Raw genomic sequence first — 53539 nt, 5'->3', positions numbered from 1 at the left:
TCCGTCCGCGACCGCCAGCACGATCCGAGCCCGCTCGACATGACTGGCCCGGATCGCCCGTGACCGTGTCCACGACTCCAAGATCGCCCGGTCCTCACCACTGACCATCAAACCCGACGAAGACATGCCCCATCATCGCAAACCCACAGCCGTAAACCAATTAACGACGCGCGACACTAGCTTCTGGTCGCGGTGAGGAAGCCGACGCCGGACGCCTCGTCGACGGGGCGTCCGTAGGCGGCGGCCAGTTCCTCGCGGTCCCGGCCGGTGGCTGTCCACCCTCGGGCGGACAGCCACTCCGGGCCGTCCGTGCCGAGGCCGCCCTTCCACATCTCGGTGACGTGCTTGCCCGCGTGGTGCGCGCGGGCGAGCGCCGTCAGCCCGGTGCCGTCGGGGCCGGGCCGGTGCTCGAACGAAATCCGGCTCCCCGGCGCCGACAGTTCGGTGACCGTCGTCAGCAACGCCGCCGCTTCGTCGTAGGTGAGGTAGATCAGCAGTCCTTCGGCGAGCCACGCCGTCGGCGCGGCCGGGTCGAAACCCGCGTCGGTGAGCGCGCTCGTCCAGTCTTCACGGAGATCCGCTGGGACTTCGACCCGTTCGCAGCGCGGTCGCGCACCTTGGCCGGAGAGCACGTTTCCCTTGAACCCCAGCACTTCGGGAAAGTCCACTTCGAACAGCCGCGTGCCGCCGGGCCACGTGAGCCGGAACGCGCGCGCGTCCAGCCCCGCGGCGAGGAGCACCACCTGGGTGCAGCCGGAGCCGAGGAGGTAGTCGTCGTAGAACCGGGTGCGGACGGCCACCTGGGTGGCGAAGAGCTGCCCGAACGCCTGCCGTTCGCCCTGCGCGCCGGTCGGCGCACCGGGGAGCTGTGCGCGCCCCGCTTCGAAAAGCGCGGCGGAAAAGGGATCGTCGAACAGCTTGTCCGGCCGGAGCTGTTCCTGTGCGCGCAGCCCCGCGACCCCGATGGCGGTCCGGCCGACGGGCGGCAGCGAAGTGTCGGTCATGCCCCCAAGATAGGGATTTCCGGCTACCGCATCAATGTCTTCGCGGCAGGCGGGTGCGCACCGGGCCGCCGGTCGAGGTCGGCACCCGCGTGCTTCAGCCGGTCTCGCAGGCCGGAGGTGCGGGGCTCGTCGGCCACCGCGTCGTCGAGGAGTGCGCCGAGACCGTCGGCGTGCGGTGCGTCGACGGTGAAGGTGGCGGGCCCCGTCCACGACAGGGCCCAGCGCGCCACCCCGGCATCCGCCAGCGCCACATCGACCACAGTGGATAGTCCTTTTCGGACGTCTTGGCGCGCGAACTCGCGGCGTGCTCTCGGCCCGGCGCTCACCGCGGGCTGGGCGGTGGTGGTGACCAGGTCCGTCAGGCGACCGGCGTCGAGCGCGTCGAGGTAGGTGCGCACCGTGCCTTCGCCCCCGATGGCCCTGGCGGCGGCGTCGAGCGATTCGAGCGCGCCGGGAACGGCTTCGGAGCGGCAGCCGAGGTTGACCACGGTCTCCCAGCCGGCGCGGTGTTTCGTGGCGGCCTCGGCGACCAGTCCGGTGAGGAGCGCGGCGTCGAGGGTGGTGGCGTGCTCGCGGAGCAGGGTGGTGGCGGGGCCGGTGCCGTGCTCGATCGCGGGCGGCAGGTTCAGCCGTTCGACGGCGGCCACCCTGGTGGCGAGCGGCGGATGCGTGTCGTAGCGGGACGAGACCGCGGGCGGGTTTTCGCGGACCTCTTCGAGCATGTCGTGGTTTCCGGCGAGCAGCGCGGTGTAGCCGCCGAACACGTCCGACGGGAGATAGCCCGATTCCCAGCCCAGCACGGCGTAGCTCGACAGGAAGTGGTCCCAGGACGCGTCGATCGCGGTGACCTCCCGCAGCGCGCTCGACGCGGCCGCGGATCCGGCGGCACGGGCGCTCGCCTCGTCCGCCGCCCGCTCCTGCCTGCGGCAGACCGCGCTGGACACCAGGAAGTAGAGCTTCGCGTAGTGGCGGAACACGAACTTCAGCAAGCGCTGGAACAGTTTCGCACTGTCCAAAGCAGAAATCGTCGCGGTGATCGAGCGCTGCCCGCGGTAGGTGACCCCGGCGAGCCTGGTGTCGCGGTTGCCGTAGTGCCCGAGTTCGTGGGTCAGCACCGCGGCGAGCTGGTCCTCGCGCAGCCCGGCCAGCAGCGGCGCGCCGATGAACAGGCGACGGCATTTCGACCGCAGCCCGAACAGCGCGGTCTCCTCGTCGACGGCCGCTTCGACTCCGGAAACGAGGTAGATCTCGTCCGGTGGCCGCGTTCCCGCGACCTCGGCGAGCCCGCGGACGAACGCCCACAGCTCCGGCTGGCGCTCCTCGGGGAGCCGGAGCCCGTCCGGTGCGCTCTTCGGCGGTTTCGCCAGCATGGCAAGGCCTTTGAGCAGCACGGCCGACGCGGGTACCGCGAAGAAGCCGATCTTGATCGCGGTGACGTAGGCGTGGCTCGCCGCCTCGATTTCGAGCACGACGAGACCGGCGATGATCGCGAGCACGAGCACCGGGAACCCGGCGAGCAGCACGACCGCCGTCAGGGCGCGAACGGGTAGCCGCATGATGAACGAATTCCTCCCCGGAAGGGCGTTCCCCGACGCCGGGGAAAGTGTGCCATGCCCGCCGCCGATCCGAAATCTTGTTGTCCGAGCCGCAACCTTCGCGCGATCCTTCCCCGGCGCGGAAAGCGCGGAACCAGTCGAGAGAAGGAAGCCATGTACACGGCAGTAGAAGGCGCCCGCGTGCCGATCCGGATGTGGGCGGACCCGCAGTCGGTCGAAGAGGCCGCCCTGCGGCAGTTGCGCAACGTCGCCGACCTGCCCTGGGTGCACGGCGTCGCGGTGATGCCGGACGTCCACTACGGCAAGGGCGCGACGGTCGGCAGCGTGATCGCGATGCGCGACGCCGTTTCGCCCGCCGCGGTCGGTGTCGACATCGGGTGCGGGATGAGCGCCGTCCGCACCTCGCTGACCGCGAAGGACCTCCCCGACGACCTCGGCGCGCTGCGCGGCCGGATCGAAGCCGCGGTGCCGGTCGGATTCCACCTGCACAAGAGCCCGGTCAACACCGCGGTGGTGCACGGCGTCGGCGGCTGGGACCGGTTCTGGGGCGCGTTCGGTGACCTGCACCCCGGCGTGCAGGACCTCCGCACGCGCGCGCACCTGCAGGTCGGCAGCCTCGGTGGCGGGAACCACTTCATCGAGGTGTGCCTGGAGCAGGGCGGTGCCGACGAGGGACGCGTGTGGCTGATGCTGCACTCGGGCTCGCGCAACATCGGCAAGGAGCTGGCGGAGCGGCACATCGGTGTCGCGCGGAAGCTGCCGCACAACGCGGACCTGCCGGACCGCGACCTCGCGGTGTTCGTCGCGGGCACGCCGGAAATGGCGGCGTACCGCAGGGACCTGTTCTGGGCGCAGGACTACGCGGCCCGCAACCGCGCCACGATGGTCGCGCTGGTGAAGCTGGCGCTCGCGGACACTGTGCCCGGCGTCCGCTTCGACGACGCGATCAGCTGCCACCACAACTACGTCGCCGAAGAGACCTACGACGGCGTGGACGTGCTGGTGACGCGCAAGGGCGCGATCCGCGCGGGGAACGGGGACCTCGGCATCATCCCGGGCAGCATGGGCACCGGTTCGTACATCGTGCGCGGGCTCGGCAACGAGAGCGCGTTCCATTCCGCGTCGCATGGTGCCGGTCGCCGGATGTCGCGGACGAAGGCGAAGAAGATGTTCACGGAGGTGGACCTCGCGGCGCAGACCGAAGGCGTCGAATGCCGCAAGGACGCCGGTGTGGTGGACGAGATCCCGGCCGCGTACAAGGACATCCGCACGGTGATCGAGGCGCAGGCGGATCTGGTCGAGGTGGTCGCGCACCTCAAGCAGGTGATTTGCGTGAAGGGCTGAAGAACCGTTGCCGGGCCCCGTTTTCCCGGGGCCCGGCGCTGGTTCAGTCCGCGGAGACCCAGCCGTAGATGTTCGCGGGCCGTCCCGCCGCTTCGGCGTGCCGCGGGTCGAAGGGCCCGTGCTTGCTCACCTTGTCGCCGGAGTTCCCTTCCACCGTGGTGATCTTCCCGCCGGAGACGGCCACGACGATTCCAGTGTGGACACTCGTGTCCACACTGGAGGGTCCGGTGCCGTAGAGCACGATGTCACCGGTGTGCATACCGGTGTCGGTGCCGTGCGCCCTGTTCTTCTGCTTGCCCCAGGTGTAGATGTCGCCGGTGAAGCCGTAGTTGGGGATGTCGATCCCGGCCTTGCGCCAGGCCCAGGTGGCGAAGTGCGCGCACCAGGATTCGCAGGGCCCGTACGGGGTGCAGTTGCTGCCGGGCGGCTGCTCGCCCGTGCCGATCTCGCCGTTGGCGAGTTTCGCGATCTCTTCGCGCACACTCGCGGCCTGCTGGCCGGACGCGGTGGCTCCTGGTGTCGCGACGGCGACGCAGGCGGCGGACAGCGCGCCGATCACGAGTGTCCTGACGAGTTTCATCGGGTCTCCTTCTGCGGTGGGTTCGGCCGCGTCCCCAGGAGCGCGGGTCCATGTTGCACATTCACCGCATGTTTGAGCAATAGGTAAATTTACGTCTCGCGGTAGACTCGAGGGCATGAAACTGGGGTATCGCGCCGCCGGGCTGACCTGCTGCCTGCTCCTCGCGGGGTGCTCGGAGGTGGATTCGGCCGTCGACACGGTCAGCGGCACCACCGACAAGGTCAGTGCCTGCGCGGAGGCGATCGGGCTCGCCGATCTCCACCCCGACCCCGAGAAGCTGAAGGCACGCGCGGAGGACAAGGTGCACCGGCTCCGCGAGCTGGCCACCAACGTGCAGGACAGCGATGTCAAGAAGGCCCTGTTCACGATGGCCGACGGTTACGTGGAAGTGCAGAAGGAGCACGTCGAAGACCTCGGCGTGCTGGGTAAGTGGATCAAGCGGAACGTCGACCGCCTGGACCAGTTGCGCAAAGTCTGCCTCTGAGAGATCAACCCCCACCCGATCCCGGGGCGAGCCCCGCGGCCCCCGTAGGTGACCGCGACGGGCGCTTGGATGCCCTTCCCTCAGGTCCAGTCGATCAGAACGTCATAGACCCGAGGTGCGTAGCGCGCACATACGGATCCCAGGCTGCGGTCGTGCTGCCTGTGAACAGGTATTCGTAACACTCGCTACGGCGCTCCTCGAACCAAGCAATTGCGGCAGATACGACCGGGTCTGTCTCGCGACGGCGTTAACCGACGGGCTGCGGGGCGCGGACACGGATGAGCACGATCGCGGCGGCGGCGAACACGAACCCGCCGATCCCGGCGGCGGCGAAACCCCACGCCGACGACGAGTGGTCGAGCACGACGCCGATCACCGGATTCCCCAGAGCCAGACCGAGCTTCTGCGCCGCGTCCTGCAACCCCATCGCTTCACCGCGGGCTTCGGCCGGAGCCAGCTTGCTGACGCTTTCGCTCGTCGCCGCGATCGTCGGCGCGCAGGCCAGGTTCGCGGGTACCAGCGCCAGTGAGAGCAGCCACCACGGGTGCACCAGCAGCGCCACCGGGATCATCAGCGCGGCGAGCAGCAGCATCAGGGTGAGCTGGCTCAGCGAGCGCCGCGCGGCACCGTGGATGAGCCCGCCGACGAGCGAGGCGGCGCAGATCACCGCGTACGCCAACCCGGTCCAGGCGACCGAATCGGTTTCCCGCAGCGCCGCCACCATAGCCAGTTCCATTCCGGCGAGGACGAACACCGCGGCGGCCGCCACCACCAGCGTCCCCGCCAGCGGGGCGCCGAGCCAGCTTCGCAGCGGCGGCCGCGCGTGCCCGTGCGCGGCTTCGTCCTCGTGCCGGATCGGCGGGTTCCACCAGTAGAGGAGCGAGCCGACGACGGCGAAGCAACAGCCGATCGTGGTGAGCGCGACGGTGCTGGAGAACTGGGTGCTCAGCACGATCGCCCCGGCGGGGCCGAGCATGAACGACGCCTCGACGGCGACCGTGTCGAGGGAGAACGCGGCGCGCCGCCGATCGGGCGGCACGAGCGCGGTGAGGATCTGGCGCCCGATGGAACTCGCCGGCACCGCGAGCATCCCGGCGGGCAGCGCGACCACGAGCAGCACCGCGAACGGCAGGTGCGGGGCGCCGACCCAGTACGCCGTCGAGGCGACGGTGCACAGCGCGATCACCGGGCGGAGGCCGTGCCGGTCGATGAGGCGGCCCACCACGGGCGCGCCGAGCGCGCTGCCGATCGTGGTCGCGGTGCCCACCAGGCCGGCGGCCCCGTACCCGCGGCCGAGCGTGCTCACGATGTGCAGCGTCAGCGAGAGGCCCATCGCCGTACCGGGGAGCCTGGCGAAGAACAGCAGCACCAACGAGAAGCGCACGTCCGGGATGGCGAGAACGCGGCGATACGACACACCACGATGAGAGCGGACCTTGGTACGCGCGTGCAACTTCTTTTGCGGCGCCGGCGCCCGGGGACACAATTCAGGGCATGGACGACTTCGCGGGGCGCACCGGATCGGCGCTCGTCACCGGCGGAAGCGGCGGCCTCGGCGCCGAGATCGTGCGCGTGCTGGCCGCGCGCGGCGCGCGGGTGGCCTTCACCTACCTGCGCAACGCCGAGGGCGCGGCGAAACTGGCCGCCGAGGTGCCCGGTGCCACGGCGCACCGGCTCGACCTGGCCGACGAAGAGCGCACCGCGGCCGTGGTCGCCGGGGTCGGCGCGCTGCACACGGTCGTCTACGCGTCCGGCCCGCACGTGCCGATGGTGCACCTGAGCCGGGTCGAACCGAGCGCGTTTCGCGGGCAGATCGTCGCCGACGCCGCCGGGTTCTTCACCCTGGTCCGCCACGCCCTGCCCGCGCTGCGCGAGAGCAGGGGGTCGCTGGTCGCGGTGACGACGGCGGCGAACCGGCGCTTCCCGGTCCGCGACGGCCTCTCCGCCGCGCCGAAGGCGGCGGTCGAGGCGGTGGTGCGCGGGATCGCGGCGGAGGAGGGCCGCTTCGGCGTGCGCGCCAACAGCGTCGGTCCCGGCATGATCAACGACGGCACGGCGATCCGGCTGATCGAGTCCGGCGACCTCTCCGAGGAGGCGCTGGAGATCACCCGGCGCAACATCCCGCTCCGCCGCTTCGGGCGCGCGGCCGACATCGCGGAAGCGGTGTGCTTCCTCGCTTCCGATCGCGCCGGGTTCATCACCGGCCAGTCGCTCGACGTCGACGGCGGGTACGGCGTGTGACACCCGGCCGAGGGCCTTTTCTTGACTGATTCCAGAAAACCCGGCAAGCTGGCCGGGTCATGTCACACCAGGAGAAGTTCGTTCGCGAGAGCCTCAAGGCGGCCGGTCTGCGGATAACCGCCCCGAGGCTCGCGGTGCTCGAATGGCTTTCCGGCCACCCGCACACCACCGCCGACCAGGTCGCCGCCGGGGTGCGCGAGCGGCTGGGCTCGGTGTCCACCCAGACCGTCTACGACGTGCTGGGCGCGTGCGCCGGTGTCAACCTGGTGCGGCGGATCGAGCCTGCCGGGCACCCGGCCAGGTTCGAGACGCGAACCGGGGACAACCACCACCACCTCGTGTGCCGCTCCTGCGGCCGCACCGAGGACGTCGACTGCGTGCACGGGTCGGCGCCCTGCCTGGAGCCCTCGACCACCGCCGGGTTCCAGGTCGACGAGGCGGAGGTCGTCTTCTGGGGACTGTGTCCCGATTGCGTGAACAACCACCACCACAACGAGGAGGTATCGGCGTGACGAAGCCGACCACCAACAACGTGGGCATCCCGGTCGCCAGCGACAACGACTCGCTGACACTGGGCGCCAACGGCCCCATCCTGCTCCAGGACCACTACCTCATCGAGAAGAACGCGCAGTTCAACCGCGAGCGGGTGCCAGAGCGCGTGGTGCACGCCAAGGGCGGTGGTGCGTTCGGTTTCCTCGAGGTCACCGAGGACGTCAGCCAGTACACGAAGGCGGCCCTGTTCCAGCCCGGCGCGAAGACCGACAGCCTCATCCGGTTCTCCACCGTCGCCGGCGAGCTCGGCTTCCCCGACACCGTGCGCGACCCGCGCGGGTTCGCGGTGAAGTTCTACACCTCGCAGGGCAACTACGACCTCGTCGGCAACAACACGCCGGTGTTCTTCATCCGCGACCCGATCAAGTTCCCCGACTTCATCCACTCCCAGAAGCGCCGTGCGGACAACCACCTGCACGACCACGACATGCAGTGGGACTTCTGGACCCTGCGGCCGGAGTCGGCGCACCAGGTGACCTGGCTGATGGGCGACCGCGGCATCCCGAAGACCTGGCGCCACATGAACGGCTACGGCTCGCACACCTACCTGTGGGAGAACGCGGGCGGCGAGAAGTTCTGGGTCAAGTACCACTTCAAGACCGACCAGGGCATCGACTTCCTGACCCAGGGCGACGCGGACGCGCTGGCCGGGTCGGCGCGCGATCACCACCTCGCCGACCTCTACACCAGCATCAAGGCGGGCGACCACCCGTCCTGGACGCTGTACGTGCAGGTCATGCCGCACGACGACGCGGCGGACTACCGGTTCAACCCGTTCGACCTGACCAAGGTGTGGCCGCAGGGCGACTACCCGCTGATCAAGGTCGGCAAGTACACCCTGAACCGCAACCCGTCGAACTACTTCGCCGAGATCGAGCAGGCCGCGTTCGAACCGGCCAACCTGGTGCCCGGTATCGGCCCGTCGCCGGACAAGATGCTGCTCGGCCGCCTGTTCGCCTACCCGGACGCGCACCGCTACCGGATCGGCCCGAACTACACCCAGCTGCCGGTCAACGCCGCCAAGTCCGAGGTGAACAGCTACGCCAAGGACGGCGCGATGCGCTACAGCAACCCCGCCGACCCGGTGTACGCGCCGAACTCCTACGGCGGCCCGCACGCCGACGCGGCACTGGCGGGCGAGGCCGCCTCGGCCTACGGCGCGTCCGGTGAGGTGCTCCGCTCGGCGTACAAGCTGCACGCCGAGGACGACGACTTCGGCCAGCCGGGCACGCTGGTCCGCGAGGTCCTCGACGACGCCGCTCGCGAGCGGCTGGCGAACAACATCATCGGCCACGCCTCCAACGACGTCTCCCGGCCCGTGCTGGAGCGCGTCTTCGAGTACTGGCGCAACGTCGACAAGAACCTCGGTGACAAGGTCGCCAAGGCCTTCGAGAAGTAAGCTCCCACCACGAGGTGACGGGCCGGCGAGCACCGCTCGCCGGGCCGTCGCCGGGCCGTTGTCGTGTCCCGTTCTGGGGCGGGCGTGACGTGTGTGGGTGGCGTCGCGGTCCCCCGGCGACACGCCGTGCGGCGACCAGAGCGACACGCGGCACAGCGGGGTGATCATGGGCCGCCCAGCGCCAATGCAGCCATCCGGGGCGCTCCGCTGTCCGATCGGGTGAGCCGGTCACCTTTCGTGTCCACAATGGACGAGTTTCATGATCTTTTGAGCGAGTACGACCGTATTGGCGTTCACCACTTGCGGGGTCTGGTGGCGAAATAAATTCGGCACGTAAGGGTTAGAAATGGCCACGTCACGGCGATCGAGTGGTGATTCTTTGACACGGTTGGTATCGATTGACCGGTCAGGTCTTCAGAGGCCGGGAGGTAGGAAATGAAAAGCAGAATTGCCCGCTCGATTGCCGCGGTAGCCGTCGGCAGCCTGCTGGCGGTGGCCTCGGGTGGTGTCGCTTCGGCGAGCGTGGCCGACGGCCACGGCTCCACCAGCACGCAGGCGGCCGCCGCGCAGGTGCTCCAGCTGCGGGACGGGCTGACCAAGGTGGCCTACGCCGGTGACGTCACGGCCACCCGCAGCACGCTGGACAAGCTGAACCCGTTGCTGGCGGATCTCGCCGCGGGCAAGCGGTACAGCATCCAGGCCGAGCAGCAGAACACCGCCGCGGTCGCGGAGGGGCAGGGCACGGAGACGAGCAAGGTGCTCGCGGATCGGAGCATCACGCCGAAGCAGTTGCCGCCGGTGCCCGCACTGCCGAAGCTGCCGCCGCCGCTGGACATCGTGAGCAACCTGCTCACGAACCTGCTGACGACGGTGACGAGCCTGCTGGCCGGCCTGCTCGGTGGCGGTCTGCCGGTGCCCGCGTTGCCGGTGCCGGCTGTTCCCGCGTTGCCGGTTCCGGTGCCATAACCGAAAACCGAGTGAATCGGGGGAACCGGAATCCGGTGTGGCGATGGCCGCGCCGGATTCCGGCTCGCTCATTTCGTGATATCCGCGGGATCAATTCCCGCCGGAACGCTCAATCCGACGCGGAGCGCGCCCGCCGCTTCTGCCGTCGCTTCGCGGAAGCGCCGCCCGACGCCGAGGAAGTTCGCGTAGCCGTGGATGAGGTCCTCCTGGCGGCTCAGCGCGGTGCGGACACCCGCGTCCTTCAGGCGCTGCGCATAGGCCTCGCCCTCGTCGCGCAACGGGTCGAAGCCCGCGGTCGCGATGTAGGCGGGCGGCAGCCCGGTCAGGTCCTCGGCCAGCAGCGGTGAGATCCGGATATCGCTCCGGTCGACACTGCCCTCGGGCGCGTAGTGGTCGACGAACCAGGTCATGTGCTCGTCGGTCAGGAAGAACCCGTCGCCGAACAGCTCGCGCGAGCGCCTGCGGAGCGTGGAGTCCGTGGTCGGGTAGAACAGGAGCTGGAAGGCGGGTGCCGGGCCGCCGCGCCGGGTCGTCACGAGCGCGGTCACCGCGGCCAGGTTTCCGCCGGCGCTGTCCCCGCCGACCGCGATCCGCTCCGGGTCCGCGCCCAGCTCGGCCGCCTTCGCGTGCGCGTAGTCGAACGCGGCGACGGCGTCGTCGGCCGCCGCGGGGAACACGTGCTCCGGGGCGAGCCGGTACTCGATCGACAGCACCCTGACGCCCGCGTGCCGCGCGAGGAAACGCGCCGTGTTGTCGTGGCTCTTGCGGGAGCCGACCACGAACCCGCCGCCGTGGTAGAAGACCAGCAGGCCGGACGGTTCCGGCAGGCCGAGCGGGGTGTACAGGGTCGCGGGCAGGTCCGCACCCGCCGCCGGGATCGCCAGCTCGCGCGTGCCGACCGGCTCGATCACCGGCCCGCTGACCAGGTGCCGCGAGCCGTCCAGCGCGGCGCGGGACGAGACGGCGTCTCCGTTTACGAGGCTGGTGCCGGAGAGCTGCTGGAGCCGGAGCAGGAGCTGGGCGTCGAGCGCCAGCTCCTGCCCGTCGATCCGGACGGGTTTTCCGGCGATCAGCCGCCGGACCGGGCGTGGCAGGGCGTAGAGCAGCTGGGTCGCCGCGGACTGGACGCGAATCTGGAGCGGTATCGGCATCGGTCCTCCTCGCCCCTGAGGTTACTGCTCGGTAAGTTCACGGTTCAACTGTGACCGGGCTATCCGTCCCAGATCCTGGTCCTCGACTTAGGTCGAGCGTCTAGCCTCGGGAACGTGACTTCGACTGCGGCGATCAACGTGCTCGGCATCGGCGGCTCACTGCGCGAGGGCTCCCAATCGGAGCGCGCCCTGCGCATCGCGCTGGCCGGCGCCGGGGAAGCGGGCGCGACGACAACCGTGATCACCGGCCCCGACCTGCAGCTGCCGTTCTACGACACGGCCGTGCTCGACCGTTCGGCCGAAGCCGTGCGGCTGATCGAGGCGATCAGGGCCGCCGACGGCGTCATCGTGGTTTCCCCCGGCTACCACGGGGCGCTGTCCGGGCTGGTGAAGAACGCGCTGGACTACGTGGAAGACCTGCGACCCGACCGGCGCCCCTATCTCGACGGCCGTGCCGTCGGGCTGGCCGCGGTCGCGTTCGGCTGGCAGGCCGCGGTCACCACGCTCGACCAGCTCCGCACGATCACGCACGCGCTGCGCGGCTGGCCGACCCCGCTCGGCGGGGCGGTCAACTCGGCCGAGGTGAAGTTCGACGAGGCGGGTGGCGCCTCCGACGAGAAGGTCGTCCGCACGTTGCGCCTCATCGGCAAGCAGGTCGCGGAGTTCGCCGCGGCACAGCGCGCCGCGGGCTGATTCGGCGGCGCGGTCGCCGGGTAGTCCTTCGGGTGAGTCCCGTCATGTACGGGCACCGATCTCCACATGCGCGTTGTTCTTCCTGGTGAGAGGCTGGACGGCGCCGGTCGAGACGAGGAGGGGCACATCATGGCTGACCCGATGTACACCGCGGTGGCGACCGCGCGCGGCGACGGCCGCGACGGCGAGGTGACGTCGTCCGACGGCGTGATCGACGAAAAGCTGAGCACGCCCAAGGAAATGGGCGGCCCGGGTGGCGAGTTCACCAACCCGGAGCAGCTCTTCGCCGCGGGCTACGCGGCGTGCTTCCACAGCGCGCTGCGGCTGGTCGCGAAGCAGGCGAAGGCCGACGTCGGCGACTCCGAGGTGACCGCGGAGGTCGGCATCGGCAAGACCGACGAGGGCAAGTTCGCGCTCACCGTGCACCTGGACACCAAGCTCACCGGAATGGAGCAGGGCAAGGCGGACGAACTGGTCGCCCAGGCCCACCAGGTGTGCCCGTACTCCAACGCGACCCGCGGCAACATCGTCGTCGAGGTCACCGCCACCACCTGAACCCGAACTGACGAGAGGAGCAGCACCATGGCCAACTCACCGATCAAGAGCCCGCTCTCCGAGAGCGACAAGGAAATCACCGGCAACGCGCTGCAGGCGACGCTGGTCGATCTGGTCGACCTGTCACTGATCGCGAAGCAGGCGCACTGGAACGTCGTCGGCGCGAACTTCCGCAGCGCGCACCTGCAGCTCGACGAGCTGGTTGCGACCGCGCGGCAGTACACCGATGAGGTGGCCGAGCGCGCGAACGCGATCGGGGTTTCGCCCAACGGCAAGGCGAAGACCGTCGTCGAAAGCTCCGGCGTACCCGAGTACCCGGCCAACTGGCAGTCCGTCGAATCCACCGTCGCCGCGATCGTCGACATCCTCGCCGCGCTCATCGAGCGGCTGCGCGCCAGGATCGACGAGACCGACAAGAGCGACCTGGTGACGCAGGACCTGCTGATCGAGATCACGCAGGAGCTGGAGAAGGCGCACTGGATGTGGCAGGCGCAGCAGGCCTGACCCGCCGGATCCGCACACGGCCCGTCCCGTTCCGGGGCGGGCCGTGTGCGCGAGCGCGGCCGGGGTTTCCGCCGTAGGCTCCGATCATGGTGCTGCACAAGGGAAAGACCTCCCGCCAGGACAGGGCGGGCGGGAGCAATCCGTTGCACGGCGGGGCGAATCCGGCGCTGGCGGCCGAGCTGAGCCTGCCGCACGTCAGGTTCCGCGACGACGCGCTGCCGCCGGACACCGCGCTGCAGCTGGTGCGCGACGAGCTGATGCTCGACGGCAACGCGCGGCTGAACCTCGCCACGTTCGTCACGACGTGGATGGAACCGCAGGCGCGCGAGCTGATGGCCGAATGCGTCGACAAGAACATGATCGACAAGGACGAGTACCCGCAGACCGCGGAGCTCGAACAGCGGTGCGTCACGATGCTCGCCGATCTGTGGCACGCGCCGGATCCCGGCGAGGTGATGGGCTGCTCGACCACCGGCTCGTCGGAGGCGTGCATGCTCGCCGGGATGGCGCTCAAGCGGCGCTGGTCGAAGCTCGGCCGCACCGGGCGCCCGAACCTGGTGATGGGCGCGAACGTGCAGGTCTGCTGGGAAAAGTTCTGCGAGTACTGGGAAGTCGAACCGCGGCTGGTGCCGATGGAGGGCGACCGCTTCCACCTCGGCGCCGAGCAGGCCGTCGCGCACTGCGACGAGAACACGATCGGCGTGGTCGCGATACTCGGGTCGACCTTCGACGGCAGCTACGAGCCGGTCGCGGAGATCACCGCGGCCCTCGACGAACTCGCGGCGGGCGGCGGGCCGGACATCCCGGTGCACGTCGATGGCGCGTCGGGCGCGATGGTCGCGCCGTTCCTCGACGAGGACCTGGTGTGGGACTTCCGGTTGCCGCGCGTGGCGTCGATCAACACCTCCGGCCACAAGTACGGCCTCGTCTACCCCGGCGTCGGCTGGGTGCTCTGGCGTGACGCCGCCGCGCTGCCGTCGGAGCTGGTGTTCACCGTCAACTACCTCGGCGGCGACCTGCCGACGTTCGCGTTGAACTTCTCGCGGCCCGGTGCCGAGGTCGCCGCGCAGTACTATACGTTCGTCCGGCTCGGCCGCGAGGGATACCGCGCGGTCCAGCAGGCGTCACGGGACGTGGCGACCTCGCTCGCCGACCGGATCGGCGAGCTGGGCCCGTTCCGGTTGCTGACGCGGGGCGATCAGCTACCGGTGTTCGCGGTCACCACCGCGGCCGGGGTGACCGCGTTCGACGTCTTCGACGTGTCGCAGCGGCTCCGGGAACGTGGCTGGCAGGTGCCCGCGTACACGTTCCCGGAGAACCGCACCGATCTGGCGGTGCTGCGGATCGTGGTGCGTAACGGGTTCACCCACGACCTCGCGGACCTGTTGCTGGCCGATCTGTCCCGGGTCGTCGGTGAACTCGGAAAGCAGCCGAAGCCCCGGCGCGACCCGGCCACCAGCACCGGCTTCCACCACTAGGCCCTGGCTCTGGCGTACTGGTCAACCCAGCGGATTTCGGCGCCCAGTTCACTCGCGGCGCGCAGCGGCCAGTGTGGCTCGCGCAGCAGTGCCCTGGCGAGGAAGACCGCGTCGGCCGAGCCGGAGGAGATGATCTTCTCGGCCTGCCCGGGTTCGGTGATCATGCCGACCGCGCCGGTCGGGATGCCCGCCTCGGCGCGCACGCGCTCGGCGAAGGGCACCTGGTAGCCGGGGCCGAGCGGGATCTGCGGATGCGGGGTGTTGCCGCCCGATGAGGCGTCGATGAGGTCGACGCCGTGTTCCTTGAGCAGTCCGGCGAGGCGCACGGTGTCCTCGATCGTCCACCCGTCGTCGTCCCAGTCCGAAGAGGACAGTCGAGCGAACAGGGGCACGCCGTCGCCCAGTTCCGCCCGCACCGCGCCGGTGATTTCGACCGCGAGCCTGGTGCGGCCTTCGAAGTCGCCGCCGTACCGGTCGGTGCGGTCGTTCGACAGCGGCGAGTAGAACTCGTGCACCAGGTAGCCGTGCGCGAAGTGGAGTTCGACGAGGTCGAACCCGGCGTCGACCGCCCTGCGCGCCGCCGCGGCGAATTGGCCGGGAAGCCGCCCGGCCTCCTCCTCGGTGAGCGGCCTCGGCGCGTCGTAGCCGCCGAACGCGCGGTCGTCGGGCCCGACCGCCTGCCAGCCGCCCTCCTCCGGCGGCACCGAGGTGCGCTTGCCGTCCCACGGCCGGTAGGTGGACCCCTTGCGGCCCGCGTGCGCGAGCTGCATGCCCGCGACGGAGTCCTGTGCGTGCACGAACTCGGTGACGCGGCGCCACGCCCGCGCCTGCTCGTCGTTCCAGATCCCGGCGTCCTGCGGGCTGATCCTGCCCTCGGGGACCACGGCGCTGGCCTCGGTCATGACGAGACCGGCACCGCCGGCCGCGAACTGGCCGAGGTGCATGAGGTGCCAGTCGTTCGGCAGCCCGTCGACCGAGGAGTACTGGCACATCGGCGACACCCAGACCCGGTTGGCGATGGTCAGGTCGCGCACGCTGAACGGTTCGAAAAGTTTGCTCACACCGTGGTGCAACGCCGGTCACGGGCGGTGTCTTCCCCGCTGGTGGCGCCGCCGGTTACCGGCAAGTAGCGTGCGGGGGTACCCGACGCAGGGAGAACGGCCATGAGTGTTGCCAGTGCTGAGCGGTCGGCGTTGTGCTCGTTGTTCGACGAGCTCGGGCCGGATGCGCCGACCCTGTGCGAGGGCTGGCAGGCCCGGCACCTCGCCGCGCACCTGGTGATCCGCGAACGGCGGCCCGACGCCGCGCCGGGGATTTTGGTGCCCGCGCTCGCCGGGCACACGAACCGGGTGCAGGCGGGTTACGAGCGGAAGGACTGGGCCGAGCTGGTGAACCTGGTCCGGACCGGGCCGCCGCGCTTCTCGCCGATGTCGCTCGGCGTGGTCGACCAGCTGGTCAACAGCGCCGAGTACCTGGTGCACCACGAAGATCTGCGCCGGGCGCAACCCGGCTGGGAGCCGCGGCCCGCGGATCCCGCGCGGGACCGTGCGGCACTGGCCGCGGTGACGCGCGGCGCCAAGGCGATGCTGCGGAAGTCCCCGGTCGGCGTGGTGCTGGCGACCCCGTCGGGCAGGGAAATCACCGCGAAGCAGGGCACCCCCGTGGTCAAGGTCACCGGCGACCCGCTGGAACTGCTGCTCTACGCCTTCGGCCGCGACGCCGTCCGCGTGACCTTCGAAGGCGACGAAACCGCACTCGCCACCGTCAAACGAGGCCTCTGACCACTCACACCGCCTCATAACCCCAGCCCCGCCCCATAACCCCCAGCCCCGCCCCATAACCCCAGCCCCCACCCGTTCCCTGGGGGCCGGCCCCGCTCCACTTTACCGCGCGCGGGTGGCTTGACTGGGGTTTTCAACAGGGTTGTCCACAACCGCGCATCACTGTGGATAACCCTGTTTTCGCAGGTGGGAGTGGGTTCTTGGAATGAGGCGGCGGCCTTCGGGATCGGTTCAGTGGTCAGCGTGGGCGGCGGCTTCTCGACATGCCGCGAAGGTGCCCTTCGGGGACTCAGATGCCCCGAAGGCGTCCTTCGGGGCAGTGCGGATGCTGCCGCCACCTGGCGAGGGGTGCCCTTCGGGCGCTCGGTGCCCCGAAGTGCACCTTCGGAGCACCGAGCAGCGCGCCTCGTCCAGTCATCGCCCGTCCATCAGCGCGCCCACCCGGTCAGCGCCTTGCCAGCAAGCGCTTCGCCAGTAATTGCTTCGCCAGTAAGCGCGCTCGTCCAGTCAGCGCAGGCCGACGGCGTGCTGCGCGAAGTGGATTTCCGCGGCGACCTGCTTCAGCGTTTCGGCGATCACCAGCGAGCCGTGGCCCGCGTCGTACCGGTAGAACTCGTAGCGCACCTCGCGGGCGGCGAGGCGGTCGAGGTAGTTCTCGATCTGCCGGATCGGGCACCGGGGGTCGTTGTCGCCGGCGAGCACCAGCACCGGCGCGGCGACGGCGTCCACGTAGGTCAGCGGCGAGCACTCGCGGTACACGGCGGGCACCTCTTCCGGCGAGCCGCCGAACAGCGCGCGGTCGAAGGCGCGCAGTTGCTCCATTTCGTCCTCGTAGGCCGCGACGTAGTCGGCCACCGGCACCCCCGCCACGCCCGCGGTCCAGCGGCCCGGCTGCGTGCCCATCGCGAGCAGTGAGAGGTATCCGCCCCACGACGCGCCGTTCACCACGCACCTGGCCGGATCGGCGAGTCCACTTTGGACCGCCCAGTCGTGCACCGACGCCACGTCTTCCAGCTCGGTCAGGCCCGGCCTGCCCTCGATCGCGTCGCGCCACGCGGAGCCGTATCCGGTCGACCCCCGGTAATTCACTTCCACCACGGCGAAACCGGCGTCGAGCCAGGCCGCGCGGTAGGCGGAGAACCGGTCTTCGTCCGACGCGTGCGGCCCGCCGTGCAGGCTGAACAGCGTCGGCAGCGGGCCTTCTGGCGCGTCGTCGGGCCGGGAGACGAGCGCGTGGATCCGTCCCCCGACGCCATCGACGAACGCGTCGGTCACCGGAGCCGAGCCGGGCGCGACCTCACCCGGCGGCGTCAGCAGGACGACGTCCTCCGAATCGGCGCGCCTCGTCCTGATCACCGGCGGGTTCGCCGCGTTCGACCACGAGTACTCGATGGCACCGTCCGGACGCACGCCGGCGCCGCCGATCCGGCCCGCCGGGGTGTCCAAAGAGGACAGTTCGCCGGACTCGAGGTCGTACCGGTGCAACGAGCTCCGGCCTTCGTGGAAGTGCACGACCAGCAGCGCGTCCGCCCGCGGGTACCAGGTCGCCGAGACCTCGCCCGGCAGGTCCAGTTCGATTTCCCGCTCCGTGTCCGCTTCGACGTCCCACAACAGCAGCTCTTCGCGGCCCCGCCGCTCGTGCAGCAGCAGGAGCCGCGCGTCGCCCGCGATGGGGGAGAACTCCAGCGGGTCGAGTCCCTTGCCCTCGCCGTCCCATTTCTCGGCGACGGCGGCGAAGCCGGTCGTGGCGAGGACCCGCACCGCGGGATGCCGGGAGTCGCCGTGCTCGGAGTGCGAGATCGCCAGCAGGTTTTCGTCCCGCGAAAGCGATGCGATGCCCGCGTCCGCCTCGTTCGCGTAGAACCGTTCGGTTTTGCCGTCGCGGTGGCAGAACAGCTCGCTGCCGTCATCGGTCGACACGCCGACCGCCACCAGCCGGTGGCCGATCTCCAGCCCGGCGGGGTAGCCGTCGTGCACGTCCGGCACCGCGGGCTTGGCCGCTCCCGCGCCCGCGAAGGGCTGCCGGACCCACGACCCGAACTCGTCACCGTCGGTGTCGGAGAACCACCAGATGGATTCCCCGCCCGGTGACAGCGTCGCGTGCAGCGTGCCGTTCGGCCGGTCGGTGACCTGGCGGTGCTCGCCGGTCTCGCGGTCCCAGGCGTAGATCTCCCACACCCCGCTCGCGTTCGACACGTACAGGCTGGCCGACGGCGCGTCGAGCGCCCAGTCCGGCGCCGAAACGCGCGGGGCGAGGAACCGCGCGCGCCACCTGGTCTCTGCTTCGGCGTCCTCGAAGAGCTGGTCGGGGACCACGGCGGGCGGATGCTGGGCGGCAGGCTGCGTGTTCACTTTCCCGATCCTGCCAGGTTCGCCACACCGTCGGGTGAGGCGCCCGTACTCTGCTTGGGTGCGGGATGGGTACGCGCCGGGCTACGCGGCGGATGCGATGTCGATGATGTCTTCCCGACGCGCCGCCGAGCGCGCCGCGTTCGCCCTGCCTAGCCTGCGCCCCGGGATGCGGATCGTGGATCTCGGCTGCGGTCCCGGTTCGATCACCGCGGGTATCGCCACCGCGGTCGCGGGCTGCCACATCGTCGCGATCGACACCGAACATGCCCAGACCACGCTGACCCGCGCCGCCACCACCAGGATCAAAATGTCCACAGTGGACACTCTGACGGCTTCCGCCTACGCCCTGCCGCTACCGGACGAAAGCGTCGACGCCGTCTTCGCCCACGCCCTCTTCGAACACCTGGCCCACCCTGCTGCAGCCCTCCAGGAACTGCACCGAGTACTCGTCCCAGGAGGTGCGATCGCCCTCGCGGCTTCCGATTGGAGCCGTGCGAAGATCCAGCCGCAGACGGCGAACGTCACGGCTGCCTTGCGCGGGCACTACCTTCTCCGCCGCAGAGCGGGCGGCGACCCTTACGCCGGAAGAAACCTGGCGACTCATGTCACAGCAGCGGGTTTCCGCGTCGTGACAACCCACACCCGCCACCGCCAGGACATGACCTACCCCCAACTGGCCACCTACGTCGAATCCCGCCTGGCCGCCGCCCTGGACAACCCCACCACCCCACCCGGCGACCACGCCCAACTCGCCAGCGCCGCCCGCTCCGCCTGGACTTGGACCAAAACCAAAACCGGCACCTTCACCCAAGCCTGGACCGAGCTACTGGCAACGAAGTAACCAGCCCGGCCCACTTTGGCAATCTCGCCCACCTGCACGACGTCGAAGGCGAGTGATTCACACCCGCCAAGCAGGCCACCTGCGACGCCGAAGGCGAGCGAAATCACGCAAGCCAGCACTGGCGCTGGTTGTATGCCAACTGGAGTGGCCGTCAGGTGGAGGAGCTCGCACCGCGGGGGTTTGGGGGCCTCGGCCCGCAGATCTTCTTTGGCAATCTCGCCCACCTACACGACGTCGAAGGCGAGTGATTCACACCCGCCAAGCAGGCCACCTGCGATGCCGAAGGCGAGCGAAATCACGCAAGCCGGCATTGGCGCTGGTTGTATGTCAACTGGGGTGGCCGTCAGGTGGAGGAGCTCGCACCGCGGGGGTTTGGGGGCTCGGCCCCCAAGCATTAAAAAGGGAGATCCTTGTTTGCGCAGTACGCAAACAAGGATCTCCCAGATCTTCCGTCGGGGTGGCGGGATTTGAACCCACGACCTCCTCGACCCGAACGAGGCACGCTACCAAGCTGCGCCACACCCCGAGGTACTGCTTAACGGGCCGATGGAGAGTCTAGCGGACGGCGTTTGGTGCGTTGAACGGGGTTTGCCTGTGTGTGCGCGTCGCGGGCGACGAGGGTCAGGAGGGTGGCCTCCGGCGGGCACGCGAAGCGGAGCGGTGCGTAGGGGGAGGTGCCCAGACCTGCGGAAACGTGCAGCCACATGTCGGAGCCCCAGCGGGAGGCGCCGCGGGCGCGGGAGCGGTCGAGGTCGCAGTTGGTGACAAGTGCGCCGAACACGGGGAGCCGGAGCTGTCCGCCGTGGGTGTGCCCGGCGAGGACGAGGTCGTAGCCGTCGGAGGCGAAGGCGTCGAGGACGCGGGGCTCCGGCGAGTGCGTGATGCCGAGGCGCAGCACGGCGCTGCGGGAGGCGGTGCCGGAGATGTCGGTGTAGCGGTCGCGGTGCAGGTGCGGGTCGTCGACGCCGGCGGCGAACACGGTCTGCCCGGCGGCCTTGAGGTTGCGGCGGACGTGGGTGAGGTCCTGCCAGCCGTGTTCGACGAGCGCGGCGCGGAGGTCGCGCCACGGCAGGTGCGTGCCGTGGATGCGCTTCTTCTTGCCGCGCGGCATCAGGTACCGCGCGGGGTTCTTCGGTTTGGGCGCGTAGTAGTCGTTGCTGCCGAAGATGAACACGCCCGGCCGGTCGAGCAGTGGCCCGAGCGAGCGGACGACGGCGGGCACGGCCTGCCGGTGCGCGAGGTTGTCGCCGGTGTTGACGACGAGGTCGGGGTCGAGCCGGTCGAGCGCGGCAACCCAGCGCTGCTTGGACTGCTGGCCCGGCAGCATGTGCAGGTCGGAGACGTGCAGCACCTTGATTGGGCGGGCGCCCGGCGACAGGACGGGCAGTTCGGCGGTGCGCAGCGTCCAGTGCCGCCGCTCGATTCCGGCGGCGTAACCGATGGTCGCCGCGCCGAGTGCCGCGGTCCCCAGTGCGAGTCGACCTACCCTCGCCCTGGGTGATTTCCTGTCACTTACCGTGCTCACCCGTTCAGGATACGTGTTCACCGACAAAGGGGTAGCCCCGGTCGAAACCCCTGCTCCGAATGGCCGAACGGACATTCTGCGAGCAGGGGGATCCCCGGCCGCGCCATCGGGCGCTTTCGCTTTTCCGCGAGCGGACCGGAAGTTCCTACCGGCCGGCGCGTTCGTACTGCGGTGCCGAACCGGGCAGCTGCTCGATCGGCTGGTCGCCGAGGATGTTCTTCATCGCGCCGAACCAGGTCCTGGCGGGCGTGCCGCCACCGAACATGTTCCCGTTGGTGCTCTTGGCGGCGGAGATGTTCCCCGGTCCGCCGTCGATGATGCCGCCGTTCGGCGAATCCGGGCGGAAGACCATCGCGGCACCGGCCAGTTGCGGTGTCCCGGCGACGAACGTGGCCGAGCCGCTGACCTGGGTGGTCCCGGTCTTGCCGATGATCGGCCGGTTCCAGCCCGCGGCCCCGGCCGCCTTCGCCGAGGTGCCACCCGGCTGGTCGTCCTTGCTCATGCCGATCGCGAGGGTGTCCGCCAGCGCCGGTTCGACCACCTGCTCGCAGGCGGCTTCCTTGATCTGCTTCGGCTTGCCGTCGCGGTCGGTGATGCCGCCGATCGGGGTCGGCGGGCACCACTTGCCGTGGCTGAGGATCGTGGCCGCCACGTTCCCCAGTTCGAGGCCGCTGGTCGGGCTCACCCCGAGGGTGAACGAACCCTGGCCTGGCGAGTTCGGCGTCGGGGCGAAGAACTTGCTCTGCGTCATCTTGTTGGGATCGCTCGAGTTCGGGTCGCCCTTGCCGCCGTTGCTGATCGTGCCCGCCATGGTGTCCCGCATGCCGAGCTTGCTCGCCATGTCGACGATCGGGCCCATCCCGGTCTTCTCCTCGAGGATGACGAACCCGGTGTTCGGTGAGGTCGCGAGCGCCTGCTGCAGGGACATCTGGCCGCCGTAGGAATCGCTGGCGTTGCTCAGGCAGTATGCGCGCGTGCCTCGCGAGACGGTCGGGCAGTTCGGGCCACCACCGGTGAACACCGGCGACACGTGGAACGACGGGGTTTCCATCGTGCTGTAGATCCCGAGCACGTGGTTCTGCAGCGCCGCCGCTGCGGTGAAGATCTTGTAGCTCGACCCGGCGCCGCTCACGTTCCAGATCCCCGACGGCAGCGCGTAGGTGGTCTGGCCCTTGTCCTTGTCGCCCCCGTAGTCCCGGTTCGCGGCCAGTGCCACGACTTCGTGCCGGTCCTGGCCGGGTTTGACCAGTGACAGCGTGTTGGCCACGTTCGGCTGGGTCTTGTTCACCTGCGTTTCGGCGGAGACCTTCGCCTCGTGGTTGGCGCGCTCGTCCATCGTGCTCTTGATGGTGTAGCCGCCGGTGTAGAGGTCGTCCTTGGTCATGCCGTTCTTGAGCAGGTAGTCCTCGACGTACTGGCAGAAGAAGCCGTTCTCCGGGCCCGCGCCGCTGCAGTTCGCGGGCGGCTTCTGCAGTTCGGGGACGACGCCGAGCGGTTCCGCCTTCGCCTTCGCGGCGTCGGCCGGTGCGAGCTTGTTGTTGTCCACCATGCGCTGGAGCACCGTGTCGCGGCGCTGCTTCGCGGCGACGGGGTGGTTCCACGGGTCGAAGGTGTTCGGGTTGTTGACCAGCCCGGCGAGCAGCGCGGCCTGGCCGACGGTCAGCTTGTCCGGTGTCGTGTTGAAGTACGTCTTCGCGGCCGCGCCGATGCCGAACACCTGGCGCGAGAACTCGACCACGTTCAGGTAGCCCGCGAGGATCTGGTCCTTGTTCATCTTCGTTTCGAGCTGGATCGCGATCCGCGCTTCCTTCAGCTTGCGGGCGATCGACTGCTCCTGGGCCTTCTCCCGGCCGATCCGGGCCTCGGCCTGGTCTTCCTTGCTGTCGCTCTTCGGCCGGTTCACCACGTTGATCAGGTAGTTCTTCACGTACTGCTGCGTCAGCGTCGAGGCACCCTGCGTGTCACCGCCGGTGCCGTTGCTGATCGCGGCGCGCATCGTGCCCTTCCAGTCCACGCCGTGGTGCTCGTAGAAGCGCTTGTCCTCCACCGAGACCAGCGCCCACTTCATCGCGGGCGAGATCTGCTCCGGCGAGGTCGGCAGCCGGTACTGCTTGTAGAGCGTCGCGATCGGCGCACCCGCGCTGTCTGTGACCGTCGTCACCAAGGGGGGTGGCACGTTCGCCAGTTCCGACGACATGTTGTCGACCGTTTCGCTCGCCCGGTTCGACATCACCCCCGCGGCGCCCGCGACCGGGAACAGCACACCGGCGACGAGAACCCCCGCGAGCACACAGAGGCCGAGGAGCTTGAGCAGACCGTCCGTTTTACGCACGCAGCCAGGGTACTTGGCGGCCGTGGGACCTTTGTGACCTCGGTGCGTCCATTACCACGCCGGCCCCCTGATCGTGGTCACCTCAGGTCACAAATTCCGATCGGGACCTTCCGAGGGGAACCGTCAGCCCCTACAGTCCGTCAACGTCTCACAAAGAAAAGCCGACGGATGGGGTAGCGCGGCAGCGCCGTGCGGCCCAACCGCCGGCGCCGATACCGAGGGGGTGTCGGTATTCCGCGACGTGAGAACAGGGAGCTGGGGGTATGGAGTCCAACCAATCGGATTGGCGTGTCAGCGCGTCGTGCCGGGACAGCGACCCAGACGGGTTGTTCGTCCGGGGTGCGGAGCAGAACAAGGCCAAAACGGTCTGCATGGGGTGTTCGGTGCGCACGGAGTGCCTCGCCGAGGCGCTCGATCACCGGATCAACTTCGGGATCTGGGGCGGGATGACCGAACGTGAGCGGCGTGCGCTGCTGCGTCGCCGCCCCGAAGTCGAATCCTGGAGCGCACTGCTGGAATCGGCGAAACGCGAGTTCAGCGGTGCGGTCGACGACGAGGTCGCCAGGGTTTCCTGAGCCGGCGGCGGGGGTGTGAGCCCCGAATTCACGCCCCCGCCAGCCGGTCTCCTATGTCGCGGAGGCCCGCGACGTCGTGCACGTCGCTCGGCAGGGCGGGCACGGAGATCACCGGGACCTCCGGATGGGCTTTCGTGAACCGCGCCAGCAGCCGCTGCTCGCGTTCGTCGAGCGCGACGCGGTCGGCGTGCAGGCGCAGCACGGCGATGGCCAGCGGCGCGTTTTCGCTGCCTTGGTCCAGCTTGTCGGCCGCGGAGAGCGCGGCGGTCGCGGTCAGGTCGGCGAGCACCGGGTGCGTCCGGTTCGCCACGAGCCCGGCCAGCGGCATCGACTCGGTGGACAGCCGTTCCACGAAGTAGCTCGCTTCGCGCAGCGCGTCCGGTTCCGGCGCGGCCACCACGAGGAACGAGGTGCCGCCGGAGCGCAGCAGCTCCGCGGTCTTGCGCGCCCGCTCGCGGAACCCGCCGAACATGCTGTCGAAGGCCTGCATGAACGCGGACGCGTCGGTGAGCAGCTGCCCGCCGATGATCGTCGACACGGCCTTCGCGAACATCGAGAACCCGGCGCTGACGACCTTGCGCAGGCCCCAGCCGCCCGCCTTCGCCGGCCCGGTGAGCAACCGGATCATGCGGCCGTCGAGCGCGCTCGAAAGCCGCGACGGCGCGTCGAGGAAGTCCAGCGCCGAGCGGCTCGGCGGGGTGTCGACGACGATCAGGTCCCAGTCCCCGGTCGCCGCGAGCTGCCCGAGCTTCTCCATCGCCATGTACTCCTGCGTGCCGGAGAACGACGTGGAAATGGTCTGGTAGAAGGGGTTCGCGAGTAGCTGCTCGGCGCGTTCCGGCCCGGCGTGCACGCGCACCATGTCGTCGAAGGTGCGCCGCATGTCGAGCATCATCGCCCACAGTTCGCCCTCGGGCTCGAACCCGTCGATCGATACCTGCTTCGGGTGGTTCCCCAGCTCGCGAAGGCCGAGCGCCTGTGCGAGCCGCTTGGCCGGGTCGATGGTGAGCACCACCGTCTGGCGGCCCCGCTCGGCGGCCCGCAACGCGATCGCGGCGGCCGTGGTGGTCTTGCCGACGCCGCCGGATCCGCAGCACACCACGATCTTCGTGGCCGGGTCGTCGATCAGGGCGTCGACATCGAGGCTGTCTTCCGCCATCAGCGCACTCCCTGGTCGATCAGCCGCTCAGCGAGATCGTAGAGCGCGGCGACGTCGACGCCTTCGGTCAGCTCCGGCAGTTCGAGCGTCGGCAGATCGGCCTCGGCGAGCTGTTCGCGCGCCCGCTGCTCCGCGGCGACCCTGATCGCGTGCTCGACGGTCTCCTCGACGAGCGCGTCCAACGTCGCTTCGGGCAGCGCGAGCCCGGCGGCGGACAGGCCGGTGCGCACGCGGGACGCGTCGACCCTGCCGTCCGCGGCGGCGGTCACGGACCGCGCCGGGAGCCGCGGCGGGCGGACGCGGTTGACCAGCACGGCGCCCGGTCGCAGGTCCGCGCCGTCCAGTTCGGCGACCGCTTCGACGGTTTCCCGGACCGGCATCTCCTCCAGCAGCGTCACCAGGTGCACGGCGGTTTCCCCGGAGTGCAGCAGCCGGACCACGCCGTCGGCCTGGCCGCGGATCGGGCCGGTCTTCGCCAGGTCGGTCAGTGCCTTGGTGACGTCGAGGAACTTGACCACCCGCCCGGTCGGCGGCGAGTCGACCACGACGGCGTCGTAGGTGTGCCTGCCACCGGACTCGGTGCGGCCGACGCACTCCTTGATCTTGCCGGTCAGCAGCACGTCGCGGAGGCCGGGCGCGAGCGTGGTGGCGAACTCGATCGCCCCCATCCGGCGCAGCGTCCGCCCCGCGAAGCCGAGGTTGTAGAACATCTCGAAGTACTCGAGCAGCGCGGCTTCGACGTCGATGTGCAGCGCGCGCAGCTCCCCGCCGCCCGGCGCGGACGCGATGTGCTGCTCGGCGTAGGGCAGCGGCTCGGTGTCGAACAGCTGCGCGATGCCCTGGCGGCCCTCGACCTCGATGAGCAGGACCCGCCTGCCCGCGCTCGCCAGCGCGAGGCCCAGCGCGGCGGCCAGCGTGGTCTTGCCGGTGCCGCCCTTGCCGGTCACGAAGTGCAGGCGGGCACGTGCGAGCTCGTCGGTCCAGCCGGCCAGGGGTGTCGTCACGTTCGCAGCTTAAGTCACTAGCTGGCCAGGAGCATGACGCTCACCGCGGCCACGACCACCGCGACCAGCACCCACGTCACGACACCGGGCAGCACGGTGAGCATCAGCACACCGAGGATGAGCAGGACGGTGCCGGTGACCGCGCCACCGATCGCGACCTGGCCCGAGTCCTGGGTGTGGTCGCGCACCTTCGCCATCACCGCGAGCGCGAGCAGCACACCCGCGACCGCGAGCACCACCGTCGCGATGACCCGCCAGCTCTGCACGTGTCAACCGTACTGAATGCCGGTCTAGTCGGCGACCAGCCGATTAGTCCACTATGGACGCCCGTCGCGGCTGTGCCCCGAGCGCGGCGAGCGGGGCCGCCAGGCCCTCCGGTCAGCGACGAGGCCCGAGCGGGCTCATCGGGGTGCAGGGGACGGGTTTGGCGTGCGCGGGGTCCAGTGCGTTCAGGACGTGGCCCGCCGCGTTCGGGTCCACCACGATGCCCATGTGGTTCACGCGGTCCTCCCGGCAGCCGTCCTGCAGCACGATGTTGCGGACGTTCGGGCCGGTGCCGAGGCCGTTGGTGTACGGCACGATGTTCAGGTCGTACCTGGTCGCGATGTTCGTGTAGGCGATGCCGGGCAGGAACGTGCCGCCCTCGTTCAGCTTCGCCAGGAACGCCGAGCCGGTGAGCACCTGCGGGCACGCGCCGCAGTCGCCGATGGCGGGGATCTGGCCGAGCCCGAGCCAGCGCACGAGCGCGAAGACGTCGCCGATGCCGAGCGGGTCGGTGCCCTGCCACACCGGGGCGAGCCCGACGTAGGCGTGGATGCGCTCGCGCCCGCCGAGGAACTTCGCGTAGTAGGCGGGAACCAGCGTGCCCTGCGAATAGCCGACGATGTCTACTTTGGACACTCCGGTCGCGGTGACCACTTCGTCCACGAAGGACCGGACCTCGGCCGCGCTGTCCTCGATCGGGGTGAGCCCGCCGACCACGTCGGAGACGACGGGCGCGGCAGGCAGCACGCCGTAGGTGAGCGCGAAGGCGCAGTAGCCCCGCTTCGCGAGCAGCGGGCCGAGCGTCCGCCAGGTGTAGTCCTTGTTGTCGCCGGTGCCGTGCACCAGCACCACCGGGTTCGGGTGCGCCGCGCTCGGGCGGCACGACCAGTCGCCGTAACCGCCGGCCGGGGTGGTGGCCACCGCGGTCGCGGGGACCAGGCCCGTCAACGCGGCGACGACGGCGAGCAGGGCGAACCTGGATCTGCGCATGGGGCTCCTGCCTCGGAAGGGCCGGGGGAATGGGTCTCCGGTCAAGATTTCCGGACTCCGGCGCCGGTGCCAATTGCACGGCTGAGTGGACTATCGGTAGCCGCCCGACACGAAGAGTCACCGGCGCCGGGGATCGCCGCGAACGCGTCGTGGGCCGGGTGAGGCGTCCGTTAGGCTCCCGGCCCATGAGTGCCAAGTGGGAGTACGCCACCGTTCCGCTGCTGATCCACGCGACCAAGCAGATCCTCGACCAGTGGGGCGAGGACGGCTGGGAACTGGTCACCGTGCTGCCCAACCCGAGCGGCGAACAGCACGTCGCGTACCTCAAGCGCAGCAAGGACTGATCCATGAGCTGGAGTGGAAGGCTTACCGAACTCGGCATCGAACTGCCCGGCGTCGCCGCGCCGCTGGCTTCGTACGCGCCTGCCGTGCGCACCGGGTCGTACGTGTACACCTCCGGTCAGCTGCCGTTCGTCGACGGCAAGCTGGTCGCCACCGGCAAGGTCGGCGCCGAGGTCAGCCCCGAGGAGGCGCAGGGGCTCGCGCGGACGTCGGCGCTCAACGCGCTCGCCGCGGTCCACGCGCTCGTCGGCATCGACGAGATCGTGCGCGTGGTGAAGGTGGTCGGGTTCGTCGCCTCCGCGGAGGGGTTCACCGGCCAGCCCGCGGTCGTGAACGGCGCCTCGGACTTGCTCGGGGAGGTCTTCGGCGAGCAGGGTGTGCACGCCAGGTCGGCGGTGGGCGTCTCGGAGCTGCCGATCGGGTCGCCGGTCGAGGTCGAACTCGTAGTCGAGGTGAAGTGATGGACCCGGACATCGAACAGTCCTGCCACGAGCTGCTCCTGCGGCTCGCCGGGCGGCTGCCGGACCAGTTGCTGTGGCGCTTCCGCGACTGGCTCGGCGAGGGCGCGATGGGCACGCTCGCGCGGACCCTCCCGAGGTCTTTGCTAAAGCACAGGATTGACCTTGATCAACCGGAGTACCGCCTGCTGGTCGCGGGGTTGGTGCCACACGGTGCGGACTGGCATCAGGTTAGTTCTACGCTCGGGGTAGACGACGTCACCCAGACCGGGTACACATTCACGCAGAGTGCCCCCGAATGGGTGAACTCTGTCGACTCGGTGTCCGTGTTGATCCACGCAACGTTGCGGGGTCGCCCGGACGTGGGTGAAGTGCGAGAAAGCTGGCGCCTGAACACCTTGGCGCCCGGTGAGCAGGAGGCCAAACGGGTCCTGCTGGTCACCGCGCTGGCCGGTCTGCCTCGGCTGACCGGCGAGCTGCAGCGGGTCATGCGAGTGCTGGGCGACGAGGAGCCCAGCGTCGAAGTGATGCCGCCGCGACTGGAGCTTCCCGCGTATCACCGGGCGGCGCTGGAGAGCTCCGAGCTCGTCTGCGTCGGCGCGGTGGGCACCGGGCACCGGCTCGCGGCCGCGTAGAGCTCGCCCTCCGGCGGGCTGGAGGGAGTTATGGGCATGGCCGAGGTTCACGACGGAACCGCGACCGATGGGTTCGCGGTGCCGTTGCGGCTGCACAACCTGCTGCTCGCGCTGGCGGGCCGCCTTGACGACAGCGCGCTGTCGGAAGCGCGGGAGCTGGTGGTGCGATCGCGCCTCGACGAGGCCGTCGAGCTGACCACCGGCGCGCTCATCGCGGGCCGGGTCCCGGTGAGCGCGGGCGAGCAGCGCGAGCTGGCGCTCGTGCTGGAGTTCAGCCGCTCCGACGCGACACTGGCCGACCAGCTGAAGGTCGAGGACGACGTCCCGGCGATCCCGCACCGCTTCAGCGGCGAGAACGAACCGGAGCGCGGTGTCGCCGACGCCATCGAGCGCACCGTGAGCGTGCTGCCGGACCTGCGGTCGGTGCACGCCGTGTGGCGCAACACCCCCGCCGGCAGCGTGCCCGGCCCGCTGCCGCAGCGCGTGGTGCTCGTCGACATCGGGCCCGAAGGCAACCCGCCCGCCGTCGCCTACCGCGTGGACAGCGCGCTGCGGCGTGCCGGGATCCGCGCCGTCGTCGAGGTCAGCGGCCCGACGGCGGAACGCTCGGACTACCGGGACTCCGCGCTCGGCTCCGCCAGCGCCGTCTGGCTCGCCGGCAAGCAGGTGTCCGGCCCCAGCGCGCAGCCGGCGGCGGTTTCTTCGTCCGCGTCCGGGTCGTCGAGCGCGAAGGCCAAGGGAAGGCACACCGCGGGGTCGCCCGCCGCGCGGCACGAGATCGCCGAGTCCGCTTCGGAGCCTGAACCAGAGCCGGTCACCGCGATCGAGCCCGAGTCGGCCCAGGAACCGGAGCCGGAGCAGGCACCCGCCGTGCCGTCCGAGCCCGAGCCGCCGGCGCCTTCCGCGCCCATGTTGTCGGCCGTTCCTTCGGAGTCTTTCGAGCCGTCCGAGCCGTCCGAGCCGTCCGAGCCTCCCGCGCCCTCGATGCCACCGGGCCCGCCCGCGTTCGCCGACTACGAGAACCGCGTGGAGAGCACCGCGGACCTGAGCTCCGCCGAGGTCGCGCAGCTACGCGCCGCGCTCGCCGAGGACCCCGAGAAGGGCAAGGCGATCGCGGCCGCGAGGTTCGGGCCGAACGAGGTCGTCGAACTGCCGGACCTCGACCTCAACGACCCGCAGCTCTCCGAGCGCGACCGCAGGCTGCTGCGCGAGCTGCACGCCGAGCTGGCCGAGCGCGAGCGGGCGGAGGCGGCCAAGATCCGGCTCAACGGCCGTGGCGGTGAGCCGGCCGACACCCGCTGGGTCGACGGCTTCTCCGGCGCGTAGCGGGAAATCTCCCGAGGTATGTTGCGGACGTGGCTGAAGAACGCGAAACACTGAGCTTCGACGCGCCGTCGACCATCTCGATCGCCGGTGACGGTGACTCTGCCGGGCCACCGTCGACGCCGAAGGACGCGGCGACCGTGATGCTGGTGCGCGACACCGGCGCGGGGATCGAGGTGTTCCTCCAACGGCGGGTCGCGGCGATGGAGTTCGCCGCCGGGATGACCGTCTTCCCCGGCGGCGGGGTCGACAAGCGCGACGCGGACGCGTCCATCGCGTGGGCGGGCCCGTCCCCGGAGCAGTGGGCCGAGTGGTTCGGCTGCGAGGTTTCGACCGCCCGCGCACTGGTGTGCGCGGCGGTGCGGGAGACGTTCGAGGAGTCGGGCGTGCTGCTGGCGGGGACGCGGGAAGCCGTCCTCGAAGACACCGGCCCGTACCAGGACGTGCGGCAGCGGCTCGTCTCCCGCGAGGTATCGCTCGCCGGGTTCCTCGCCGACGCCGGACTGACGCTGCGCGCGGACCTGCTGCGCCCGTGGGCGAACTGGCTCACGCCACCGCAGGAGGGCCGCCGTTACGACACCAGGTTCTTCGCCGCCGCGCTGCCGGCGGGCCAGCACGCGGACGGCGCGACTACCGAGGCCGAGAGCTCCGGCTGGCAGCGCCCCGAGGACGCGATGGCGGACGCGCGCGACGGCCGCAGCGTCCTGATGCCGCCGACCTGGATCACGTTGACCGAGTTCGCCGGGTTCGCCACGGTGGAAGACGCGCTCGCCAGTGAGCGCGAGATCAGCAAGATCATGCCGTCGCTGGTGCGGGACGGCGATCAGGTGCGAGTGGTGGTGGAGAAGCCGTGACCCATCCCGCGTACGGCGTGCCGAGGCGCGTCGGCCCGATCGCGTCCGTGGTGCTCGAGGACAACCCGTCCGAGATGACGCTCGAGGGCACGAACAGCTGGGTCCTGCGCGCACCCGGCGCCGACGGCTGCGTCGTGGTCGACCCGGGCTACCACGACCTGGCGCACCTCGAGGCGCTCGCGTCCGCCGCCGAGGGCGCCGAGCTGGTGATCCTCACGCACTTCCACGGCGACCACGCCGAGGGCGCGCCCTGGCTCGCCGACCGGCTCGGCGTGCCGGTCCGCGCCTTCGACCCGTCGCTGTGCGCCGGTGCGGAGCCGCTCGCGGACGGCGAGGTCGTGGCGGCGGCGGGGCTGGAGATCAAGGTCCTGCACACGCCGGGGCACACCGCGGACTCGGTGACGCTGCTCGTCGAGCACGACGGCGCGACGACCGCGCTCACCGGTGACACGATCCTCGGCAGGGGCACCACGGTGCTGGAGAACCTCGGCGACTACCTGCGCTCGCTGCGCGCGCTCATCGCGTTGCCGCCGGGATCGCCCGGCCTGCCGGGGCACGGCCCGGAGCTGGCGGACCTGCCCGCGACCGCCCGCGCCTACCTCGCGCACCGGGAAGAACGGATCGAGCAGGTGCGTTCGGCACTACGGGAGCTCGGCCCCGACGCGACCGCGCGGCAGATCGTCGAACTGGTCTACGCCGACGTCGACCGGGCGCTGTGGGTCCCCGCCGAGTACAGCGTGCGTGCCCAGCTCGACTACCTGAGGACGGAAAACGGATGAGTGCGGTGGAGATCGAGTTCTACTGGCGGCCGGGGTGCGGGTTCTGCTCCGCGCTGCACCGCCCGCTCAGCGCGAGCGGCCTGCCGGTGCGGGAGATCAACATCTGGGACGACCCCGACGGCGCGGCTCGCGTGCGGGAGATCGCGAACGGCACCGAGACCGTGCCGACCGTCGTGGTCGGTGAACGGACCTTCGTCAACCCGAGCTGGCCCGAGGTCGAAGCCGCTTACAAGGAACAGACGGAGCGCGTTTAGCGGGCTAAACGCGCTCCGCGCGGGCCCTGCTCGGTTCCGGCGTGGATGTCGTGAAGGGGCCCTTCAGAGACCAAGCCGGGTCAAAGCGCGGTGGCGGCGAGTCCGGCGTGCGCGGCGGGGGCGTCCTCTGGCAGCGCGCGCACGGTGCGGTGGCGGAGCCACACCAGCGCCGCCACCAGCAGGCCCGCGGCGCCCGCCGCGAGGAACGCCGTGGACGGTCCGCTGTGCTCGACGAGGTAGCCGCTCACCGACTGCCCGAACGCGAGCCCGAGCGTCACCGCGGTGAGCACCCAGCCGAACGCCTCGGCCGCGGTGCCGCGCGGGGCGACGAGTTCGATCGCCGCCGAGTGGGTGGTCGACTGGGGCGTGATCGCGGCACCCGCGAGCAGCATGCCGAGCGCGAGTCCCCACAGCGACGACGGCACGGCCAGCAGCGCGACGAACGCGCCGAACCCGCCGAGCAGGAACGGCAGCCGCAGCCGCATGGGCCGCGGCCACGGGCGCAGGCTGTAGGCGACGCCGAAGGCGACCGAGCTGACCGACCACGCGGACAGCAGCAGCCCGCCGACGGTCGGGAAACCGGCCTCGGTCGCGGACGCGGGCACCGCGACCTCGACGAACCCGATGACCATCCCGAACCCGAGCGCGGCGAGCGCGACGGTCCGCATGCCGGGGCTGGCGAGCGCGCCGAGCAGGCGCCCGCCGCGGTGTTCCGCGCTGCCCCACGCGCGCACGGTCGGGCTCAGCGCGAACAGGACCGCGCCGGTGATCATGCAGGCGGCGCCCGCGATCATGCCGGTGCCCGCCCACGGCGCCGCGACCAGCAGCCCGGCGAGGCCGGGGCCGAGGATGAAGAAGACCTCCATGCTGATCGCCTCGTACGAGAACGCCGCGTTCCGCGGGCTTCCCGCGGGCAGCAGGCGCGTCCACAAAGCCCGTGAGGCCGAGCCCACCATGGGCTCGGTGATGCCGATTCCGCCCGCGAGGAGCACGAGCGGGACGGTCGGCGCGTGCGCCTCGATCGCGAGCACCAGCGCCGCCATCGCGACGGTGAACAGCGCGGCGGTGATGAGCAGCGGGCGCGTCGGGCCGAAGCGGTCGATGAGCCTGCCCTGGATGACCGAGCCCAGCGAGACGCCGACCAGCGAGCCGGCCGAGACCAGGCCCGCGACCGCGAAGGAACCGGTCTCGCGCTGCACGTAGAGCAGCGCGGAGATGCCGATCATGGCGATCGGCAGCCGGGCGAGCAGCGACGCCACGACCGGCCCGCGCGAGCCGGGTGTGGTCAGCGCGGTGCGGTAGTCGGAGAGCGACGCACGGTCTTCGGAGTGAGACACGCGTACCAGTATGCCTGACTGTGGTACGCGGGTACCAGTCGTTTCCTGGCGAGCTGGGTCACCGGGATCCCCCGCGGCGGGGACCCGTGTCCGTGCCCGTTCGTCTCGGTTGGGTAACAGTGCGGCGAATTCGCCGGTTTTCGGGCAACAAACAGCCCCGTTCAGCGTCCTTGAGGGTGAACGACCTTGAAAAGCGGGGTAGGGGTCGTGCGACAGTAGTCGAACCGCTGTAACTGAAGAGGCACTCTCAGCTCCCTCCGGCATACGGGTCGGGGCCTACCACCGGAGGGCGGGGAGCGCGGGTCGTCGGGGGATGAGCCGCGCACAGCGAAGGGCCGGTGCGCCACGTCGGGGGTGGCGCCCGGCCCTTCGTTATGTTCTGGTTTCGCTGGCCAGCTTGCGTAGCGGTGCAGGTCGCGCGCGTGGCTCAAGCGGCTTCGCCGCTTACGAAAAGCCAAAAGCCTTGGGGCTAGCGGGCGCGGCGGGCCAGGCGTTCGGGGTCGAGGATCAGGACGCTCTTGCCTTCGAGGCGTAGCCAGCCGCGGTGCGCGAAGTCGGCGAGTGCCTTGTTCACGGTTTCGCGGGAAGCGCCGACGAGCTGCGCGATCTCTTCCTGGGTGAGGTCGTGGCTCACCCGCAGCAGGCCAGCCTCCTGGCTGCCGAACCGCTGGGCCAGCGTCAGCAGCGCGCGGGCGACCCGGCCGGGAACGTCGGTGAAGATGAGCTCCGCGACCATGTTGTTCGTCCGGCGCAGTCTCCGCGCGACCACGCGCAGCAGCTGCTCGGCGATCTCCGGGCGGCTCGAGATCCACTGGCGCAGTGCGGCGCGGTCCATGGTCACCGTGCGCACCTCGGTCACCGTGGTGGCACTGGACGTACGGGGGCCTGGGTCGAAGATCGACAGCTCGCCGAACATGTCGGACGGGCCGAAGATGCCGAGCAGGTTCTCCCTGCCGTCCGGCGACTTGCGCCCGATCTTCACCTTGCCGGACTGGATGATGTAGAGCTTGTCGCCGGGCTCGCCCTCGTTGAAGATGACGTGGCCCCGGGGGAACTCCACGCTTTCCAGGGTCTGTGCGAGCGCCTCGGCCGCAGCCGGCTCCACACCCTGGAAGATGCCCGCGCGGGCCAGGGTTTCGTCCACCTCGTGCCTCCTCATGGCGTGACGACCGCGTTCCTCACTCGCTGAGGAGCGCGCCGCCGATCACTAACGTGCAGTGTAGGGCGTGCTCACGAGATCGCTTCCCGGCTCGCCGACACGAACGCGGGCAGCGGGAAAAACGATCTCGCGGACGCTGGAGCCTAACTCCGCACGCGACGGGGGCGCAGCTTGGCCGCCCTTCCGCCGACCCGGCGCAGCCGGAAGAGCTCCAACGCGCGCCCGATGCCATGGCCGTAGAGGGCCCTGACCTCGTTGGGTTGCGCCTGCTCCAGGAACTCTTCGACCTCGTCCTCGCGCACCGCGGCGTTCTTGAGCCTGCTTTCCACCCGCTCCATGATCAGCGCGAAGAACATGATCACGAGCGGTACGGCGATGACGAACCAGACAGTCATTTTTTCCTACCCTCGACGCGTTCCGCGGCTCGGCGCTGCGCGTTTGGTGTAGTCGGCATCTGTTCGAGATCCTCGCTCATCGCGGCTCGGTCGTGCCGCCAAGGTGTCGGACGTGGCGTGTCGGACGGCTTCCGTAGGCTATCGGGGTGCCTCCCCTTGCCCGTAACGCCCCCCGAAAGGGTGGTGAGGAAAGCCGCCTCGCCTTGGTAAGACGCGCCCGGCGGATGAAACGTTGCCTCGATGAGGCCTATCCCGGCGCGAAGGCGGAACTCGACTTCACCGGCCCGCTCGAACTGATCGTCGCGGTGATCCTGTCCGCGCAGACCACCGATGTGCGCGTCAACGAGGTCACGCCCGCGTTGTTCGCGCGCTATCGCACCGCCGAGGACTACGCCGGGGCCGACCGCACCGAGCTCGAGGAGTACCTCCGGCCCACCGGGTTCTACCGGAACAAGGCCTCGTCGCTGCTCGGTCTCGGCGCCGCGCTCGTGGAACGGCACGGCGGCGAGGTGCCGGGCAAGCTCGAAGAGCTGGTGAAGCTGCCGGGTGTCGGCCGCAAGACCGCGAACGTGGTGCTCGGCAACGCCTTCGGCGTGCCCGGGATCACCGTGGACACCCATTTCGGGCGGCTGGTGCGGCGCTGGGGCTGGACCGGGCTCGAAGACCCGGTGAAGGTCGAGCACGCGATCGGCGAGCTGATCCCGCGCAAGGAGTGGACCAGCCTGTCCGACCGGGTCATCTTCCACGGCAGGCGCGTGTGCCACGCCCGCAAGCCCGCGTGCGGCGCGTGCCCGCTGGCGAAGGACTGCCCGTCGTTCGGCACCGGGCCCACCGAGTTCGAAGTGGCCGCCAAGCTGGTGAAGGGGCCCGAGCGGGAGCACCTGCTGGCGATGGTGACCGGGTAGTGACGACGGCGACCAAGTGGGCGCTCGGGGCGGGCGTGCTCGTCCTCGCCCTGATCGTCGCGCTGCTGCCGCGCGACGACCGCGCGCCCGCGCCTGACACCGGGCCCGATCTCGCCCCGGCGCGGGCGAAGGCGGCACTGGCCGCCTGCCCGGCCGGGACCGGTGAGGTCGAACGGTTCCGCGGCGTCGGCGCGCAGTGCCTCGGCGACGGCGCGCGGGTCGATCTCGGCCGCGCGCTCGCCGGGCACAAGACCCTGGTCAACGTGTGGGCCACCTGGTGCGCGCCGTGCAAGGAGGAGCTGCCGGTGCTGAACGCGTACGCCGCCGAGCCCGGTGCCGCGCGGGTGCTGACCGTGCAGGGCGCCAGCTCCGCCGCCGACGGGCTCGGCCTGCTCGCGAAACTGGGCGTGAAGCTGCCGACGGTGTTCGACGGCGACGGCGAGGCGGGCCCGGTGCGCGGCGTGCTCAAACCGCCGGCGCTGCCCGCGTCCTATGTGGTCGAAGCGGATGGGACGGTGCGGTTCGTGAACACGCCGAGGACCTTCACGAGCGCGGCGCAGGTGCGCGAGGCGGTGGGTGCGGCGTGATCGGGCCCGTGGTCGACGTGGGCTCCGTCCCGGAATGGCTGAAGCCGCTGATGCTGGTCAGCGAGGATCTCGACGCGCGGGCGTTCACCCGGTTTTCGGCGCCGAGGGGCGCGCGCACCAGGCCCGCCGCGGTGCTCGTGCTCTTCGGGGAGGGCGAGCGCGGGCCCGACGTGCTGCTGACGCGCCGCGCCGACACGCTCGGCTCCCACCCCGGCCAGGTCGCCTTCCCCGGCGGCGGCGCGGACGACGGCGACGACGGCCCGATCGGCACCGCGTTGCGGGAGGCCGAGGAAGAGACCGGTGTCGACCCGTCCGGGGTGCGCCCGCTCGCCGTCCTGCCCGAGCTGTACGTGCCGGTCTCCGGGTTCGCCGTGACGCCGGTGCTCGCGCACTGGGAGACGCCGTCGCCCGTCCACGCCGTCGACCCGGGTGAGACCGCCGCGGTGGCGCGTGTCACGATCGCCGATCTCGTCGACCCGGCGAACCGGTACCAGGTGCAGCGCCACGGGCACGGGTGGAAGGGGCCGGTGTTCGAGGTCGGCGGTCTTTTCGTGTGGGGCTTCACCGCGGGCCTGCTTTCGGTGCTGCTGGCACTGGGCGGCTGGGAGCGCGAATGGGACCACAGCGACGTGCGTGACCTTGACGTAGCTTTGGCCGCACACACGAACAGGGAGCGGGCGTGAACTGGGTCGACGTACTGGTGATCGTGCTGGCCGCACTGGCCGCGGTCTCCGGTGCGCGGCAGGGCGTGGTGATCGCGCTGCCCGCGCTGATCGGCGTCGTCGCCGGTGCGGTGGCGGGCATCAAGCTCGCGCCACTGGTCGTCGAGCTGTTCGACAACGCGGTCGCGCGCGTCGCCTTCGCGGTGGCGACCGTGGTGTTCCTGGTGGCGCTCGGGGAAACCCTTGGCGTCTGGGCCGGCCGCAAGGTCAAGGAACAGGTGAAGCGGAAGGTCAACACGGACAAACTGTCCATAGTGGACAGCACGCTCGGCGCGCTCGTGCAGGGCGCCGTGGTGTTCGTGATCGCCTGGCTCATCGCCTCGGTGCTCACCAGCGTCACCGTGCTGCCCGGCCTGGCATCCGCGGTGAACAACTCCGCGGTGCTCGGCGGGGTCAACAAGGTCATGCCGGACGAGGCGCAGGGCCTGCCCGCCGCGCTGCGCAAGCTGCTCGACAACTCGGACGTGCCCGCGATCCTCGCGCCGTTCCAGCGCGCGCCGGTCACCGAAGCCGAGCCGCCCGACCCGGCGCTCCTGCGCAGCGACGTCGTGCAGCAGCTGCACGGCAGCGTGCTCAAGATCCGCGGCACCGCGCCGTCGTGCTCCCGGTCCCTGGAGGGCAGCGGCTTCGTCGTCGCGCCGCAGCGGGTGATGACGAACGCGCACGTCGTCGCGGGCACCACGGAGACCTACGTGGAGACGCCGGACGGCCAGCTGCGCGCGCGGGTCGTCTACTTCGACCCGGAGACCGACGTCGCCATCCTGTCGGTGCCGAGGCTGGAGGCGCCCCCGCTGGCGTTCGCACCCGATCCCGCGCGGGCCGGGGACAACGCGATCGTGCTCGGCTACCCGCTCGACGGCCCGTACACGCCCACCCCGGCACGGATCCGCCAGCGCATCAACCTCGAAGGCCCGGACATCTACGACGCGAACACCGTGCACCGCGACGTGTTCACGGTGCGGGCGCCGGTGCGCAGCGGCAACTCCGGCGGGCCGCTCGTCACGCCGTCCGGCCAGGTGATCGGGGTCGTGTTCGGCGCGGCCGTGCAGGACCAGGACACCGGGTTCACGCTCACCGCGGCGGAGGTGCGCCAAGAGGTCGAGGCCGCGCCCACGCTGAGCAGGCAGGTCGGCACCGGCCCCTGCGCGGGCTGACCCCGGTCCGTCGCCCGCCCCTGCCCTGGCCTGCGGTTAGCGGGCTAAACGCGCTCGGCGGGCCGAGTGGCCCGCGCGGGTCGCTGGGTGCGTTTAGCGGGCTAAACGCGCTCAGGGGTGCGGGTGGGATCGCAGGAAGGCCAGTAGCGCGCTGGTGGTGGCCTCCGGTGCTTCCAGGTGCGGGTAGTGGCCGATCCCGGGCAGTGTGTGGAACTCCGAGCGCGGGCCGCGCCAGTGCGCCGAGTTCCGCGCGGTGGACGGCAGCACGCACCGGTCGTCCTCGCCGTGGAGCTGCAGCACCGGCGCGGCGACGCGGGAGCCGACGGCGTCGGTGAACCGCCTGCCCTCGCCGCGGAACTGGGCGCGGAAGGCCCATCGGTAGTACTCGAGCGCGCTGTGCGCCACGCCGGGCACGAGCATCGCGAGCCGCAGCCGTTCCGCGGCCTCGGTGAAGTCCTCCGTGGACGGCCAGTGCGGCCCTGACCAGGCGCGCATGAGCCGTTCCAGCTCCGCGCCCTCGTCGGCGACGAGCTTGCGCTCCGGCGCCATCGGCACCTGGAAGCGGAAGAGGTGCCCGAGCGCGCGCGTCTGGCTGGACCGCTTGCGCCGCAACGCGGTCCGCCTCGCCGCGGCCCGCAGTGCCAGCGGGTGCGCGGCGCCCAGCGCGCTCACCGACGAGACGACGCGCGGGTGCATCGCCGCGACCGTCCACGCGAGCATCCCGCCCCAGGCGTGCCCGACCAGGTGCGCACGGCGCTGCCCGAGCGCGCGCACGAGCCCGGCGACGTCGCCGGCGAGGGTCCACGCGTCGTAGCCGCGCGGGGGCTTGTCGGAGTCGCCGTAGCCGCGAAGATCCGGCGCGACCACGTGGAAACCCGCGTCGGCCAGCGCGGTGAGCTGGTGGTGCCAGGCCCACCAGAACTCACCGAACCCGTGCAGCAGCACCACGGTGGGGCCGCTGCCGAGCTCGGCGATGTGCAGGCGGATGCCGTTGGCCGACAGGTCGCGGTGCGTCCACGGCCCGGGGACGCGCACGGTCGACGGATCGGGTCGCTCCACCGGTGCCGCCCGCGGGTCAGTCGCGGATCGCGGGTGTTTCGCCGTCGCCGGAGCGCGGGGTCAGCGCGGCGGCGGTGTCCTTCAGGCTGCTGATGGTGCGTTCGGGCGCCCTGATCTTGCGGACCTTGAGGTAGCCGAGGAAGCCGAACAGCCCCGCCACGACGAGCATCAGCAGGAAGACGATGCCGAACGCGGCCCAGCGCCGCAGCCACTCGGACAGCAGTTCCCCGAGGAAGAAGAACAGGAAGAAGGAGCTGTACAGCGCGATGACGAGGGCGACGACGAAGAAGATGCTGCCCTTGACGCCCTTCTTCACCTCGCCGACGACCTCGGACTTCGCCAGCTCGACCTCGGCTCGCACCAGTGTCGACAGGTGCTGCGTGGCGTCCTTCACCAGCGTGCCGATGGACGCGTCCGCCGCGCCGTTCTGCGCTGTGTCTTCGGACAGGGGCAGGTAGGGCACCGCCCCCGCGCCGTCGGGATCGTTGAGTTGGTGCTTCGGGCTGCTCACCGGGCCATCGTGCCACGTGTCCGTCCGTGAGGCTCGGCGGGCGCGCCTGTTCGCGCCCGCCGATGCGCGTCAAGCGTCCGCGTCCGCTTTCGCGTGCGCTTTGCTGCGCCGGAGCAACAGCCCGGCGGCGACGAGCGAGGCGATCGCCGAGGCCAGCAGTACCGCGGCCTTCGCCAGCTCGGACGCCTCGCCGTCGAGCGCGAGATCGGCGATGAGCAGGCTGACGGTGAACCCGACGCCGCCCAGCATGCCGAGCGCCGCGAGGTCGCGCCTGCCGAGCCCGCGGGGGCGTTCGGCGACCTTCAGCTTCACCGCGAGCACGCTGGCGCCGACGATCCCGACGATCTTGCCGCCGACCAGCCCGATCAGCACCGCGAGCGGGAGCGCGGTGGTGAACACGGCGGTCAGCGAGTCCGCGTTGATCTCGATGCCGGCGGCGAACAGGGCGAACAGCGGGACCGCGACCGCCGCCGACCACGGCTGGAGCCGGTGTTCGAGCCGCAGCGCCGGTGCCTCTTCCTCGCCTTCGTCCGGGCGGACCCTGGTGAGCAGGCCGAGCGCGACCCCGGCGATGGTGGCGTGGATGCCCGCGGAGTGCACCGCGACCCAGGTGATCAGCGCGAGCGGCACGTACAGCCACGGCGAGCGGACCCGTTTGTGCTGCAACCACGCGTACAGGGCGAGCGCGAGCAGCGCGACGCCCGCGGCGACGAGGTCGAAGCTCGCGGTGAACAGCACCGCGATCACGATGATCGCGCCGAGATCGTCGACGACGGCGAGGGAGAGCAGGAACACGCGGGCGCTGGAGGGCAGGTTCGACGCGGTCAGCGCCAGCACCCCGAGCGCGAACGCGATGTCGGTGGCGACCGGGATGGCCCACGCGCGGTCGATCCCCGGCTGGCCCCAGCCGATCGCGAGCGCGACGAGCGCGGGCACCACCATGCCGCCGATCGCCGCGATCACCGGCAGCGCCGCCTGCCGGAGCCGGGACAGCTCGCCGATCACGAGTTCGCGTTTGAGTTCGAGGCCCGCGACGAAGAAGAACAGCGCGAGCAGCCCGTCCTTCGCCCAGTCCCCGACGGACAGGTTCAGGTGGAGGAGATCCGGGCCGATCTCGAAGTCGCGGATCGTGCGGTAGGCGTCGCCGAGCGGCGAATTCGCCCAGACCAGCGCGACGGCGGTGGCGACGAGGAGTACGACCCCGCCGGTGGTCTCGGTGCGCAGGTAGCGCGCGAACTCGTGGATGACGCGGTGCGTGCGGGTCACGATGGGCAACTCCTGAAGATCGGTCGGCTCTAGCGTTGCCGACCAGACTTCCCGGCGCACCTTGACGACATTTTAACAGCGGCGGAGCCCGACGGAGGTCGGTGGTGAGGTTTCCAACAGGACCCATACCATGCGAAATGACAACGATGTCTCACGTGTGAGGACGGACGAAGTTGTGAGTACCTCTACCGAGGTCAAACGGGACGGCAGGTTCTTCGGGCACCCACTAGGGCTCACGAACCTGTTCGGGGTCGAGCTGTGGGAGCGGTTCTCGTTCTACGGCATGATCGGCATCCTGCCCATCTACCTCTACTACTCGGCGGCCGAAGGCGGCCTCGACGTGGCGAGGCCGACGGCGCTCGGCATCGTCGGGGCCTACAGCGGCCTGGTGTACCTCTCCTCGACCATGGGCTCGTGGGTCGCGGACCGGTTGCTCGGGTCGGAGCGGACCCTGTTCTACAGCGCGATACTGGTCATGGTCGGCCACATCGGGCTCGCGGTGGTCCCCGGTCTCCTCGGCGTCGGCATCGGGCTGGTGTGCGTCGCGGTCGGCAGTGGCGGCCTCAAGGCGAACGCCACCACGATCGTCGGCACGCTGTACGAAAAGGACGATCCGCGCATCGACGCCGGGTTCACCATCTTCTACATCGGCGTCAACGTCGGCGGCTGGCTCGGCCCGCTGCTCACCGGCCTCGCGCAGGAGAAGGTCAACTTCCACCTCGGATTCGGGCTCGCCGCGATCGGCATGGCGCTGGGCCTGGTCCAGTACACCCTCGGCCGCAAGAACCTCGGCGGCAAGGCGAGCGAGGTCCCGAACCCGCTGCCGCCGGAGCAGCGCGTCAGGTTCGGCCTCGGCGCGCTGGCCGGTGTGGTGGTCATCGTCGCGGTGTTCGTGAGCGGGCTCGTGACGGCGGAGGGCCTGCCCGACGCGGTGCTCGTCCTCGTCGGCGCGGTCGCGGTCATCTACTTCGCGGTGATCCTGTCCAGCGGGAAGATCACCGCCGACGAACGCAGCCGCGTCTGGTCGTTCGTGCCGATGTTCATCGCGAGCGCGGCGTTCTTCTCGCTCTACCAGCAGCAGGCCACCGTGGTGATCGCCTACAGCGACGAGCGGCTCGACCGGAACCTGTTCGGCTGGGAGATGCCGGTGAGCTGGACCAGCTCGATCAACCCGGTGTTCATCATCCTGCTCGGCGGTGTGTTCGCGACGATCTGGACGAAGCTCGGCAACCGCCAGCCGTCCACGCCCGCGAAGTTCGCCTACGGCACGATCATCATGGGCATCGCGTTCCTGCTGTTCCTGCCGATGATCCACACCGGCGAGAACGGCAGCCCGCTGCTCGCGCTGATCGGCATCCTGTTCGTGTTCACCATCGGCGAGATGATGCTGTCCCCGGTCGGGCTCGCGGTGTCGACGAAGCTCGCGCCGACCGCGTTCCGCAGCCAGATGGTCGCGCTGAACTTCCTGTCGATCTCGTTCGGCTCGGCGATGTCGGGCAAGCTCGCGCAGAACTACTCCACCACCAACGAAGGCCCGTACTTCGGGGTCATCGGCGGGGTCGCGATCGCGATCGGGGTCGTGCTGGCGCTGTGCATCCCGTTCATCCGCAAGCAGATGAAGGGCGTGCACTAGCCGGTGGTGACGGTGAACAGCACGCCGACGTAGTACGTCACGAGCATGGTCAACGCGCCGACGCCGATGTTGCGTGCCACCGCACGGCCGACCTTGGCGCTGCCGAGCCTCGCGCTGACGAAACCCGTCAGCGCGAGGCCGGCCACGACGGCCGCCGCGCAGGCCCACACCCTGGCCGGAGTCGGCGGCAGCGAGATCGCCAGCAGGGGCAGCAGCGCGCCGATCGAGAACGCCAGCAGCGAGGCCCACGCCGCCTGCCACGGGCTGGTCAGCTCGTCGGGGTCGATGCCGAGTTCCGCCTCCGCGTGCGCGTGCAGTGCGTCCTTTTCGGACAGTTCACGCGCGACCTTCGCGGCGAGTTCAGGGGAGAGACCCTTTTCTTCGTAGATCCCGGCGAGTTCCCGTTCCTCGGCCTCCGGCATCGTCTTCAGTTCTTCTTTTTCCAGCCGCAGCGCCGCGCGTTCGGTATCGCGTTGCGTGCTCACCGAGACGTATTCGCCGCCTGCCATGGAGAGCGCGCCCGCGACGAGGCCCGCGATTCCCGCGGTGAGGATCGCGGAGCGGTCGGTGCTCGCGCCCGCCACTCCCACGACGATGCCCGCCACCGAGACGATGCCGTCGTTGGCGCCGAGAACCCCGGCGCGCAGCCAGTTCAGCTTGCTGCCGATGCTGTCGTGGTGCGGCTCGTCCCGATGTGCCGGTTCGGCGGGTTTCTGCGTTTCGGTCACCGGGACAGTGAAGCACGGTCCGCGCTTTCGCCTCGCCAGGCGGATTTCAGCCGATCGGGTCGGGCAGCCGCCGCGTCCGGTAACCCAGCTCGATCGTGTTCCCGGTGGCCGGGTCGCCCAGCGCCACGCGCCAGTGCCCGGCGAACTGGTCCACGCCGCCGATCATCGGGATGGTGCCCGACAGCAGGACGGTCCCCGGTCCGGCGAGCTCCCGTTCGCGCAGCACGTCCAGCCAGTAGCGCGGGGGCAGGAGATCGGCGAGCGTGCCGTCCTGGATGAGCGCGTCGCCCGCCCACGCGCGCAGCGTCAGCGCGTCGAGGCGGTCTTCGACCTCGTCGAGCCGCCACGCCTGCCCGGCGAGTACGTCGTAGGCGGCGTTCTTGCTCCACGCCACGCCGTGCACCTCCAGTTCGCGGTCGGTGTGATCGCACGCCGCGGTGAGCAGCACCTCGCCGGTATCGGTGATGACGAGCGCCCATTCGGCCTCGCCGGAGGTGCGGCCGTGCTGCACGGGCACCTCGGCGGTTTGGGCCGCGAGATAAGGGGATACCGGGTAGAGGGCCGGGGTGACCGAGGGCGCCGGCACGCCGAGTTCGGCCAGTTCGGCGACGTGCGCGGCGACCTCGTCCTGGCTTCGCCCGGCGTACCCGGCGTTGAGCAGGGTGTGCACGGTGACGGACTCGGTGCTGCCGTCGGGGAGGGTGAACCGCACGGTGTCTCCTTGCTGGTGGTGACCGGGTGGCCACGAATCCGGTCTTGCGCATGCAAGCTGTATACAATCAGTATTACCAGTTCGCGAACGCCGAGGAAGGAGAAGCCGATGACTGTGACCGGCCAGACAGCGGGCACCGGTGAGCCGGTCGACGGCAGGTCGCTGCGCCGGGCGTTCCTGGCGAGCCTGTCGGGGACCGCGCTCGAGTGGTACGACTTCGCGGCCTACTCGGTGGCCGCCGCGACCCTGTTCGGCACGCTGTTCTTCCCGTCGGGCGACGAGCTCGCGGGCACGATGGCGGCGTTTTCGACCTACGCGGTCGGCTACCTGGCGCGCCCGCTCGGCGGGTTCGTGTTCGGCAGGCTCGGCGACAGGCTGGGCCGCAAACGCGTGCTCGTGCTGACCCTCCTGCTGACCGGCACGGCGACCTTCCTGATCGGCGTACTGCCGACGTACGGGTCGATCGGCGGTTTCGCGGCCGTACTGCTCGTCCTGCTGCGGTTCGCCCAGGGCGTCGGCATCGGTGGCGAGTGGGGCGGCGCGGTGCTGCTGTCGAGCGAGTTCGGCGATCCGCGAAGGCGCGGCTTCTGGGCGTCCGCTGCGCAGATCGGCCCGCCGGCGGGCAACCTGCTCGCCAACGGCGTGCTCGGCGTGCTCGCGCTCGCCCTCACCGAAGCCCAGTTCAACTCGTGGGGCTGGCGGGTCGCGTTCCTGCTCTCCGGCGTGCTGGTCGGGTTCGGCCTCTGGATCCGGCTCAAGCTCGAAGAAACCCCGGTGTTCCAACGGCTCGCGGCGCAGGGCGACCGGTCGAGCGCGCCGATCTCGGAGGTGTTCCGGCTCGAATGGCGCGCGCTGCTCGCGGCGATCTTCGTGCGGGTCTGCCCCGACGTGCTGTACGCGCTGTTCACCGTGTTCGTGCTGACCTACATGACCAGCGAGCTGAAGATGCCGCGCGGGGAAGGGCTGGCCGCGGTGATGATCGGATCCGCGCTGCAGCTCGTGCTCATGCCCGCCGCCGGCGCGCTGTCCGACCGCGTCAACCGCCGCAAGCTCTACCTCATCGGCACGATCGCGGCGGGTGTCTGGCCGTTCGTGTTCTTCCCGATGGTCAGCGGCGGTTCGTTCGCCGCGGTGCTCGTCGGCGTCGTGCTGGCGCTCGTGATCCACGCGCTCCTGTACGGGCCGCAGGCGGCCTTGGTGACCGAGCAGTTCTCGGAACGCCTGCGGTACACGGGAAGTTCGCTCGCCTACACCCTCGCCGGGGTGATCGGCGGCGCGCTCGCGCCGTTGCTGTTCACCGCGCTGCTGGCGGGATTCGGAAGCTGGGTCGCGATCGCGCTGTACCTCGCGGTCACCGCGGTGGTGAGCCTCGTCGGCGTATGGCTCGCGCGCGACCCCGAGGATCAGCTGGTGAGCTGAATCGCGAGCGTGGTGCCGAGGTGGTCGTCGATCGCGGCCAGCGCCGCGGCGACGTCACCGGACTCGAACGCGTCGAGGATGGCCCCGTGTTCGGCGAGCACGGTCTTCTGGCGGTCACCGCTGCGCAGCATCGCGACCATCCCGGCGCGCACCTGGCGCGCGCGCAGGGTTTGGTAGGTCTTCGCGAGGATGGGGTTGCCCGCCGCTTCGACGAGCAGGGTGTGGAAATGCGTGTCCAGCTCGATGAAGCGGGCGGTTTCCCCGCTGTCGAGCCGGGTCTGCTTTTCCAGCGCCGCCCGCATGGCGGGGAGCGGGACGGTGTCGTCGGCGAGCGTCTTTTCGGCGGCGAACCGTTCCAGCAGGCCGCGCATCTCCATCAGGTCGTGCAGGTCCTTGCCGGTGATCGGCGCGATGTAGGCGCCGCGCTTCGGCACGAGCTGGACGAGTTCTTCGGCGGCGAGCCGAAGCAGTGCTTCGCGCACGGGGGTTCGCGAGATGCCGACCCGTTCGGCGATCTCCTGCTCGCTGATGAAGCCGCCCTGCGTGGCCGGATCCGCGAGCACGGTGTTCTTCAGGAATTCGTACGCCTTCTCCCGGCCCGACACCATCTCAGCACCCCCATACACGTTGTATACAAGTGTACGGGTTAAAAGGGCCGGGGCGGGCGCCTGATCGAGGAGCACCCACCCCGGCTGGCCGGAGGGTCCTGGTTTCTCAGTTGTCGAGCTCGGCGAGCGCCTGCTTGGCCTGCTCGAGCTCGGCTTCCAGCTGGGCGACCTTCTGCGCCTGCTGCTCGCGCGCCGCGTTGATCACCTCGTCGATCGGGATCGACAGGTCGGCGTGCAGTTCCTTCGCCGCGCGCGACACGGCCGCGGCCGGGATCTCGAGGCCGCGGGCGACCCACTTGCTGCCGTGCTTCAGCTCCGCCTGCCATTCGCCGTCGGCGGTGCCGGTGACGGTCAGGGTGAGCTCGACCGTGCGGGTCTTCTTCGCAGGGGCGGCACCCTTGGGACGTCCGCGCTTCGGCTTGGCGGGCTCCTCGGCGGCGGGTTCGGCGGCAGGGGCCGCGTCAGCCGAAGTCGTGGCGGAGCCGTTCGCGGTCTCGGACGGGGTGCTCTCCGGTGCCGATGCCTCCGGAGCTTCGGGGGCCGTTTCCTGCTGGGTCAAGGAATCCACGGTCATCGTCGGTTCTGTCTCCTCGCCGGCTCGATGGGTAACTCCCCGGACGATAGCGTAGAACATGCGTTCGAATGCCCTCGCGGCGGGGTCCCCTCGGGGCATCCTCGGTTCACCGGGACGGACCAGAGCCGGATCGCCCGGTCCGGCCCGGCGCTCGCCAGGGTCCGCCCGTCGGGGCTGAACGCGAGCGAGGTGATGTAGCCGGTGTGGCCGAAGAGGACGGCCTTCGCGCGTTCTTCTTCGAGGTCCCACAACCGCACCACCGGATCGGTGCTGCCGCCGGCCAGTTTCAGGCCACGGCCGGGCGTGGTCCCGTGCGGTTTGAAGATCGCCACGGTCCGGCGGGTCGCGACATCCCGCACCCGCACCGTGGTGTCCACGCTGGCGGTGGCCTGTCCGGTCGCGAGGTCCCACACGTGCACGACCGGCCCGCCTTCCGGGGGCAGGCCCGAAACCGTGCCGCGGCGGTGCTTCGCTGGTGGCCACCGTGGACCCGTCGGGGCCGAACCGCAGCGCGTGCACGTCGCCCGCGCGCCGGGTCAGGGTGTCGACCTCGTCGGTTTCGGCGCGCCACAAGGAAATCTGGCCGTCCTGCCCCGGCGGCTTCCCGCGCTCCACCGGACGATCGCCGTGCATCCCGGATTCGCGCGGGCCCGGAGGGCCTTGACCGGCGGTGCCCTCGGCGGCGTGGGCGCTGAGGACGGCGGTGCGGCGTACGCGGCTTGCCACTGGCCAGGATGGCGCGGAATCCTTCATCGGGGGCGGGCCGCGAAGGTGCGCCGGTAGGTGCTCGGCGGGGTGCCGTATTCGTCGGCGAAGCGGCGGCGGAAGTTCGACACGTCGCCGAACCCGGCCGCGGCGGCGACGCCTTCGATCGTCGCGTCCGTGCGTTCGAGCAGCGCGCAGGCTTCTCGGAGCCGTCGGCGCAGGAGCCATTTTCCCGGTGTGGTCCCGAGTTCGCGCTCGAACAGCCTCGTCAGCGTGCGCGTCGAAACGGCACCGGTCGCGGCGAGGTCATCGACGGACACCGGCCGGTGCAGGTTCGCCTCCGCCCATTCGATGACGGCGGAAAGCGGCGCCGGCCGGGCTGGTGTCACACGCGCGTACTGCCGCTGACCGCCTTCGCGGTGCGGCGGCAGCACCATCTGACGGGCGATGTCGGCGGCGTAGGCGGCGCCGAAGTCCCGGCGGACGAGTTCGAGCGCGAGGTCGATCGCGGCTCCGGTCCCGGCGCTCGTGGCGACGTCGCCGTGGTCCACGTACAGCGCTTGCGGCCGGACGAGCACGTCCGGGTAGCGGCGCGCGAGCTCGTCCGCCATGCGCCAGTGCGTGGTCGCCGCTCGGCCGTCGAGCAGGCCGGTCGCCGCGAGCGCGAACGCCCCCGAGCAGATCCCCGCCACGCGAGCACCGCGGGCGTGCGCGGCGGTCAGCGCGGTCCGCAGCTCCGGCGACGGCGGCGCGCCGCGGTCCGGCCAGCCGGTCACGAAGATCGAGTCGGCTTCCTCCAGCGCGTCGAGGCCGCGCGGTATGACCATCTCGTATCCGGCCTTGGTCGGGACGGCTCCGCGCGCTTCCCCGCAGACCTCGAAGGCGTACCGCGTTTCGACGCCGGGGTGCTCGATGCCGAAGACCTCGGCGACGCAGCCCAGTTCGAACGTCGACTGGGGCGGGACGACGACGGCGGCCACGCGATGGAGCCGGTTCACACTGGCAGGATAGTCCCGGATCGCGTCTTTTCCGCCACTCGTGCCGGGTCGAAGGCGCGAGCAGGCTGGCGGCATGACCATACGGGAAACCTGGACCGGTGAGTGGCGGAACCAGTACGGCTCCGCGCTGAGGATCGCGGATGACTCCGGCGGGCGGCTCACGGGCACTTTCCGCACCGCGCTGAGCGACAGCGGTTTCGCGGGCTTCGAAGCGGAAATCATCGGAATCCACACCGGGAACTGCGTGCACTTCGCCTTCGCGCGCACCGGCCCGGCCGGGGACAAGATCGCCTCGTTCACCGGCCTCCTGCGGGACGGGCGGATGGAAACCCTCTGGCACGTCGTTTCCGATGCCGCCGCGGAACCGGACGGCCTGCGGCCGCTGCCGTGGGCGCACGCCGCGATGACCAGCGCAGACACGTTCGACCGCGTCACGACGTGAACGCGTCGACGCCGAGTTTGACGGCGAGGCCGAGCCCGGCGAGCGCGATCCCCGCCCGAAGCGGCGCTTCGGGGACCTTCCTGGCGACCATCGGGCCGAGCCAGGAGCCCAGCAGGAGCCCGGCGGTCAGCGGTATCGCGCGCAGCCAGTCGACGGGCCCGAAGAACGCGAACCCCGCCGCGGCGACGACGTCCACGATCACCACGAGCACGTTCTTGAGCGCGTTGGCGCGGAGCAACCCGCCCGAGGTGGTGGCGAGCAGCAACGCCAGCAGCAGCACGCCGGACGCGGCCGCGAAGTATCCACTGTAGACGGACACGGCGAAGACGCAGGCGAGCGCGAACCGGTTCGTCGCGTCCCGGACGGACGGGCGCAGGAGGATCACCACGGAGGCGCCGCCGACGAGGAACGGCACGACCCGCTGGAAGATCCCGGGCGGCGTCACCAGCAGCAGCGCCGCGCCGCCCGCGCTGCCGAGCGCGCACACCGCGCCGAGCCTGCGCGCCGTCGCCGCCTGCCCGGCCAGTTCGCGCCGCGAGCTGGGCACGGCGGTGACGCTGCCGAGTGCCAGCGCGACCGTGTTCGTCACGTTCGCGGCCGTCGCGGGCAGCCCGGCGGCGAGCAGCGCGGGGTAGGAGAACAGCGAGGCGAGCCCCGCGATGGTTCCGGTCACCCCGGCCGCCACCCCGGCGCCGAAGAGCAGGAGCCACATGCCGTCCACCATGCCGGGGCAGACTCCGAAGAACGAGAGCGAGAATCTGCGCACTACTTTGTAGAATCGCCAGCATGATCGATCTGCGGCGGCTCCAGGTGCTGCGAGCCGTCGCGCACCACGGCTCGGTGACCGCCGCGGCCGAAGCCCTGCACCTGACCCCGTCGGCGGCGTCCCAGCAGATTCGACATTTAGCCCGCGAACTGCAGGTGGCGCTGCTCGAGCCGGCGGGGCGCGGGGTGCGGCTCACCGGGGCCGCCCGTCGTCTCCTCGGCCACGCCGACGCGATCGCGGAGCGGTGGGAGCGGGCCGAGGCGGACCTCGCGGACCCGTCGCCCACGGGGGAGCTCCGGATCTGCGGCCTGCCGACGACCATTTCAGCGCTGCTGGCTCCCGCGGTGGCACGGCTGCGCGAACGATGGCCCGCGCTCGTCGTCCGCCTCCGCGAAGCCGAGCCGCCGGAATGCTTCGACCTGGTGTTCTCCGGCGCCGCCGAGCTCGTCGTCACGATGGCCACGCCCGACGGGCCGCCGACCGGCGATGCCCGGTTGGACGCGCGCCCGCTCCTCGACGACCCGTACGACCTGCTGACCTCGCCCGGGCACCCGCTGGCGGGCGCGAGCGGGGTCACGCTCGCCGATCTCGCCGCCGAGCCGTGGATCGTCGGCATGCCGGGCACCGCGTACCGGCGGCTGGTCCTCGCGCTGGCCGCGGGCGCCGGGTTCACGCCGTCCATCGCGCACGAGGTGCTCGAATGGACCGCGGTCGCCGCGCTCGCCGGTCAGGGGCTCGGCGTCTCGCTCGTGCCGAGGCTCGTGCGGCTCCCCGGCGAACCCGCCGTGGTCCGCACCGAACTGGCCGATGCGCCGTCGCGCAAGCTCATCACGGTGGTGCGGCGGGGAAATCGCGAGGATCCCGCGATCATCGCCGCGCTCGGGGCGCTGTCAGCCGAAATCGGCGAGATGGGCCGCCGCCCAGGCGCGGAACGGGCGCGCCGGATGCCCGGTGATCCGCTCGACGGTGTTGGTGAGCAGCGCCGGGACGCCGACGGCCAGCGCGCTCGCGTCGAGCAGGGCCGCGAGCACTGACTCCGGCATCCACGGCGCGCGCCGGGCCAGCGCCTGCTCGCGGGTGAGTTCGGCGATGGTGATCGCGCGGCCGGTCTCCTCGGCGAGGACACCCGCGATTTCCCGCTGGGTCAACGATTCCGGCCCGGTCAGCACCTGCATGCGGCCGCGGTGCGCATCCTCGGTGAGCAGCGCGGCCGCCACTTCGGCGATGTCGTCGAGGTGGATCGGGCTGACCTGGGCGTCCGGATGCGCCAGGCTGATCCGGTTTTCCGCACGGATTTCCTCGCCCCAGTCGCGGCGCGCGTTGGTGGCGAGCCAGCTCGGGTAGAGGATCGTGTGGCGCAGCCCCGAATCCGCGAGCGCCTGTTCGACGCCGCGGTGGACCAGCCCGATCGGCCCGTCGCACTCGCCGTGCTCGAACGACGCGGGCGAGGACAGCAGCACGACGTACTGGACACCCGCTTCCTTTGCGGCGGTGAGGAAATCCCGGCAGTCACCCCGGGTCGGATAGAGGAACAGCGTCTCGACGTCCGTCAGCGTTTTGCCCGCGAACCGCGTCAGATCGAGGGTCGCGGTTTCCACGCCGGCGGGCACGTCCAGCGTCGTCGTGTCCCGTGCCGAAGCGCGGACGGCGTGCCCGTCCGCGGCGAGCCTGGTGACGATCGCGCTCCCGATGTTGCCCCGCGCCCCGGTGATCAGAACGGTCATCTTCGCCCCTCAAGTATTTTTGCTTTGCAAGCAAAGTTACCTGAGCAACGGGGAGGGCGTCAAACGCGAAGGCGCCCCCGCGGCCGTACCGCGGGGGCGCCTTCGAAAGGGGGCTTACTCCTCGGACTTGTCCGAGTTGAGGCCGGACGAGATCAGGTCCATCACCGACGAATCCGCCAGCGTGGTCACGTCGCCGACCTCGCGGTTCTCCGCGACGTCGCGCAGCAGCCGCCGCATGATCTTGCCCGAGCGCGTCTTCGGCAGCTCCGGCACGACCATGATCTGGCGCGGCTTGGCGATCGGGCCGATCTCCTTCGCCACGTGGTCGCGCAGCGCCTGAACCGCCTCTTCGCCGCTGGCGGCGTCCTTGTCCGCGTTGCCGCGCAGGATCACGAACGCCACGATGCCCTGGCCCGTGGTGGCATCGCTCGCGCCGACGACGGCCGCCTCGGCGACGGTCGGGTGCGACACGAGCGCCGACTCCACCTCGGTGGTCGAGATCCGGTGGCCGGACACGTTCATCACGTCGTCGACGCGGCCGAGCAGCCAGATGTCGCCGTCGTCGTCGTACTTCGCGCCGTCACCGGCGAAGTAGAAGCCCTGGTCGGCGAACCGGGACCAGTAGGTCTCCTTGAAGCGCTCGTCGTCGCCCCAGATCCCGCGCAGCATCGACGGCCACGGCTTGTCGAGCACCAGGTACCCGCCACCGCCGTTGCCGACCTCCTGCGCCTGGTCGTCGACGACCTTCGCGGAGATCCCGGGCAGCGCCCGCTGCGCGGAACCCGGCTTCGTCGAGGTGACGCCGGGCAGCGGCGAGATCATGATCGCGCCGGTCTCGGTCTGCCACCAGGTGTCCACGATCGGCGCCTTGCCCGCGCCGATGTTCTCCCGGTACCAGATCCACGCCTCCGGGTTGATCGGCTCGCCGACGCTGCCGAGCACGCGCAGCGTGGACAGGTCGTACTTCTCCGGGATTTCCTTGCCCCACTTCATGAAGGTGCGGATCAGGGTGGGCGCGGTGTAGTAGATCGAGACGCCGTACTTTTGCACGATCTCCCAGTGCCGCCCCTCGTGCGGGGTGTTCGGCGTGCCCTCGTAGACGACCTGCGTGACGCGGTTCGCGAGCGGCCCGTAGACGATGTAGCTGTGCCCGGTGACCCAGCCGATGTCGGCGGTGCACCAGTACACGTCCTCGCCCGCCTTGTGGTCGAAGACGTTGTGGTGCGTGTACGCGGCCTGCGTCAGGTAGCCGCCGGAGGTGTGCAGGATGCCCTTCGGCTTCCCGGTGGTGCCGGAGGTGTAGAGGATGAACAGCGGGTGCTCGGAGTCGAACGCCTCCGGCCGGTGCTCGGCGGACTGCGCGTCCACGAGGTCGTGCCACCACAGGTCGCGGCCCTCGGTCCACGGCGCGTCGCCTTCGAGGTCGCTGCCGGTGCGCCGCACGACGATGACCTTCTCGACGGTCTTCGCGCCTTCGAGCGCTTCGTCGACGTTGGCCTTCATCGGCGCCGCCTTGCCGCGCCGGTACTGCCCGTCCGAGGTGATCACGATCTTCGCCGCGGCGTCGTCGACGCGGGCGCGCAGCGCGGTCGGGGAGAACCCGCCGAAGACCACGTTGTGCAGCGCGCCGATCCTGGCGCAGGCGAGCATCGCGATGATCGCCTCGGGGATCATCTGCAGCTGGATGGCGACCACGTCGCCCGCCTTGACGCCGAGCGAGGCGAACGCGTTGGCCGCCTTGGAAACCTCGTCCTTGAGCTGCGCGTAGGTGATGTCGCGGGTGTCGCCCGGTTCGCCGACCCAGTGGATCGCGACCTGGTCGCCGTGCCCGCTCTCGACGTGGCGGTCGACGCAGTTGTAGGCGACGTTGAGCTTCCCGCCGACGAACCACTTCGCGAACGGCGCGCCGGACCAGTCGAGCACCTGGGACCACTTCGTGTCCCAGTGCAGCCGCTCGGCCTGCTTCGCCCAGAACGCGTCACGGTCGGCGTCGGCCTCCGCCCGCAACTCCGCGGTCGCGTTGGCCTGCGCGGCGAACTCCTCGCCCGGCGGGAAGGTGCGGCTCTCCTTGAGCAGGTTGTCCAACGCTGGGGACTGCTCGGTCATGGTGCTAGGCCTCCTGAGAATGCGAGTACGCGGCTGACGCCCTCCGGCACGGTA

The 53539-nt window shown here is 70.6% G+C and carries 55 protein-coding genes, 1 tRNA gene and 2 pseudogenes; 28 read left to right on the top strand and 30 right to left on the bottom strand.

Going from position 1 to position 53539, the window contains the following annotated elements:
• The 3 genes and pseudogenes from ABD256_RS03965 to ABD256_RS03955 form a co-directional block, all read right to left on the bottom strand.
• A pseudogene (locus ABD256_RS03965) lies at window positions 1-126 on the bottom strand (IS630 family transposase); the annotation flags it as partial.
• A 50-nt stretch (window positions 127-176) separates the two neighbouring features.
• Window positions 177-1004, bottom strand: coding sequence for an SAM-dependent methyltransferase (locus ABD256_RS03960; protein ID WP_344413449.1), 828 nt, complete (start codon window positions 1002-1004; stop codon window positions 177-179).
• 23 nt (window positions 1005-1027) lie between these two features.
• Window positions 1028-2560, bottom strand: a complete 1533-nt coding sequence (locus ABD256_RS03955) for a M48 family metallopeptidase (protein WP_344413448.1) — start codon at window positions 2558-2560, stop codon at window positions 1028-1030.
• A gap of 153 nt (window positions 2561-2713) precedes the next feature.
• Between ABD256_RS03955 and ABD256_RS03950 the strand changes: the two genes are divergently transcribed.
• Window positions 2714-3904, top strand: a complete 1191-nt coding sequence (locus ABD256_RS03950; RefSeq protein WP_344413447.1) for an RtcB family protein — start codon at window positions 2714-2716, stop codon at window positions 3902-3904.
• A 43-nt stretch (window positions 3905-3947) separates the two neighbouring features.
• Here the strand turns inward: ABD256_RS03950 and ABD256_RS03945 are convergent, their stop codons facing one another.
• Window positions 3948-4484: a CHAP domain-containing protein gene (locus ABD256_RS03945; protein ID WP_344413446.1), complete on the bottom strand. Its 537-nt coding sequence runs from the start codon at window positions 4482-4484 to the stop codon at window positions 3948-3950.
• Between the two features lie 115 nt (window positions 4485-4599).
• Between ABD256_RS03945 and ABD256_RS03940 the strand changes: the two genes are divergently transcribed.
• Window positions 4600-4968, top strand: coding sequence for a hypothetical protein (locus ABD256_RS03940; protein WP_344413445.1), 369 nt, complete (start codon window positions 4600-4602; stop codon window positions 4966-4968).
• Between the two features lie 247 nt (window positions 4969-5215).
• Here the strand turns inward: ABD256_RS03940 and ABD256_RS03935 are convergent, their stop codons facing one another.
• Entirely contained in the window at window positions 5216-6385 is a 1170-nt protein-coding gene (locus ABD256_RS03935) for an MFS transporter (protein WP_344413444.1), read from the bottom strand.
• A 77-nt stretch (window positions 6386-6462) separates the two neighbouring features.
• On the opposite strand from ABD256_RS03935, the gene ABD256_RS03930 reads away from it, so the two are divergent.
• The 4 genes from ABD256_RS03930 (at window position 6463) to ABD256_RS03915 (ending at window position 10126) form a co-directional block, all read left to right on the top strand.
• The gene (locus ABD256_RS03930) at window positions 6463-7209 is read left to right on the top strand and encodes an SDR family NAD(P)-dependent oxidoreductase (protein WP_344413442.1); all 747 of its coding nucleotides are present in this window, start codon (window positions 6463-6465) and stop codon (window positions 7207-7209) included.
• 59 nt (window positions 7210-7268) lie between these two features.
• On the top strand, window positions 7269-7721 hold the full coding sequence (locus tag ABD256_RS03925; RefSeq protein WP_344413440.1) for a Fur family transcriptional regulator: 453 nt from the start codon (window positions 7269-7271) through the stop codon (window positions 7719-7721).
• Complete coding sequence (locus tag ABD256_RS03920) at window positions 7718-9160, top strand: catalase (protein WP_344413438.1); 1443 nt, start codon at window positions 7718-7720, stop codon at window positions 9158-9160. Before ABD256_RS03925 ends, ABD256_RS03920 begins: the two co-directional genes overlap by 4 nt.
• Before the next feature lie 435 nt (window positions 9161-9595).
• Window positions 9596-10126 carry a hypothetical protein gene (locus ABD256_RS03915; protein ID WP_344413436.1) on the top strand — a complete coding sequence of 177 codons (531 nt, stop codon included), beginning with the start codon at window positions 9596-9598 and terminating at the stop codon, window positions 10124-10126.
• Between the two features lie 68 nt (window positions 10127-10194).
• Here ABD256_RS03915 and ABD256_RS03910 read toward each other — a convergent pair whose 3' ends face one another.
• Window positions 10195-11277, bottom strand: coding sequence for an alpha/beta hydrolase (locus tag ABD256_RS03910; protein WP_344413434.1), 1083 nt, complete (start codon window positions 11275-11277; stop codon window positions 10195-10197).
• Between the two features lie 114 nt (window positions 11278-11391).
• Between ABD256_RS03910 and ABD256_RS03905 the strand changes: the two genes are divergently transcribed.
• From ABD256_RS03905 to gad, 4 genes are all read left to right on the top strand, one after another.
• A complete protein-coding gene (locus ABD256_RS03905; RefSeq protein WP_344413432.1) occupies window positions 11392-11970 on the top strand; it encodes an NADPH-dependent FMN reductase in 579 nt (192 codons plus the stop codon).
• 129 nt (window positions 11971-12099) lie between these two features.
• The gene (locus ABD256_RS03900) at window positions 12100-12525 is read left to right on the top strand and encodes an organic hydroperoxide resistance protein (protein ID WP_344413430.1); all 426 of its coding nucleotides are present in this window, start codon (window positions 12100-12102) and stop codon (window positions 12523-12525) included.
• A 27-nt stretch (window positions 12526-12552) separates the two neighbouring features.
• Window positions 12553-13029, top strand: a complete 477-nt coding sequence (locus tag ABD256_RS03895; RefSeq protein WP_344413428.1) for a Dps family protein — start codon at window positions 12553-12555, stop codon at window positions 13027-13029.
• A gap of 86 nt (window positions 13030-13115) precedes the next feature.
• Window positions 13116-14507 (top strand): glutamate decarboxylase, encoded by a 1392-nt coding sequence (gad, locus tag ABD256_RS03890; protein WP_344413426.1) that lies wholly within the window; start codon window positions 13116-13118, stop codon window positions 14505-14507.
• Here the strand turns inward: gad and ABD256_RS03885 are convergent.
• Window positions 14504-15568 carry an NADH:flavin oxidoreductase/NADH oxidase gene (locus ABD256_RS03885; protein WP_344413424.1) on the bottom strand — a complete coding sequence of 355 codons (1065 nt, stop codon included), beginning with the start codon at window positions 15566-15568 and terminating at the stop codon, window positions 14504-14506. The genes gad and ABD256_RS03885 overlap by 4 nt on opposite strands.
• Window positions 15569-15670: 102 nt before the next feature.
• Between ABD256_RS03885 and ABD256_RS03880 the strand changes: the two genes are divergently transcribed.
• Window positions 15671-16288: a TIGR03085 family metal-binding protein gene (locus ABD256_RS03880; protein WP_344413422.1), complete on the top strand. Its 618-nt coding sequence runs from the start codon at window positions 15671-15673 to the stop codon at window positions 16286-16288.
• A gap of 507 nt (window positions 16289-16795) precedes the next feature.
• On the opposite strand, the gene ABD256_RS03875 is transcribed toward ABD256_RS03880, so the two are convergent.
• Window positions 16796-18640, bottom strand: coding sequence for a prolyl oligopeptidase family serine peptidase (locus ABD256_RS03875; RefSeq protein ID WP_344413420.1), 1845 nt, complete (start codon window positions 18638-18640; stop codon window positions 16796-16798).
• Window positions 18641-18698: 58 nt separating this feature from the next.
• Between ABD256_RS03875 and ABD256_RS03870 the strand changes: the two genes are divergently transcribed.
• On the top strand, window positions 18699-19481 hold the full coding sequence (locus ABD256_RS03870) for a methyltransferase domain-containing protein (RefSeq protein ID WP_344413418.1): 783 nt from the start codon (window positions 18699-18701) through the stop codon (window positions 19479-19481).
• Between the two features lie 452 nt (window positions 19482-19933).
• Here ABD256_RS03870 and ABD256_RS03865 read toward each other — a convergent pair.
• The 3 genes from ABD256_RS03865 to ABD256_RS03855 form a co-directional block, all read right to left on the bottom strand.
• Window positions 19934-20007: transfer RNA gene (locus tag ABD256_RS03865), tRNA-Pro, on the bottom strand.
• Between the two features lie 9 nt (window positions 20008-20016).
• Window positions 20017-21006, bottom strand: a complete 990-nt coding sequence (locus tag ABD256_RS03860) for a metallophosphoesterase (RefSeq protein ID WP_344413416.1) — start codon at window positions 21004-21006, stop codon at window positions 20017-20019.
• Window positions 21007-21151: 145 nt separating this feature from the next.
• The gene (locus tag ABD256_RS03855) at window positions 21152-23338 is read right to left on the bottom strand and encodes a transglycosylase domain-containing protein (RefSeq protein ID WP_344413414.1); all 2187 of its coding nucleotides are present in this window, start codon (window positions 23336-23338) and stop codon (window positions 21152-21154) included.
• A gap of 263 nt (window positions 23339-23601) precedes the next feature.
• On the opposite strand from ABD256_RS03855, the gene ABD256_RS03850 reads away from it, so the two are divergent.
• The gene (locus tag ABD256_RS03850; protein WP_344413412.1) at window positions 23602-23913 is read left to right on the top strand and encodes a WhiB family transcriptional regulator; all 312 of its coding nucleotides are present in this window, start codon (window positions 23602-23604) and stop codon (window positions 23911-23913) included.
• 28 nt (window positions 23914-23941) lie between these two features.
• Here the strand turns inward: ABD256_RS03850 and bagB are convergent, their stop codons facing one another.
• The 4 genes from bagB to ABD256_RS03830 all read right to left on the bottom strand — a co-directional run bounded on the left by bagB (window position 23942) and on the right by ABD256_RS03830 (window position 27330).
• Window positions 23942-25072 carry an ATPase BagB gene (gene bagB / locus ABD256_RS03845; RefSeq protein ID WP_344413410.1) on the bottom strand — a complete coding sequence of 377 codons (1131 nt, stop codon included), beginning with the start codon at window positions 25070-25072 and terminating at the stop codon, window positions 23942-23944.
• Window positions 25072-26076, bottom strand: a complete 1005-nt coding sequence (bagA, locus tag ABD256_RS03840) for an ATPase BagA (RefSeq protein ID WP_344413408.1) — start codon at window positions 26074-26076, stop codon at window positions 25072-25074. Before bagA ends, bagB begins: the two co-directional genes overlap by 1 nt.
• Before the next feature lie 17 nt (window positions 26077-26093).
• Complete coding sequence (locus tag ABD256_RS03835; RefSeq protein WP_344413406.1) at window positions 26094-26342, bottom strand: hypothetical protein; 249 nt, start codon at window positions 26340-26342, stop codon at window positions 26094-26096.
• Between the two features lie 112 nt (window positions 26343-26454).
• Window positions 26455-27330: an esterase/lipase family protein gene (locus ABD256_RS03830; RefSeq protein WP_344413404.1), complete on the bottom strand. Its 876-nt coding sequence runs from the start codon at window positions 27328-27330 to the stop codon at window positions 26455-26457.
• Between the two features lie 185 nt (window positions 27331-27515).
• Between ABD256_RS03830 and sp36 the strand changes: the two genes are divergently transcribed.
• The 7 genes from sp36 (at window position 27516) to ABD256_RS03795 (ending at window position 31975) form a co-directional block, all read left to right on the top strand.
• Window positions 27516-27674, top strand: coding sequence for a Sp36 family protein (gene sp36 / locus ABD256_RS03825; protein WP_344413401.1), 159 nt, complete (start codon window positions 27516-27518; stop codon window positions 27672-27674).
• A gap of 3 nt (window positions 27675-27677) precedes the next feature.
• Entirely contained in the window at window positions 27678-28133 is a 456-nt protein-coding gene (locus tag ABD256_RS03820; RefSeq protein ID WP_344413398.1) for a RidA family protein, read from the top strand.
• Window positions 28133-28765, top strand: coding sequence for a hypothetical protein (locus tag ABD256_RS03815; protein WP_344413395.1), 633 nt, complete (start codon window positions 28133-28135; stop codon window positions 28763-28765). The genes ABD256_RS03820 and ABD256_RS03815 overlap by 1 nt, the downstream gene beginning before the upstream one ends.
• Window positions 28766-28801: 36 nt before the next feature.
• Window positions 28802-30091, top strand: a complete 1290-nt coding sequence (locus ABD256_RS03810) for a hypothetical protein (RefSeq protein WP_344413393.1) — start codon at window positions 28802-28804, stop codon at window positions 30089-30091.
• A gap of 140 nt (window positions 30092-30231) precedes the next feature.
• Window positions 30232-30942 carry an NUDIX hydrolase gene (locus tag ABD256_RS03805; RefSeq protein WP_344413505.1) on the top strand — a complete coding sequence of 237 codons (711 nt, stop codon included), beginning with the start codon at window positions 30232-30234 and terminating at the stop codon, window positions 30940-30942.
• Window positions 30939-31721 carry an MBL fold metallo-hydrolase gene (locus tag ABD256_RS03800; protein ID WP_344413390.1) on the top strand — a complete coding sequence of 261 codons (783 nt, stop codon included), beginning with the start codon at window positions 30939-30941 and terminating at the stop codon, window positions 31719-31721. Before ABD256_RS03805 ends, ABD256_RS03800 begins: the two co-directional genes overlap by 4 nt.
• Window positions 31718-31975, top strand: coding sequence for a glutaredoxin family protein (locus ABD256_RS03795; RefSeq protein WP_344413388.1), 258 nt, complete (start codon window positions 31718-31720; stop codon window positions 31973-31975). The genes ABD256_RS03800 and ABD256_RS03795 overlap by 4 nt, the downstream gene beginning before the upstream one ends.
• Window positions 31976-32055: 80 nt before the next feature.
• On the opposite strand, the gene ABD256_RS03790 is transcribed toward ABD256_RS03795, so the two are convergent.
• From ABD256_RS03790 to ABD256_RS03780, 3 genes are all read right to left on the bottom strand, one after another.
• Window positions 32056-33312, bottom strand: coding sequence for an MFS transporter (locus tag ABD256_RS03790; RefSeq protein WP_425546371.1), 1257 nt, complete (start codon window positions 33310-33312; stop codon window positions 32056-32058).
• A gap of 469 nt (window positions 33313-33781) precedes the next feature.
• The gene (locus ABD256_RS03785; RefSeq protein ID WP_344413386.1) at window positions 33782-34456 is read right to left on the bottom strand and encodes a Crp/Fnr family transcriptional regulator; all 675 of its coding nucleotides are present in this window, start codon (window positions 34454-34456) and stop codon (window positions 33782-33784) included.
• Between the two features lie 158 nt (window positions 34457-34614).
• On the bottom strand, window positions 34615-34866 hold the full coding sequence (locus ABD256_RS03780) for a hypothetical protein (RefSeq protein WP_215549455.1): 252 nt from the start codon (window positions 34864-34866) through the stop codon (window positions 34615-34617).
• A gap of 224 nt (window positions 34867-35090) precedes the next feature.
• Between ABD256_RS03780 and nth the strand changes: the two genes are divergently transcribed.
• Genes nth through ABD256_RS03760 form a run of 4 tightly spaced genes read left to right on the top strand, consistent with a single transcriptional unit; the run spans window position 35091 to window position 38234 of the window.
• Window positions 35091-35771 (top strand): endonuclease III, encoded by a 681-nt coding sequence (gene nth / locus ABD256_RS03775; RefSeq protein ID WP_344413382.1) that lies wholly within the window; start codon window positions 35091-35093, stop codon window positions 35769-35771.
• Window positions 35771-36358, top strand: a complete 588-nt coding sequence (locus ABD256_RS03770) for a TlpA family protein disulfide reductase (protein ID WP_344413380.1) — start codon at window positions 35771-35773, stop codon at window positions 36356-36358. Before nth ends, ABD256_RS03770 begins: the two co-directional genes overlap by 1 nt.
• On the top strand, window positions 36355-37041 hold the full coding sequence (locus ABD256_RS03765) for an NUDIX hydrolase (protein WP_344413378.1): 687 nt from the start codon (window positions 36355-36357) through the stop codon (window positions 37039-37041). The genes ABD256_RS03770 and ABD256_RS03765 overlap by 4 nt, the downstream gene beginning before the upstream one ends.
• Window positions 37038-38234: a MarP family serine protease gene (locus ABD256_RS03760; RefSeq protein ID WP_344413376.1), complete on the top strand. Its 1197-nt coding sequence runs from the start codon at window positions 37038-37040 to the stop codon at window positions 38232-38234. The genes ABD256_RS03765 and ABD256_RS03760 overlap by 4 nt, the downstream gene beginning before the upstream one ends.
• Window positions 38235-38345: 111 nt before the next feature.
• Here the strand turns inward: ABD256_RS03760 and ABD256_RS03755 are convergent, their stop codons facing one another.
• The 3 genes from ABD256_RS03755 to nhaA form a co-directional block, all read right to left on the bottom strand.
• The gene (locus tag ABD256_RS03755) at window positions 38346-39293 is read right to left on the bottom strand and encodes an alpha/beta fold hydrolase (protein WP_344413374.1); all 948 of its coding nucleotides are present in this window, start codon (window positions 39291-39293) and stop codon (window positions 38346-38348) included.
• A 16-nt stretch (window positions 39294-39309) separates the two neighbouring features.
• Entirely contained in the window at window positions 39310-39804 is a 495-nt protein-coding gene (locus ABD256_RS03750; RefSeq protein ID WP_344413372.1) for a phage holin family protein, read from the bottom strand.
• 69 nt (window positions 39805-39873) lie between these two features.
• Window positions 39874-41070, bottom strand: a complete 1197-nt coding sequence (gene nhaA, locus ABD256_RS03745; protein WP_344413370.1) for a Na+/H+ antiporter NhaA — start codon at window positions 41068-41070, stop codon at window positions 39874-39876.
• Between the two features lie 175 nt (window positions 41071-41245).
• Here nhaA and ABD256_RS03740 point away from each other — a divergent pair, with 175 nt between their 5' ends.
• A complete protein-coding gene (locus ABD256_RS03740; RefSeq protein ID WP_344413368.1) occupies window positions 41246-42703 on the top strand; it encodes a peptide MFS transporter in 1458 nt (485 codons plus the stop codon).
• Here ABD256_RS03740 and ABD256_RS03735 read toward each other — a convergent pair.
• Together ABD256_RS03735 and ABD256_RS03730 are read right to left on the bottom strand one after the other, a co-directional pair.
• Window positions 42700-43431 (bottom strand): VIT1/CCC1 transporter family protein, encoded by a 732-nt coding sequence (locus ABD256_RS03735; RefSeq protein WP_344413366.1) that lies wholly within the window; start codon window positions 43429-43431, stop codon window positions 42700-42702. The two genes, ABD256_RS03740 and ABD256_RS03735, sit on opposite strands and share 4 nt — an antisense overlap.
• A gap of 46 nt (window positions 43432-43477) precedes the next feature.
• Window positions 43478-44143 carry a DUF2848 domain-containing protein gene (locus ABD256_RS03730; RefSeq protein WP_344413363.1) on the bottom strand — a complete coding sequence of 222 codons (666 nt, stop codon included), beginning with the start codon at window positions 44141-44143 and terminating at the stop codon, window positions 43478-43480.
• 108 nt (window positions 44144-44251) lie between these two features.
• Here ABD256_RS03730 and ABD256_RS03725 point away from each other — a divergent pair, with 108 nt between their 5' ends.
• Complete coding sequence (locus tag ABD256_RS03725; protein WP_344413361.1) at window positions 44252-45562, top strand: MFS transporter; 1311 nt, start codon at window positions 44252-44254, stop codon at window positions 45560-45562.
• Here the strand turns inward: ABD256_RS03725 and ABD256_RS03720 are convergent.
• The 4 genes from ABD256_RS03720 to ABD256_RS03705 form a co-directional block, all read right to left on the bottom strand.
• Window positions 45547-46188, bottom strand: a complete 642-nt coding sequence (locus ABD256_RS03720; protein WP_344413359.1) for a GntR family transcriptional regulator — start codon at window positions 46186-46188, stop codon at window positions 45547-45549. The two genes, ABD256_RS03725 and ABD256_RS03720, sit on opposite strands and share 16 nt — an antisense overlap.
• An 88-nt stretch (window positions 46189-46276) precedes the next feature.
• A complete protein-coding gene (locus tag ABD256_RS03715) occupies window positions 46277-46744 on the bottom strand; it encodes a DUF6319 family protein (RefSeq protein WP_344413357.1) in 468 nt (155 codons plus the stop codon).
• Window positions 46741-47157 (bottom strand): WD40 repeat domain-containing protein, encoded by a 417-nt coding sequence (locus tag ABD256_RS03710; RefSeq protein ID WP_344413355.1) that lies wholly within the window; start codon window positions 47155-47157, stop codon window positions 46741-46743. The genes ABD256_RS03715 and ABD256_RS03710 overlap by 4 nt, the downstream gene beginning before the upstream one ends.
• 336 nt (window positions 47158-47493) lie before the next feature.
• The gene (locus tag ABD256_RS03705; RefSeq protein WP_344413353.1) at window positions 47494-48447 is read right to left on the bottom strand and encodes a GlxA family transcriptional regulator; all 954 of its coding nucleotides are present in this window, start codon (window positions 48445-48447) and stop codon (window positions 47494-47496) included.
• A 73-nt stretch (window positions 48448-48520) separates the two neighbouring features.
• Here ABD256_RS03705 and ABD256_RS03700 point away from each other — a divergent pair, with 73 nt between their 5' ends.
• Complete coding sequence (locus ABD256_RS03700) at window positions 48521-48889, top strand: avidin/streptavidin family protein (RefSeq protein WP_344413351.1); 369 nt, start codon at window positions 48521-48523, stop codon at window positions 48887-48889.
• Here the strand turns inward: ABD256_RS03700 and ABD256_RS03695 are convergent.
• Entirely contained in the window at window positions 48879-49655 is a 777-nt protein-coding gene (locus ABD256_RS03695; RefSeq protein WP_344413348.1) for a sulfite exporter TauE/SafE family protein, read from the bottom strand. The two genes, ABD256_RS03700 and ABD256_RS03695, sit on opposite strands and share 11 nt — an antisense overlap.
• Window positions 49656-49675: 20 nt before the next feature.
• Here ABD256_RS03695 and ABD256_RS03690 point away from each other — a divergent pair, with 20 nt between their 5' ends.
• Window positions 49676-50689: a LysR family transcriptional regulator gene (locus ABD256_RS03690; protein WP_344413346.1), complete on the top strand. Its 1014-nt coding sequence runs from the start codon at window positions 49676-49678 to the stop codon at window positions 50687-50689.
• A gap of 42 nt (window positions 50690-50731) precedes the next feature.
• Here the strand turns inward: ABD256_RS03690 and ABD256_RS03685 are convergent.
• Both ABD256_RS03685 and acs read right to left on the bottom strand, forming a co-directional pair.
• Window positions 50732-51379: pseudogene (locus ABD256_RS03685) on the bottom strand (SDR family oxidoreductase); the annotation flags it as partial.
• 114 nt (window positions 51380-51493) lie between these two features.
• A complete protein-coding gene (acs, locus tag ABD256_RS03680) occupies window positions 51494-53485 on the bottom strand; it encodes an acetate--CoA ligase (RefSeq protein WP_344413344.1) in 1992 nt (663 codons plus the stop codon).
• Window positions 53486-53539 lie beyond the last annotated feature (54 nt).

The sequence above is a fragment of the Amycolatopsis minnesotensis genome, from assembly GCF_039529815.1.
GTDB classification, from domain to species: Bacteria; Actinomycetota; Actinomycetes; order Mycobacteriales; family Pseudonocardiaceae; genus Amycolatopsis; species Amycolatopsis minnesotensis.
Note: the sequence above shows the minus strand (reverse complement) of the source record. Positions and strands in the feature narration are given on the sequence as shown.

Bases quoted from the DNA above. Each gene is read 5' to 3' on its own strand.
- ABD256_RS03960 (WP_344413449.1), bottom strand. From the start codon at position 1,004: ATGACCGACACTTCGCTGCCGCCCGTCGGCCGGACCGCCATCGGGGTC.
- ABD256_RS03955 (WP_344413448.1), bottom strand. From the start codon at position 2,560: ATGCGGCTACCCGTTCGCGCCCTGACGGCGGTCGTGCTGCTCGCCGGG.
- ABD256_RS03950 (WP_344413447.1), top strand. From the start codon at position 2,714: ATGTACACGGCAGTAGAAGGCGCCCGCGTGCCGATCCGGATGTGGGCG.
- ABD256_RS03945 (WP_344413446.1), bottom strand. From the start codon at position 4,484: ATGAAACTCGTCAGGACACTCGTGATCGGCGCGCTGTCCGCCGCCTGC.
- ABD256_RS03940 (WP_344413445.1), top strand. From the start codon at position 4,600: ATGAAACTGGGGTATCGCGCCGCCGGGCTGACCTGCTGCCTGCTCCTC.
- ABD256_RS03930 (WP_344413442.1), top strand. From the start codon at position 6,463: ATGGACGACTTCGCGGGGCGCACCGGATCGGCGCTCGTCACCGGCGGA.
- ABD256_RS03925 (WP_344413440.1), top strand. From the start codon at position 7,269: ATGTCACACCAGGAGAAGTTCGTTCGCGAGAGCCTCAAGGCGGCCGGT.
- ABD256_RS03915 (WP_344413436.1), top strand. From the start codon at position 9,596: ATGAAAAGCAGAATTGCCCGCTCGATTGCCGCGGTAGCCGTCGGCAGC.
- ABD256_RS03910 (WP_344413434.1), bottom strand. From the start codon at position 11,277: ATGCCGATACCGCTCCAGATTCGCGTCCAGTCCGCGGCGACCCAGCTG.
- ABD256_RS03900 (WP_344413430.1), top strand. From the start codon at position 12,100: ATGGCTGACCCGATGTACACCGCGGTGGCGACCGCGCGCGGCGACGGC.
- ABD256_RS03895 (WP_344413428.1), top strand. From the start codon at position 12,553: ATGGCCAACTCACCGATCAAGAGCCCGCTCTCCGAGAGCGACAAGGAA.
- gad (WP_344413426.1), top strand. From the start codon at position 13,116: ATGGTGCTGCACAAGGGAAAGACCTCCCGCCAGGACAGGGCGGGCGGG.
- ABD256_RS03880 (WP_344413422.1), top strand. From the start codon at position 15,671: ATGAGTGTTGCCAGTGCTGAGCGGTCGGCGTTGTGCTCGTTGTTCGAC.
- ABD256_RS03850 (WP_344413412.1), top strand. From the start codon at position 23,602: ATGGAGTCCAACCAATCGGATTGGCGTGTCAGCGCGTCGTGCCGGGAC.
- bagB (WP_344413410.1), bottom strand. From the start codon at position 25,072: ATGGCGGAAGACAGCCTCGATGTCGACGCCCTGATCGACGACCCGGCC.
- ABD256_RS03830 (WP_344413404.1), bottom strand. From the start codon at position 27,330: ATGCGCAGATCCAGGTTCGCCCTGCTCGCCGTCGTCGCCGCGTTGACG.
- sp36 (WP_344413401.1), top strand. From the start codon at position 27,516: ATGAGTGCCAAGTGGGAGTACGCCACCGTTCCGCTGCTGATCCACGCG.
- ABD256_RS03820 (WP_344413398.1), top strand. From the start codon at position 27,678: ATGAGCTGGAGTGGAAGGCTTACCGAACTCGGCATCGAACTGCCCGGC.
- ABD256_RS03815 (WP_344413395.1), top strand. From the start codon at position 28,133: ATGGACCCGGACATCGAACAGTCCTGCCACGAGCTGCTCCTGCGGCTC.
- ABD256_RS03810 (WP_344413393.1), top strand. From the start codon at position 28,802: ATGGCCGAGGTTCACGACGGAACCGCGACCGATGGGTTCGCGGTGCCG.
- ABD256_RS03805 (WP_344413505.1), top strand. From the start codon at position 30,232: ATGCTGGTGCGCGACACCGGCGCGGGGATCGAGGTGTTCCTCCAACGG.
- ABD256_RS03795 (WP_344413388.1), top strand. From the start codon at position 31,718: ATGAGTGCGGTGGAGATCGAGTTCTACTGGCGGCCGGGGTGCGGGTTC.
- ABD256_RS03780 (WP_215549455.1), bottom strand. From the start codon at position 34,866: ATGACTGTCTGGTTCGTCATCGCCGTACCGCTCGTGATCATGTTCTTC.
- nth (WP_344413382.1), top strand. From the start codon at position 35,091: ATGAAACGTTGCCTCGATGAGGCCTATCCCGGCGCGAAGGCGGAACTC.
- ABD256_RS03725 (WP_344413361.1), top strand. From the start codon at position 44,252: ATGACTGTGACCGGCCAGACAGCGGGCACCGGTGAGCCGGTCGACGGC.
- ABD256_RS03715 (WP_344413357.1), bottom strand. From the start codon at position 46,744: ATGACCGTGGATTCCTTGACCCAGCAGGAAACGGCCCCCGAAGCTCCG.
- ABD256_RS03700 (WP_344413351.1), top strand. From the start codon at position 48,521: ATGACCATACGGGAAACCTGGACCGGTGAGTGGCGGAACCAGTACGGC.
- ABD256_RS03690 (WP_344413346.1), top strand. From the start codon at position 49,676: ATGATCGATCTGCGGCGGCTCCAGGTGCTGCGAGCCGTCGCGCACCAC.
- acs (WP_344413344.1), bottom strand. From the start codon at position 53,485: ATGACCGAGCAGTCCCCAGCGTTGGACAACCTGCTCAAGGAGAGCCGC.